44 protein-coding genes (1 of these 44 only partly in view) are annotated in these 48,808 nt (G+C 60.6%); 22 read left to right on the plus strand and 22 right to left on the minus strand.

All coding sequences use genetic code 11. The features are described 5' to 3' along the window. Window positions 1-409, plus strand: partial view of a 2-amino-4-hydroxy-6-hydroxymethyldihydropteridine diphosphokinase gene (gene folK / locus HBR93_RS08970; RefSeq protein WP_169960146.1) — the 3' portion only. Its footprint begins 110 nt before the window's first position; only the last 409 of its 519 coding nucleotides appear in the window; its start codon lies beyond the left edge, outside the window; it ends in the stop codon at window positions 407-409. 13 nt (window positions 410-422) lie between these two features. Here the strand turns inward: folK and HBR93_RS08975 are convergent, their stop codons facing one another. From HBR93_RS08975 to HBR93_RS09025, 11 genes are all read right to left on the minus strand, one after another. Continuing rightward, entirely contained in the window at window positions 423-1,670 is a 1,248-nt protein-coding gene (locus tag HBR93_RS08975; RefSeq protein WP_169960147.1) for a multifunctional CCA addition/repair protein, read from the minus strand. A 63-nt stretch (window positions 1,671-1,733) separates the two neighbouring features. Next, the gene (locus tag HBR93_RS08980) at window positions 1,734-3,296 is read right to left on the minus strand and encodes a SpoVR family protein (protein ID WP_057960791.1); all 1,563 of its coding nucleotides are present in this window, start codon (window positions 3,294-3,296) and stop codon (window positions 1,734-1,736) included. Beyond that, window positions 3,293-4,564 carry a YeaH/YhbH family protein gene (locus HBR93_RS08985; protein ID WP_057444302.1) on the minus strand — a complete coding sequence of 424 codons (1,272 nt, stop codon included), beginning with the start codon at window positions 4,562-4,564 and terminating at the stop codon, window positions 3,293-3,295. The genes HBR93_RS08980 and HBR93_RS08985 overlap by 4 nt, the downstream gene beginning before the upstream one ends. Before the next feature lie 113 nt (window positions 4,565-4,677). Next, window positions 4,678-6,600, minus strand: a complete 1,923-nt coding sequence (locus HBR93_RS08990) for a PrkA family serine protein kinase (RefSeq protein ID WP_017739508.1) — start codon at window positions 6,598-6,600, stop codon at window positions 4,678-4,680. 283 nt (window positions 6,601-6,883) lie between these two features. Further along, window positions 6,884-7,213: a thiosulfate sulfurtransferase GlpE gene (gene glpE, locus HBR93_RS08995; RefSeq protein ID WP_057440313.1), complete on the minus strand. Its 330-nt coding sequence runs from the start codon at window positions 7,211-7,213 to the stop codon at window positions 6,884-6,886. Window positions 7,214-7,245: 32 nt separating this feature from the next. Continuing rightward, window positions 7,246-8,097 (minus strand): symmetrical bis(5'-nucleosyl)-tetraphosphatase, encoded by an 852-nt coding sequence (locus tag HBR93_RS09000; protein WP_057440314.1) that lies wholly within the window; start codon window positions 8,095-8,097, stop codon window positions 7,246-7,248. Further along, window positions 8,097-8,477, minus strand: coding sequence for a Co2+/Mg2+ efflux protein ApaG (gene apaG / locus HBR93_RS09005; RefSeq protein ID WP_057960789.1), 381 nt, complete (start codon window positions 8,475-8,477; stop codon window positions 8,097-8,099). Before apaG ends, HBR93_RS09000 begins: the two co-directional genes overlap by 1 nt. A gap of 338 nt (window positions 8,478-8,815) precedes the next feature. Then, window positions 8,816-9,628, minus strand: coding sequence for a 16S rRNA (adenine(1518)-N(6)/adenine(1519)-N(6))-dimethyltransferase RsmA (gene rsmA / locus HBR93_RS09010; RefSeq protein WP_057440316.1), 813 nt, complete (start codon window positions 9,626-9,628; stop codon window positions 8,816-8,818). Further along, entirely contained in the window at window positions 9,625-10,614 is a 990-nt protein-coding gene (gene pdxA / locus HBR93_RS09015) for a 4-hydroxythreonine-4-phosphate dehydrogenase PdxA (RefSeq protein ID WP_169960148.1), read from the minus strand. Before pdxA ends, rsmA begins: the two co-directional genes overlap by 4 nt. After that, the gene (locus tag HBR93_RS09020) at window positions 10,611-11,945 is read right to left on the minus strand and encodes a peptidylprolyl isomerase (RefSeq protein ID WP_169960149.1); all 1,335 of its coding nucleotides are present in this window, start codon (window positions 11,943-11,945) and stop codon (window positions 10,611-10,613) included. Before HBR93_RS09020 ends, pdxA begins: the two co-directional genes overlap by 4 nt. Next, on the minus strand, window positions 11,926-14,724 hold the full coding sequence (locus HBR93_RS09025; protein ID WP_169960150.1) for an LPS-assembly protein LptD: 2,799 nt from the start codon (window positions 14,722-14,724) through the stop codon (window positions 11,926-11,928). The genes HBR93_RS09020 and HBR93_RS09025 overlap by 20 nt, the downstream gene beginning before the upstream one ends. Window positions 14,725-14,854: 130 nt before the next feature. Between HBR93_RS09025 and HBR93_RS09030 the strand changes: the two genes are divergently transcribed. Genes HBR93_RS09030 through HBR93_RS09040 form a run of 3 tightly spaced genes read left to right on the plus strand, consistent with a single transcriptional unit; the run spans window position 14,855 to window position 17,320 of the window. Then, entirely contained in the window at window positions 14,855-15,880 is a 1,026-nt protein-coding gene (locus HBR93_RS09030; RefSeq protein ID WP_115129126.1) for a phosphotransferase, read from the plus strand. Next, window positions 15,877-16,551, plus strand: coding sequence for an N-acetylmuramate alpha-1-phosphate uridylyltransferase MurU (gene murU, locus HBR93_RS09035; protein ID WP_169960151.1), 675 nt, complete (start codon window positions 15,877-15,879; stop codon window positions 16,549-16,551). Before HBR93_RS09030 ends, murU begins: the two co-directional genes overlap by 4 nt. A 1-nt stretch (window position 16,552) precedes the next feature. After that, entirely contained in the window at window positions 16,553-17,320 is a 768-nt protein-coding gene (locus HBR93_RS09040; RefSeq protein WP_057960783.1) for a TerB family tellurite resistance protein, read from the plus strand. A gap of 693 nt (window positions 17,321-18,013) precedes the next feature. Here the strand turns inward: HBR93_RS09040 and HBR93_RS09045 are convergent. Next, entirely contained in the window at window positions 18,014-18,991 is a 978-nt protein-coding gene (locus tag HBR93_RS09045; protein ID WP_169960152.1) for an alpha/beta hydrolase family protein, read from the minus strand. Window positions 18,992-19,049: 58 nt separating this feature from the next. On the opposite strand from HBR93_RS09045, the gene HBR93_RS09050 reads away from it, so the two are divergent. The 10 genes from HBR93_RS09050 to trpE all read left to right on the plus strand — a co-directional run bounded on the left by HBR93_RS09050 (window position 19,050) and on the right by trpE (window position 31,303). Next, the gene (locus HBR93_RS09050) at window positions 19,050-21,446 is read left to right on the plus strand and encodes a transporter substrate-binding domain-containing protein (RefSeq protein WP_169960153.1); all 2,397 of its coding nucleotides are present in this window, start codon (window positions 19,050-19,052) and stop codon (window positions 21,444-21,446) included. Between the two features lie 68 nt (window positions 21,447-21,514). Beyond that, complete coding sequence (locus HBR93_RS09055; RefSeq protein WP_057440324.1) at window positions 21,515-22,144, plus strand: response regulator transcription factor; 630 nt, start codon at window positions 21,515-21,517, stop codon at window positions 22,142-22,144. Between the two features lie 225 nt (window positions 22,145-22,369). After that, window positions 22,370-23,482: an ABC transporter ATP-binding protein gene (locus tag HBR93_RS09060; RefSeq protein ID WP_057440325.1), complete on the plus strand. Its 1,113-nt coding sequence runs from the start codon at window positions 22,370-22,372 to the stop codon at window positions 23,480-23,482. A 46-nt stretch (window positions 23,483-23,528) separates the two neighbouring features. After that, complete coding sequence (locus HBR93_RS09065) at window positions 23,529-24,569, plus strand: ABC transporter substrate-binding protein (RefSeq protein WP_057440326.1); 1,041 nt, start codon at window positions 23,529-23,531, stop codon at window positions 24,567-24,569. Between the two features lie 157 nt (window positions 24,570-24,726). After that, a complete protein-coding gene (locus HBR93_RS09070) occupies window positions 24,727-25,974 on the plus strand; it encodes an ABC transporter permease (RefSeq protein ID WP_057960777.1) in 1,248 nt (415 codons plus the stop codon). 12 nt (window positions 25,975-25,986) lie between these two features. Then, window positions 25,987-26,814, plus strand: a complete 828-nt coding sequence (locus tag HBR93_RS09075) for an ABC transporter permease (protein ID WP_029296783.1) — start codon at window positions 25,987-25,989, stop codon at window positions 26,812-26,814. 216 nt (window positions 26,815-27,030) lie between these two features. Beyond that, window positions 27,031-28,179 carry an iron-containing alcohol dehydrogenase gene (locus tag HBR93_RS09080; protein ID WP_057440328.1) on the plus strand — a complete coding sequence of 383 codons (1,149 nt, stop codon included), beginning with the start codon at window positions 27,031-27,033 and terminating at the stop codon, window positions 28,177-28,179. A gap of 84 nt (window positions 28,180-28,263) precedes the next feature. Next, a complete protein-coding gene (rpe, locus tag HBR93_RS09085) occupies window positions 28,264-28,938 on the plus strand; it encodes a ribulose-phosphate 3-epimerase (protein ID WP_057440329.1) in 675 nt (224 codons plus the stop codon). Then, window positions 28,935-29,753, plus strand: a complete 819-nt coding sequence (locus tag HBR93_RS09090; RefSeq protein WP_057444298.1) for a phosphoglycolate phosphatase — start codon at window positions 28,935-28,937, stop codon at window positions 29,751-29,753. The genes rpe and HBR93_RS09090 overlap by 4 nt, the downstream gene beginning before the upstream one ends. Before the next feature lie 68 nt (window positions 29,754-29,821). Continuing rightward, window positions 29,822-31,303, plus strand: a complete 1,482-nt coding sequence (trpE, locus tag HBR93_RS09095; RefSeq protein ID WP_169960154.1) for an anthranilate synthase component I — start codon at window positions 29,822-29,824, stop codon at window positions 31,301-31,303. Window positions 31,304-31,455: 152 nt separating this feature from the next. Here the strand turns inward: trpE and estP are convergent, their stop codons facing one another. Continuing rightward, window positions 31,456-33,378, minus strand: a complete 1,923-nt coding sequence (gene estP / locus HBR93_RS09100) for an esterase EstP (RefSeq protein ID WP_169960155.1) — start codon at window positions 33,376-33,378, stop codon at window positions 31,456-31,458. 418 nt (window positions 33,379-33,796) lie between these two features. On the opposite strand from estP, the gene HBR93_RS09105 reads away from it, so the two are divergent. The 4 genes from HBR93_RS09105 (at window position 33,797) to HBR93_RS09120 (ending at window position 37,114) form a co-directional block, all read left to right on the plus strand. Continuing rightward, window positions 33,797-34,390, plus strand: coding sequence for an aminodeoxychorismate/anthranilate synthase component II (locus HBR93_RS09105; RefSeq protein ID WP_057440330.1), 594 nt, complete (start codon window positions 33,797-33,799; stop codon window positions 34,388-34,390). Between the two features lie 9 nt (window positions 34,391-34,399). Continuing rightward, window positions 34,400-35,449, plus strand: coding sequence for an anthranilate phosphoribosyltransferase (gene trpD, locus HBR93_RS09110; protein ID WP_032858515.1), 1,050 nt, complete (start codon window positions 34,400-34,402; stop codon window positions 35,447-35,449). After that, entirely contained in the window at window positions 35,446-36,282 is an 837-nt protein-coding gene (gene trpC, locus HBR93_RS09115; protein ID WP_057440331.1) for an indole-3-glycerol phosphate synthase TrpC, read from the plus strand. Before trpD ends, trpC begins: the two co-directional genes overlap by 4 nt. Before the next feature lie 136 nt (window positions 36,283-36,418). Next, window positions 36,419-37,114, plus strand: coding sequence for a lipoate--protein ligase family protein (locus HBR93_RS09120; RefSeq protein ID WP_057440332.1), 696 nt, complete (start codon window positions 36,419-36,421; stop codon window positions 37,112-37,114). On the opposite strand, the gene crp is transcribed toward HBR93_RS09120, so the two are convergent. Further along, entirely contained in the window at window positions 37,111-37,755 is a 645-nt protein-coding gene (gene crp / locus HBR93_RS09125) for a cAMP-activated global transcriptional regulator CRP (protein WP_057440333.1), read from the minus strand. The genes HBR93_RS09120 and crp overlap by 4 nt on opposite strands. Before the next feature lie 233 nt (window positions 37,756-37,988). Between crp and HBR93_RS09130 the strand changes: the two genes are divergently transcribed. After that, window positions 37,989-38,411 carry an OsmC family protein gene (locus HBR93_RS09130; protein WP_005792019.1) on the plus strand — a complete coding sequence of 141 codons (423 nt, stop codon included), beginning with the start codon at window positions 37,989-37,991 and terminating at the stop codon, window positions 38,409-38,411. 56 nt (window positions 38,412-38,467) lie between these two features. Here the strand turns inward: HBR93_RS09130 and coq7 are convergent, their stop codons facing one another. The 6 genes from coq7 to hemJ all read right to left on the minus strand — a co-directional run bounded on the left by coq7 (window position 38,468) and on the right by hemJ (window position 42,922). Further along, window positions 38,468-39,115, minus strand: coding sequence for a 2-polyprenyl-3-methyl-6-methoxy-1,4-benzoquinone monooxygenase (gene coq7, locus HBR93_RS09135; RefSeq protein WP_029296753.1), 648 nt, complete (start codon window positions 39,113-39,115; stop codon window positions 38,468-38,470). Between the two features lie 114 nt (window positions 39,116-39,229). Further along, window positions 39,230-39,568: a histidine triad nucleotide-binding protein gene (locus HBR93_RS09140; RefSeq protein ID WP_032858506.1), complete on the minus strand. Its 339-nt coding sequence runs from the start codon at window positions 39,566-39,568 to the stop codon at window positions 39,230-39,232. Window positions 39,569-39,614: 46 nt separating this feature from the next. After that, window positions 39,615-40,400 carry an SDR family oxidoreductase gene (locus HBR93_RS09145; protein WP_057440334.1) on the minus strand — a complete coding sequence of 262 codons (786 nt, stop codon included), beginning with the start codon at window positions 40,398-40,400 and terminating at the stop codon, window positions 39,615-39,617. 63 nt (window positions 40,401-40,463) lie between these two features. Then, window positions 40,464-41,426: a DUF805 domain-containing protein gene (locus tag HBR93_RS09150; RefSeq protein WP_057440335.1), complete on the minus strand. Its 963-nt coding sequence runs from the start codon at window positions 41,424-41,426 to the stop codon at window positions 40,464-40,466. A 69-nt stretch (window positions 41,427-41,495) separates the two neighbouring features. After that, the gene (locus tag HBR93_RS09155) at window positions 41,496-42,458 is read right to left on the minus strand and encodes a nitronate monooxygenase family protein (RefSeq protein ID WP_057440336.1); all 963 of its coding nucleotides are present in this window, start codon (window positions 42,456-42,458) and stop codon (window positions 41,496-41,498) included. 35 nt (window positions 42,459-42,493) lie between these two features. Further along, a complete protein-coding gene (gene hemJ, locus HBR93_RS09160; protein ID WP_057440337.1) occupies window positions 42,494-42,922 on the minus strand; it encodes a protoporphyrinogen oxidase HemJ in 429 nt (142 codons plus the stop codon). 136 nt (window positions 42,923-43,058) lie between these two features. On the opposite strand from hemJ, the gene argC reads away from it, so the two are divergent. Beyond that, window positions 43,059-44,093 (plus strand): N-acetyl-gamma-glutamyl-phosphate reductase, encoded by a 1,035-nt coding sequence (argC, locus tag HBR93_RS09165; RefSeq protein ID WP_169960156.1) that lies wholly within the window; start codon window positions 43,059-43,061, stop codon window positions 44,091-44,093. 163 nt (window positions 44,094-44,256) lie between these two features. Beyond that, complete coding sequence (erpA, locus tag HBR93_RS09170; protein WP_003176443.1) at window positions 44,257-44,607, plus strand: iron-sulfur cluster insertion protein ErpA; 351 nt, start codon at window positions 44,257-44,259, stop codon at window positions 44,605-44,607. A gap of 68 nt (window positions 44,608-44,675) precedes the next feature. Here erpA and HBR93_RS09175 read toward each other — a convergent pair whose 3' ends face one another. Then, entirely contained in the window at window positions 44,676-45,767 is a 1,092-nt protein-coding gene (locus HBR93_RS09175) for an anhydro-N-acetylmuramic acid kinase (RefSeq protein WP_169960157.1), read from the minus strand. A gap of 3 nt (window positions 45,768-45,770) precedes the next feature. After that, window positions 45,771-47,183 carry a peptidoglycan DD-metalloendopeptidase family protein gene (locus HBR93_RS09180; protein ID WP_057440340.1) on the minus strand — a complete coding sequence of 471 codons (1,413 nt, stop codon included), beginning with the start codon at window positions 47,181-47,183 and terminating at the stop codon, window positions 45,771-45,773. 210 nt (window positions 47,184-47,393) lie between these two features. Here HBR93_RS09180 and tyrS point away from each other — a divergent pair, with 210 nt between their 5' ends. Then, window positions 47,394-48,593 (plus strand): tyrosine--tRNA ligase, encoded by a 1,200-nt coding sequence (tyrS, locus tag HBR93_RS09185; RefSeq protein ID WP_076962201.1) that lies wholly within the window; start codon window positions 47,394-47,396, stop codon window positions 48,591-48,593. Window positions 48,594-48,808 lie beyond the last annotated feature (215 nt).

Raw genomic sequence — 48,808 nt, forward strand, 5'->3', positions numbered from 1 at the left:
CGCCGTGTTCGAAAGCCAGCCGGTGGGGATCAAGAGTGGGCCGTTTTTCAACCTGGTGGTGTCGGCGTATACCGATCTGTCGTTGCTGGAGTTGGACCGCCGGTTGAAGGTCATCGAGGCTGACAATGGCCGTTACGCGCCGGATCGCAAGGGCTTGCCCCTGGATATTGATGTGCTGCTGTATGGCGACCTGACGGGAAATTTCGACGGGCTGGTGTTGCCGCGCGCAGAGATCCTGAAGAACGCCTTTGTGCTGTGGCCGCTGTCGTTGATGGCGCCGGAGCGTGTGCATCCTGAAGTGGGCAGGACATTTGCCGTGCTGTGGCGGGATGCACAGATTGAGCAGGTGCTGGCCCCGGTTGCCTTCAAATGGCGCGACCGGCAACTGACCCCGGACGCTCTTCTGTAGGCGCGGGCAAGCACTAGGCGTCCCCCCGCTCCTGCAGTGAATGGTGTTCTTTGTAGGCTTTCAGGGCCTTGAGCCGCTCACGCTTGAGAGCCTCACCCAGTTCCGGGCCCTTGAAGCCTTTCTCCAGCAATGGCGCCACCGCCACCCCCCGTGCTACCCGCGCAGCACCGCGTAAATAATCCGCCTGTGGATAACTTCGCTGCTCAAGGCCCTTGCGGCCCCGTGCGTCCATTTCGCAGGCGACAACAAACTCTTCAAAACGCTGTGGTCGGCGGAACACGTCAAAACTCTGCAGCAACTCCAGCAGGGTCGAGGCTTTCAGCTCCAGGGCGCGATGGCCGTGGGTGTGATACTCGCCAACCAAAAGTGCCAGTTCCTGGCAATCCTTCGGTACTTTGAAGCGTTCGTTGACCGCTCTGATCAGCTTCAGGCCCCGCTGCTCGTGAGCAATATGCCGGGGCAACTTATCCACAGGGGTCAGGCCCTTGCCCAGATCATGCAGCAGGCAAGCCCAGCGCACAGTCAAGGGGTGGGCGTGGAGGGCTGCCTGTTCCAGCACGCTCAGGGTATGGATGCCGGTATCAATTTCCGGATGGTGGGCTTCGGGTTGGGGGACACCGAATAGCGCGTCCACTTCCGGCAGCAAGGTTTTCAGGGCGTGGCAGTCGCGCAGCACCTGGATAAACACCTGGGGTTGATCTTCCATCAGCGCCCGGGAAATTTCCTTCCAGCTGCGCTCCGGGGTCAGGGCATCCAGTTCGCCAGAGTCACTGAGTTGGCGCATCAGTTCCAGGGTTTCGGGGGCGACAGTGAAACCGAGGCTGGCATAACGTGCGGCAAACCGTGCCACCCGCAATACACGTAAGGGATCTTCGGCGAACGCCGGGGAAACGTGGCGCAACACTCGGGCTTGCAGATCGCGTTGGCCATGATAGGGATCGGTCAGGTTGCCGTCGTCGTCTTCAGCCATGGCGTTGATGGTCAGGTCGCGACGGATCAAGTCTTGTTCGAGGGTGACTTCAGGGCTGGCATGAAACACAAATCCGCCATACCCCCGGCCGCTCTTGCGCTCGGTACGGGCGAGGGCGTACTCCTCGTTGTTTTTCGGGTCCAGGAACACCGGAAAATCAGCGCCTACAGGCCGATAGCCCAGGGCGAGCATTTCTTCGGTGGTGGCGCCTACGACGACCCGATCGACATCGGTAACGGGAATGCCCAGCAAGCGATCACGTACCGCTCCGCCGACTTTGTAGATTTGCATGAAAAAGCCTCCATTAGCCCTACAGGATAACGCCTGTGCCAGGCCAATGGAGGCATTGCTGCATCAAAGGTGAACCACGGCCAGGTCCAGGCGGCCGTAGTCGTTGTCGTTGTGTTCGTTGCGCGGCGGAACATGGTGGGTTTTCATGATCTGGTCGCCTTGCAGCGTCTCCAGATGGATATCAAAACCCCATAGCCGGTGCAGGTGCTTGAGCACTTCATCCGTGGATTCGCCCAGGGGTTTGCGGTCGTGCTGCTGGTGGCGCAGGGTCAGGGAGCGGTCGCCGCGCATATCGATGCTGTAGATCTGCACGTTGGGCTCGCGGTTGCCCAGGTTGTACTGGGCCGCCAGGGTCTCGCGGATGGTGCGGTAACCGGCTTCGTCGTGAATGGCAGGTACCAGCAGGTCGTCCTTGAGGTCGTCATCCATAATGCTGAACAGCTTGAGATCACGAATCACCTGGGGCGACAGGTACTGCAGGATAAAGCTCTCATCCTTGAAGCTGCTCATGGCGAACTTGAGGGTCGATAACCAGTCGCTGCCGGCGATCTCCGGGAACCAGCGGCGATCTTCCTCGGTCGGGTGTTCGCACATGCGCCGGATATCCCGGTACATGGCAAAGCCCAGGGCATAAGGGTTGATGCCGCTGTAGTAGGGGCTGTCGAAGCCTGGCTGGAAGACCACGCTGGTATGGGAGGTGAGGAACTCCATCATGAAACCGTCGGTCACCAGCCCTTCGTCGTAGAGGTCGTTTATCAGGGTGTAATGCCAGAACGTAGCCCAGCCTTCGTTCATCACCTGGGTCTGGCGCTGGGGGTAGAAATACTGGGCGATCTTGCGCACGATCCGCACGATCTCCCGTTGCCACGGCTCCAGCAACGGGGCGTGCTTTTCCAGGAAGTACAGGATGTTTTCCTGGGGTTCGCTGGGGAAGCGTGCATTGTCTTTGTCGCTGTTCTTGTCGGCGCGCTTGGGGATGGTGCGCCACAAGTCGTTGATCTGCTTTTGCAGATGCTCTTCACGGTCCTTCTGCCGCAGCCGTTCCTCTTCGGCGGAAATGGGGTAAGGGCGTTTGTAGCGGTCTACCCCGTAGTTCATCAAGGCATGGCAGGAGTCGAGCAGGTCTTCCACGGCGTCGATCCCGTGGCGCTCCTCGCATTGCATGATGTACTGCTTGGCGAACACCAGGTAATCAATGATCGAACTGGCGTCGGTCCAGGTGCGGAACAGATAGTTGCCCTTGAAGAAACTGTTGTGGCCGTAGCACGCATGGGCCACCACCAGTGCCTGCATGCAGATGGTGTTTTCTTCCATCAGGTAGGCGATGCACGGGTCGGAGTTGATCACGATTTCGTAGGCCAGGCCCATCTGGCCGCGGCTGTAGGACTTCTCGGTGCTGAGGAAGTGCTTGCCGTAGGACCAATGGTGATAGCCCAGGGGCATGCCCACCGAGGCATACGCGTCCATCATCTGTTCGGCGGTGATCACTTCGATCTGGTTGGGATAGGTATCCAGGGCATAACCGGCCGCAATGCGGCTGATTTCCCGGTCATAGGCCTGGATCAGTTCGAAGGTCCATTCGGACCCCGTGGAAATGGGTTGGCGCTTATGCTCTTTGGCGGTCATGTCACTAACCTGCGCTGGAAGAGTTCACGGAAGACCGGATAGATATCGCCGGCCGAGACCAGTTGTTGCTGGGCGAAGGTATCGGCGAAGGCTTCACCGATGCGCTCGTATTCAAACCACAGGGCCTGGTGCTCGCGGGGGGTAATCTCCACATAAGTGTAGTACTGCACGAACGGCATGATCTGGTTGATCAGGATGTCGCGGCAGATGGGCGAGTCGTCGTTCCAGTTGTCGCCGTCGGAAGCCTGGGCCGCGTAGATGTTCCATTCGTTGGCTGGGTAGCGCTCAGCCATGATTTCCTGCATCAGTTTCAGCGCACTGGACACGATGGTGCCGCCGGTCTCCCGCGAATAGAAAAACTCTTCCTCGTCGACCTCGCGGGCGCTGGTGTGATGGCGGATAAACACCACGTCGATCTTGTCGTAGTTACGCTTGAGAAACAGGTACAGCAGAATAAAGAAGCGCTTGGCGATGTCCTTGGTCGCCTGGGTCATGGAGCCGGAAACGTCCATCAGGCAGAACATCACGGCCTTGGAGCTGGGGTTGGGTTGCTTGACCAGCAGGTTGTATTTCAAGTCGAAGGTGTCGAGGAACGGCACGCGGTGGATGCGCGCGCTGAGTTTCTCGATTTCTGCTTCGATTTCCTGGATATCGCCGAAGTTGTCCGGCTCTTCGCGCTTCAAGCGCGCCAACTCTTCCTTGGCTTCCCTCAGTTTGGCGCGGCTGCTGCCAGACAGGGCGATACGCCGTGCGTGGGCCGAACGCAGGGTGCGGATGATATTGATGCGCGAGGGGTTGCCCTCGTTGCTGATACCGGCGCGCACGGTCTTGAAGGTGTCAGTGCCGGTCAGGTTGCGCTTGACCAGGTTGGGCAGCTCCAGGTCCTCGAACATGAATTCGAGGAATTCCTCCTGGGTAATCTGGAACACGAACTCATCCATGCCTTCGCCGGAGTTGCCGGCCTTGCCTGGGCCTTTGCCGCCGCCACCGCCCTGAGGGCGCTGGATATGCTCGCCAGTGGTAAATTCCTTGTTTCCCGGATGAACCACGGTCTGTTTGCCGCCGCGGCCGTGATGCAGCACCGGTTCGTCGATGTCCCGGCCGGGAATGCTGATCTGCTCGCCGTGCTCCATATCGGTAATGGAACGGCGACTCACCGCCTCTTCGACGGCCTTTTTGATGTGGTCACGGTAACGCCGCAGGAACCGCTGGCGGTTTACCGTGCTCTTGTTCTTGCCATTGAGGCGTCGGTCGATCACATAGCTCATAGGGAGCCCTCCGGGCAGCTTCACGTTACAAGCTTCAAGCCGCGAGCTGGAAGCTTAGAGACAAGCGGTCAACTGCCAGGCCAGGGGCCCGGCAGCGCACGCCTGTCGCTGCCTTACTGCGATTTGCGCACCCGCAGGTACCACTCGGAGAGCAGCCGTACCTGTTTGTCGGTGTAGCCGCGCTCGACCATTCGCGTGACGAAGTCGTTGTGTTTTTGCTGGTCCTCCTTGCTGGCCTTGGCGTTGAAGCTGATGACCGGCAGCAGATCCTCGGTGTTGGAGAACATTTTTTTCTCGATGACCACCCGCAGCTTCTCGTAGCTGAGCCAGGTCGGGTTCTTGCCGTTGTTGTTGGCCCGGGCGCGCAGTACGAAGTTGACGATTTCGTTGCGGAAATCCTTCGGATTGCTGATGCCGGCCGGTTTTTCGATCTTCTCCAGCTCTTCGTTGAGGGCTACGCGGTTGAGGATCTCGCCGGTTTCGGGGTCGCGGTATTCCTGATCCTGAATCCAGAAGTCGGCGTACAGCACATAGCGGTCGAAGATGTTCTGGCCGTATTCGCTGTAGGACTCCAGGTAGGCGGTCTGGATCTCCTTGCCGATGAACTCGATATAGCGCGGCGCCAGGTACTCCTTGAGGAAGCGCAGGTAACGCTCGCGGGTTTCAGCCTGGAACTGCTCCTGTTCGATCTGCTGCTCCAGTACATAAAGCAGGTGTACCGGGTTGGCGGCGATCTCATGGGGGTCGAAGTTGAAGACCTTGGACAGGATCTTGAAGGCGAAGCGGGTCGACAGGCCATTCATGCCCTCATCGACGCCCGCCGTGTCGCGGTACTCCTGGATCGACTTGGCCTTGGGATCGGTGTCCTTGAGGTTCTCCCCGTCGTAGACGCGCATTTTCGAGTAGATATTCGAGTTTTCCGGCTCCTTGAGACGCGACAGCACCGTGAACTGGGCGAGCATCTTCAGGGTGTCTGGCGCGCAATGGGCCTTGGCCAGGGAACTGTTGAACAGCAATTTGTCGTAGATCTTGATTTCATCGCTGACCCGCAGGCAGTACGGCACCTTGACGATATAGATCCGGTCGATGAAGGCTTCGTTGTTCTTGTTGTTGCGGAAGGTGTGCCACTCCGATTCGTTGGAGTGGGCCAGCAGGATGCCAGTGAACGGAATCGCCCCGAGGCCTTCGGTACTGTTGTAGTTGCCTTCCTGGGTGGCGGTGAGCAGTGGGTGCAGCACCTTGATCGGCGCCTTGAACATCTCCACGAACTCCATCAGGCCCTGGTTGGCCCGGCACAGTGCGCCCGAGTAGCTGTAGGCATCGGCGTCGTTCTGCGGGAATTCCTCCAGCTTGCGGATATCCACCTTGCCCACCAGCGCAGAAATATCCTGGTTGTTTTCATCCCCCGGTTCGGTCTTGGCGACGCCGATCTGGTTGAGAATCGACGGATAGAGCTTCACCACCCGGAACTGGCTGATATCGCCGCCGAACTCGGCCAGGCGCTTGGTGGCCCAGGGCGACATGATGGTGTTGAGATAGCGCCGTGGGATGCCGAAGTCTTCTTCGAGAATCGCGCCATCTTCTGTGGCGTTGAACAGGCCCAGGGGCGATTCGAACACCGGAGAGCCCTTGATCGCGTAGAAGGGCACCTTTTCGATCAGTTGCTTGAGCTTTTCGGCCAGGGAAGATTTACCGCCGCCCACGGGGCCGAGCAGGTAGAGAATCTGTTTCTTCTCTTCCAGGCCCTGGGCGGCATGGCGGAAGTAGGAGACGATCTGGTCGATGCATTCTTCCATGCCATGGAAGTCTTCAAAGGCCGGGTAGCGGCGGATCACCTTGTTGGAGAATATTCGCGACAGCCGCGAGTTGTTGGAGGTGTCTACCAGCTCCGGTTCGCCAATCGCCAGTAGCAGGCGCTCGGCGGCAGACGCATAGGTGCTGCGGTCCTTTTTGCACAGCTCAAGATACTCCTGCAGCGTGAGTTCTTCCTGCTGGGTGGACTCGAAGCGTTGTTGGAAGTGGCTAAAAATACTCATGACGTCGTCACCTCGCTCGATACGTGGAGCCGACGCCGGATCAATCAGTCGATGCTGGCAGCCAGTGGCGTTTGCCGTGGCCATTTCCCCCCAGAACACCCTGAAACGCTACCGATGACCCGCACGCCGGTGTACCGGCTCTCCCCTGTTTTGGATGGCCTGCGCTTAATGATAGTTGGGAATCCGGGAGGTCAAGGCGAGATGCCTAATTAGTTTGGGTGCGCCGTTTCTCAGAAACGGCGCGAGCCCAAGCGTCACGCGGGGTAGCGGGGTTTGAAAAAAATTATTGCGAATTGCCTGTGGCAGTTTCCGCAGGATACGTCGTACGCCACAGCTCAAAGCCGCCGTCCAGGCTGTAGACATCGGAGAACCCCTGGCTGACCAGATAGGCCGCCGCGCTCTGGCTGGAATTGCCGTGATAGCAGGCCACGATCACTGGCGCGTCGAGGTCGGCGGCGCGGATGAAATCGGCAATGTTGTGGTTGTCCAGGTGCTGTGCGCCCTTGATGTGGTTCAGGGCGTAAGTCTGTGGATCACGGATATCCACCACCACGGCGCCTTGCTCACGCAGGGCCTGGGCTTGTTCGGGAGGGATACGTTTGAATTCGCTCATGGCGGGCTCCTTGGGCGGGCGGCAAGCGGCGTCTAGCGCTTGGCGGCAGCCGGCAATGTAACGGGAAGGGGGGATTCACACTGGCAGCTCAGGCGCTCGCCGGTGTCGATGTTCATCAGGGTCATGGCTCCGCCCCAGACACACCCTGTGTCGAGGGCAAATACCCCGGGCTCGTCGCAGTGACCTTCAAGGGCGGCCCAGTGACCGAAGATGATCTTCGTTTCGCGGGTCTTGCGCTCCTTGTGGGTAAACCAGGGCTTGTAGCCGGGCAGGGCGGTTTCGGCGCCTTCCTTGCTCTTGAGGTCGAGTTTGCCTTCGGCGGTGCAAAAGCGCATGCGCGTGAAGTAGTTGGTAATGACCCGTAGGCGGGCAACGCCGGTCAGATCGTTATCCCACTTCACTGGCTCATTGCCGTACATGCCGTCCAGGTAGGTGGCGAACAGCGTGTCATCGGCCAGGGCGGTTTCAACCTCGGCAGCACATTTAAGGGCTTTTTTCAGGCTCCACTGCGGTGGTATGCCCGCATGCACCAGGGCGGTATTGCGGCCCTCGTCGTAGTGCACGAGCTTTTGCCGGCGCAGCCAGTCCAGCAACTCGGCGCGATCCGGAGCTTCGAGGATTTCGCGCAGGGTATCGCCCTTTTTCAGGCGCTCGATGTTATTGCCGACCGCCAGCAGGTGCAGGTCATGGTTGCCCAGTACGCACACCAGGGCGTCGCGCATGCCATAAAGAAAGCGCAGGGTTTCCAGGGATTGCGGGCCACGGTTGACCAGATCGCCCACCAGCCACAGACGATCTTGGGCTGGGTCGAAGGCTACACGGTCAAGCAGGCATTTGAGCGGCTCCAGGCAGCCTTGCAGGTCGCCGACAGCATAGGTTGCCATCAGTGCAGGGCTCCCGGTACCGCCAGGCGGAAGGGGGCGATGATGGCGTCGAAGTGTTTGCCGTCTTCGGCAAGCATCTGATAGCTGCCTTGCATCGTGCCGACCTTGGAGGTCATTACGGTGCCGCTGCTGTAGGTGTGGCTGGCGCCGCTGTCGATCAGTGGCTGTTGGCCGATAACACCCGCACCGCGCACTTCCTCGACATGGCCGTCGCCGTCGGTGATGACCCAATGGCGCGACAGCAGCTTGGCGGCCACCTGGCCGTTGTTCTTCACCGTGACGGTGTAGGCAAAGGCAAAGCGGTTCTGTTCAGGTTGCGATTGTTCCGCCAGGAAGCGGGTGACGACGCTGACGTCGATCTGATAGCGAGGATCGGACATGCAAGAGGCCTTAAGAGCAAAAGCGGAGGACAGCAGATGCGGATCAGTCTAGGCCATGAGGAGGGCACTAGGCCAGAGATGTGTCTGGCTTGGTAAACGATGCCGTCCTGGCAGATGACGAAGCGCTACCAGTGTCGCGCGGCGCAAATGTGGGAGCTGGCAAGCCCGCACACATTGGAACTGCGGCTGGCGCTGGGAGTGGGGCCAGCAAAAACAAGTGTGGGAGCTGGCTTGCCTGCGATGGCGGTGGGTCAGTCGCTACATCCTTGGCTGACACACCGATATCGCGGGCAAGCCAGCCCCCACATGTGGATCGCGTTGCAGCAAGCCTCTGCGGCTTATTCCGCCGTCGGCGCTGGCTGGATAGCTAGCTGGTCCGCCAGACGTACAAACGCGGCCAGGTCCAACTGCTCCGGGCGCAGGCTGCCGTCGACACCGGCGGCTTCGATCTCGGCGTTGCTCAGCAATGCCTTGAGTGTATTGCGTAGGGTCTTGCGGCGCTGGTTGAACGCTTCACGCACTACCCGCTCCAGCAGGCGATGATCCTTGGCCGGATGAGGAAGGACCGCGTGGGGCACCAGACGCACAATCGCCGAATCGACTTTCGGCGGTGGATTGAACGCGCCCGGCCCGACATTGAACAGGTGCTCGACCCGGCAGTGGTACTGGACCATGATCGACAGGCGACCCCAGTCACCGCCGCCAGGGCCGGCTGCCAAGCGCTCGACCACTTCCTTCTGCAACATGAAATGCATGTCGCGGATGATCCCTGCGTTGTTCAGCAGGTGAAAGATCAGTGGCGTGGAGATGTTGTACGGCAAGTTGCCGACCACGCGCAGGCTGTTGGGGGCGGCATTGAGGCTGGTGAAGTCAAACTTCAGCGCGTCGCCCTGGTGCAGGTTGAAGTTGGGCATGCCAGCGAATTGCTGGTTGAGGATCGGGATCAGGTCCTTGTCCAGCTCAACCACATCCAGTTGGCCGCCGCTATTGAGCAGGCCCTGGGTCAGTGCGCCCTGGCCCGGGCCGATTTCCAGCAGGCGGTCTTCGGGCTTGGCATGGATGGAGCGCAGGATGCGGTCGATAACGCCGGCATCGTGCAGGAAGTTTTGCCCGAAGCGCTTGCGCGCCCGGTGTTGGTAATGCTCGGTCATATACGGGTCTCGGCCATCTGATAGGCGGTTTCCAGGGCCACGTGCAGGCTGCCGGTATCGATCTTGCCGCTGCCCGCCAGGTCCAGGGCGGTGCCATGGTCGACGGAGGTGCGGATGATCGGCAGGCCCAGCGTCACGTTGACTGCGGCGCCGAAACCTTTGTATTTCAGCACGGGCAGCCCCTGGTCATGGTACATCGCCAGCACTGCATCGCAGTGCTCCAGATATTTGGGGGTAAACAGAGTGTCCGCAGGCAATGGGCCGCGCAGGTCCATGCCGTCTTGGCGCAGGCGCTCTAGTGTCGGTTCGATAATGTCGATTTCTTCATGGCCCAGGTGGCCGCCTTCACCCGCGTGGGGGTTGAGGCCGCATACCAGGATTCGCGGCTGGGCGATGCCGAATTTTTGTTGCAGGTCAGCGTGCAGGATGCGCGTTACACGCTCCAGGCGCTCGGGGGTAATGGCATCGGCAATCTGGCGCAAGGGCAGGTGAGTGGTCACCAGTGCCACGCGCAGGCCGCGGGTTGCCAGCATCATCACCACTTGTTCGGTGTGGGTCAGCTCTGCGAGAAACTCGGTATGCCCGGAAAAGGCGATGCCGGCTTCGTTGATCACGCCTTTGTGCACGGGCGCGGTGATCATCCCGGCGAAGTCGCCTTCGATGCAGCCTTGTCCGGCCCGGGTCAGAGTCTCCAGGACGAAGGCAGCGTTGGCCTTGTCCAGTTGCCCGGCGACTACCTTGGCCTGCAGCGGGGTGTCCCACACGTACAGGCTGTGGGCAGGTGCCGGCTGGTCGGGCCAGTTGCCCGGCGAAACGGGCAGCAAGTCGACAGCCACGCCCAGTTGCGCGGCCCGCTCAAGGAGCAGGTCGCGGCTGGTAATGGCAATCAGGGGGTAAGGCTGGGCTTGCGCGGCGAGCAGCAGGCACAGGTCTGGACCTATGCCGGCCGGCTCGCCGGGTGTCAAAGCGAAACGCTGGGGTTTCACTGGACTGCCTGGTCGGTGCCTGTTGTGTCGGCGCCAGGAAGCTTGTTTTCCACGTAGGCTTCGTCACGGATCTGACGCAGCCAGGTTTGCAGCTCTTCGTCGTATTTGCGGTTACGCAGTACGGTCAGTGCTTGCTGCTCACGGGCCTGGCTGGTGTTGTCGGTGGCGCGGCGGCCAAGGACTTCCAGGACATGCCAACCGTATTGGGTCTTGAACGGCTTGGACAGCACGCCTTGGGGCGTATCGTTCATGACTTGCTGGAACTCGGGCACCAGGGCTCGTGGGTCGATCCAGTTCAGGTCGCCGCCGTTGAGGGCAGAACCCGGATCTTCCGAGAAGCTTTTGGCCAGGGTGGCGAAGTCTTCACCGCCTTCGATGCGCTCATAGATCTTTTGCGCCAGTTCCTTGGTTTGAGCCTCGGTGCGGATTTCGCTTGGCTTGACCAGGATATGGCGAACATGCACTTCGTCTTTCAACGAAGTTTCACCGCCTCGGCGTTCCAGCAACTTCAGAATGATGAAGCCGCCAGGGGTGCGCGCAGGCTGGGTGATGCCACCTACTTCCATGGCACTCAGCTCACGGTCAAACGGCGGTGGCAATTGAGCAGCTTTACGCCAGCCCATGTCGCCGCCTTCGAGAGCGTTGTCGCTACCGGACTGGGCGATTGCCATCTGGGCAAAGTCGGCACCGGCCTTCAGACGGTCATAGATCGCCTGGGTCTTGGCCGCTGCGGCATTGAGTTGCTCGGCGTTGGCGCTGTCCGGTGTCGGGATCAGGATATTGGCCAGGTGCAGTTCTTCGGAGAGCTGCATCTTGCCCAGGTCCGAGGCCAGGAAGTTCTTCACTTCCTGCTCCGATACCTGCACACGTTCGGCCACACGGCGCTGACGCACACGGCTGATGATCATTTCGCGGCGGATCTGGTCACGGGCGTCCTCATAGGACAAACCGTCACGGGCCAGGGCCGCACGAAACTGATCAATGCTCATGTTGTTGCGTTGAGCGATGGTGCCGACGGCCTGGTTCAGTTCTTCGTCGGTGATGCGGATGCCGGAGCGGTCGCCAATCTGCAATTGCAGGTTTTCGACGATCAGGCGTTCCAGCACCTGCTGGTCCAGGACGCTGGTCGGCGGCACGCCACCACCACGCTTGGCGATGGTTTGCTGAACTTCCTTGACCCGTTGGTCCAGTTGGCTCTGCATGATCACGTCGTTATCGACGATGGCCACCACCTTGTCCAGCGGTTGCACTGCAGCGTGTGCCGCTGCAGTGCCCAGGAACAGCGCGCCCAGCATCAGCGGGCGCAGACAATCAGAAAGCTTGATCTTCACGTTCACGATAACCTTGGATGCCTTTGTCGAGGAAGCTCTCTACCTTGGCGCCAGTCAGGCCGCCGAGTCCTTTGAGGACGATTTGGAGGAAGAGCCCGTGGTCGCCTTTTTCGTTCAGCGGGGCGATCTGGGTGTATTCGTCGTTGGAAACCCAATAACGGTTGATCACACGCAGTTTCCAGCAGCAGTTGTCGTACTCGAAACCACCGAAGGCTTCCAGGGTACGGTTGCGTGCATAGTCATACTGCCAGCGGGTGATCAGGTTCCACTGTGGAATGATCGGCCACATCATCGAGAAATCGTGTTGCTGGATTTTGTAGTAATCCTTCACGTAGTTCTCTTGGCCTACAGTGCCGTAGTCGCCACCAAACTGCCATTTGCCGGTCAGCTGGTTGTAGACCACCTGATCATTACGATAGCGGTAACCAACGTTGATAACCTTGTTCGGGTTGTCTTCTGGCTGGTAATGGAACATCGCGCTGCCGGAGCGGGGGCTGTGGTTCTCAGTGTCCCAGTTATAGTCGGCAGTGGCACGCCAGTCACGGTTGAAGCGGAACTCGTAGTCGAGGGCGATTGGCGAGACATCCGACTGTGCGTCTTCGCGGTCAGCGGCCACGATGCCAGGCAGTTGCACTTCGCGGTCCTTGAAATACAGGGCCTGACCGACGGAAACTCGCTGACGCTCAAAGCCGTTTTCTTCGATCCAGCGGCTGGTCACGCCCAGGGACAGTTTGTTCTCGTCGCCGATACGGTCGGTGCCCGAAAAACGGTTGTCGCGGAACAGAGAGCCGTAGCTGAACGAGGTTTCGCTGGTGTCAAACACTGGGATGTCGGACTGATCTTTCTCTGGAACATAGAGATAGAACAGGCGCGGCTCCAGAGTCTGGTTGTAGTTCTTGCCAAACCACTGGGTGGCGCGGTCGAAGTACAGGCCGCTATCGACACTGGCGATCGGGAGGGAGCGATCTTGAGAACTCTTGAACTTCTGGCCAGAGGCAACCATTTGCCCTTTGCCGATGCTGTCAAGGTCAAGATCATACTTGGTGTAGGCGTACTTGAGCTTCGGCGTGATGAAACCGTAAGTCCAGTTCATCGGCAGCGATACGCTTGGTGCAGCATTCAACCGCGTACCGTTGGCACGGGTCAATCCTGTTACATAGGTATCTAGGCGGCGTTCACCTACAGTGCCATCAGCATTGAACGGCCCACCGTCTTTGTTGGTGATATAGCCAGTCCTGAGATCTCGGTCAAACCGGACAACCTCAGAGTCATAATTAAAGTCCAGCCCACCCGGATGATAAGGCAGCGCACCGGTAAAGGTGATTTGTGGCAGTCGATCATAAGGAGTGATCTGCGAAATTGTCGCCAATTCATAAGCTTGCAGATTTAGTTTGGCCGAGTAGTTGTCCCCACGATAGCTGACAGCACCTTGTTGGTTAACGAAGTCACGGGACTCAACGCCAATCTGATTGGACTTCAGGTCCTGGAAGTAGAAAGGATCGCTGATTTTGGTGTAGTCGACTTCAGTCAATACACGCGAATCCAACCCGCCCTTATGCTGCCAATTGAGCATATAGCGGGTTTTGTTGTAGTCGCTCTGCTTCTTCCGCTCGTCGCTGTCATCGTTCAGGTACGCGCCGCCGAACTGACCTTCGCTGGACTTGGTGAGGTAGCGGAATTCGCCTTCCATCAACATGCCGCGCTTGGTCATGTATTGCGGGTACAACGTGGCATCGTAATTCGGCGCCAGGTTGAAGTAGTAAGGTGTCACCAGCGTGAAGCCACTTTCCCCACCCGAGCTGAAGCTCGGCGGCAGGAAGCCGGACTGACGACGATCGTCAATCGGGAAGTAGATGTACGGGGTGTACAGGATCGGGATGTTCTTGACCCGCAACGTCGCGTTGGTCGCCGTACCGAAGCCGGTGGCCGGGTTCAACGTGATGTTGTTACCGCGCAGCTGCCAGGCATTGCTGTCTGGCTCGCAGGTGGTGTAGGTACCGTCCTTGAGGCGGATGATCGCGTTTTCGGCACGCTTGGCGTACAGCGCGTTACCGCGGATGCGCGACTTGTGCATTACGTACTCGGCGTTGTCGATCTGCGCGGCGCCGGTGTCCAGTTGGACCTGGGCATGGTCGCCGACGATCAGCGCGCCATTGTCGCGCATGCGCACATTGCCGTTCAGCTCGCCACGGTTCTCGGCCTGGTACAGGCTGGCCTCTTCGGCCTCGACCTGCATGCTGCCCTGACGCATGACCACGTCACCGGCCAGGGTGGCGACCTGGGTGTCCTGCTCGTAACGAGAGGCCTTGGCACCGATGAAGGTCGGTGCGTCGCTCTTGTCCGTCTTGTCGTTCATGCCAGGACGGAGCGGCTCGACGTACGCACCGGCGCAATAAGGACCGGTTTCGGCCAGTTGCGCAGCAGTGAGTTTCTCCCGAGGGACCCAGTCCAGGTGGCTGTAGTCAGCGCTGCGCGAACGCAGGCCACGGCCCTTGGATTCGGTGACCAGCTTGGTCTGCGGCACGGCTTCGGCACCAGCAGCTTCGCCTTGCGGCGAGCCGTTGGCCGAGCTGACGGCACTGCCGTCATGCACCGGGCGCGGTGGTAAAGGGGCTGCGCTGGCTTTCGGCGCGCAATCCCAGGCACCCGAAGCAGAGACTGAGCAGTCATACTGTTCCGCGGCGACCACGAATGAGGTGGCGAAGGGTTGCATGGCCAGCAGACTGCCGGTTACCAGCAACGGAAATTTTCTACGAAACGCGGGGGATTTCAATGCCATCTTATTAGTCCGGGCTTCCTGCGTGCCATCTGCCCGCGGTGTGGGCCGCACGCCTCTCGATGGTCTGAAAAAGATGCGTGATAATAAAGCATGACCCGCTTGACGGCTAGCGCCGTCGGAGACCCTTGTAATGCCCGACCAAGATCTACGTTTGCAACACCTGAAAGTCTGGCTCGATCAGCAGTTACCCGAGCTTTTCCATGCCCAGGGATGGGGGGCCGTACCCCCGGCTACATTGACTGCGGCCAGCAGCGACGCGAGTTTCAGACGGTACTTCCGTTGGCAGGGCGAAGGTCGCACATTGATCGTGATGGATGCCCCACCCCCCCAGGAAAACTGCAAACCTTTCGTCGATATCGCGAGAATGTTGGCGAAATCGGGAATAAATGTTCCGCAAATTTATGCAGAAGATCTCTCCCAAGGCTTTCTTTTGCTCAACGACCTGGGCAAAAACACCTATCTGGATGTGATTGACGGTGAAAATGCCGATCAATTGTTTGCCGAAGCCATCGACGCGCTGCTGGCTTTCCAGCAATTGCCGATGGACGCCGGGTTGCCCAGCTACGACGTGCCATTGTTGCGCCGTGAATTGGAGTTGTTCCCCGAATGGTACGTGCGCCGGCATCTGGGCATTGAGTTCGACGAGCAGCAGTTGGCTCAATGGCAGCGGGTCAGCCAATTGCTGATCGACAGCGCCCTGGCCCAGCCCAAGGTCCTGGTGCATCGCGACTATATGCCGCGCAACCTGATGATCAGCGTGCCGAACCCTGGCGTGCTGGATTTCCAGGATGCGGTCTACGGCCCCGTGACCTACGACATCACCTGCCTGTTCAAGGACGCCTTCCTCAGTTGGCCCCAGGCGCGGGTGCGCGAATGGCAGCGTGGTTATTGGGAACGTGCTGGCCAATTGGGCATCCCGGTGCAGGCGGACTTTGAAGATTTCCTGCGCGCCAGCGACTTGATGGGGGTGCAGCGTCACCTCAAGGTCATCGGTATCTTTGCGCGTATCTGCCACCGTGATGGCAAACCGCGCTACCTGGCGGACGTGCCGCGCTTCTTTGCCTATATAGACGCGGTGCTGGCCGATCGGCCGGAACTGACCGACCTGGGTGAGTTGCTGGCCAGCCTGCGCCAACCGGCCGAGGCCCACGTATGAAGGCGATGATCCTGGCGGCCGGCAAGGGCGAGCGGATGCGTCCGCTCACCCTGCACACCCCAAAACCGTTGGTCCAGGCCGGTGGCAAGCGCCTGATCGAGCACCACCTGGAGGCGCTGGCGAAAGCGGGATTCACCGATATCGTCATCAACCATGCCTGGCTGGGCCAGCAAATCGAGAGTTATCTGGGAGACGGCGCGCAGTACGGCGTGCGTATCCAGTATTCGCCAGAGGGCGAGCCCCTGGAAACCGGTGGCGGAATCTTCCAGGCCTTGCCCTTGCTGGGGGAGGAGCCGTTCCTGGTGGTCAATGGCGATATCTGGACTGACTACGACTTTGTCCGCCTCAAGCAGCCCTTGAGCGGCTTGGCGCACTTGGTCATGGTCGATAACCCGCCTCATCACCCCAGTGGTGGCGATTTCTATATCAAGGATGGTTTGCTTCATGATGCAGCGCCCGGTGCCGATAACCTGACCTTCAGTGGCATTTCGGTGCTGCACCCCAAGCTGTTCGCGGGTTGCAGTGCCGGTGCCTTCAAGCTGGCGCCCTTGCTGCGCACGGCGATGGCTCAAGGCTTGGTCTCGGGGGAACACATGGATGGACGCTGGATTGACGTCGGTACGCTGGAGCGCCTGGCGCAGGTTGAAAGTCTGCTGACCGTGGGCCAGTAAGATGTTGTGGCCTGGGACTCTGATCGGCGCCGGGGCGGGTTTTGCCATCGCCAGCATTCCGGGGGCCATGTTGGGTGGGTTGCTGGGGCAGGCACTGGATCGGCGCCTGCAATTGCACAGTTGGGCCCAACTGCGCGAACGCCTGGGCGGCCGGCCGGCGCTGCGCAATGACGAACTGCTGTTTGTCCTGCTGGGCCGCCTGGCCAAGAGTAATGGGCGGGTGGTGGACGGCCATATCCAGCAGGCGCGGGTGGAGATGCGCTCGCTGGACATGAGCGAGCCGGCCCAGCGCCGGGCGATTGCCGCGTTCAACCGAGGCAAGTCGGGGACCGACCGCGTGCGCAGTTACCTGCGCGTGCTCAAGGTGCAGCCCCATGCGGCGGAAGGCGTGCTGCGCGCCTGCTGGCGCATGGTCTGGGCCGACGGCAAGGCCAGCCCCGCTGAGCGCGAGCTGATCGAGCTATGGGGCAAATGGCTGGGGTGGACGCCGCAACAACTCCAGGCACTGGCCCATGACTATGAGCCGGAACGCAAGCCTCTGGTCACCCGCGGTAGCACCTATCAAGAGGCCCTGCGGATTCTCGGGGTGACCGGCACGACAGAGCCTGCGGTCATCAAACGTGCCTATCGACGGCTGCTCAGTCGGCACCACCCGGACAAGATTGCCGGCACTGGCGCCAGCCCCGCTCAAGTGCGCGAGGCCACGGAGCGCACCCGAGAGCTGCATAGTGCCTACACGATCATTCGCGAGCAGCGGGATTTCCGCTGACCCGACCGCCTGTGGCGAGCGTGCTTGCCAAAAGTGTCCACCCTGTCCCCGCACACCCGTCAACCATGTGCCCGGCCCGTAAAAAAAGAGCCCCAAAGTAACCAAGGGCTCCTGACATCGGAGGCCGGGTACCCACCACTCGGCACCTCGTCTAGTCTCGATGTGCCTGCGATCCAGCAGTGATTCGGGGGGGGGCGCCGAGATGGCGGTCTATCAGTCGATAGATGTATTGGCCGAGATATCTCTATCGCAGGCAAGCCAGCTCCCACAGGGGAATGCAGCTTCGCAGCTCTGGCTCTGCTTTTGCTCTGCTTTTGATCTGGCTTTTGATCTTGATCTCAGGCGCCCCGTTAAACCACGCTGGCCGCAGGCAGGTATTGCGCAGTGGGCACCCCGGCAGGGATGCCGGGGTAGCCGCGACACGGCCATGGATGGCCGATCGCGGCGGGCCCACGGAGCAATGCCTGACTGCGGGCATGCCGAGCCTAGGCGAGGCACCGAGTGGTGGGGCAAGAGCGTTTTGCTTACTTTGGCGCTTCTCCAAAGTGAGCCGCCGTAAGGGCGGAACCCTAAGTGGCCATGACCGCAGCAACGGATATGTACACAAACCCAACGCGGGCAAGCCCGCTCGCCACAACCACAACCACAACCACAACCACAACCACAACCACAGACGGGGCGGGGCAGTTGGGCTCAGCTACCGCTGCTTTGCGGGCTCAACCAGCCGCGAATCCGCCGGTACAACTGTTCCTGGGCCGCTGCGCTATTCCCAGGAATAGTCTTCAACGACACCTGCTTGTAGTTGTCATTCTTCAGCCGCTTGCTCGCCTGGCTGCGCTCCAGCGCCATTTTGCTGGCCAGGGCGTTGTCCTGATAGAAGACATCGGCGGTCGCCAGCTTCAATGTCGGGGTCAGCTGTTGCAGATCCGGTTGACGGCCCACCGGCGACTGCGCCGCGACCATGATGAACTTTTGCACCTGGGCCGGTTGTTTTTCGCTCAGGTAGCGCGCAGCCCACCAGGCCCCAGTCCCGTGCCCCAGCAGCACCACGCTGCGGGCGTTCTGGGTCTGGGCATAGGCGACGGCTGCGTCGATGCGGGCGAAGATCCGTGTCGCGTCGGTCTTGTCCTGCTCATCCACGCCAGGGACCACGGCCGGGTCGGTGCCCTCGGCTTCGGCGCTGGCCGCCTGTTCGATGGGCTTGGGCGCGGCAGTGCTGGCATCTTTGCTGCTGCTGTCGACGGCTGCATCGGGAGCCTGGATCACCCGCGGCGGCAGGGTATCGACGCTCAGGTCGGGCAGCGACAGGCTCAGGCTGCTCCAGGCGGCATCCGGCAGCTTCTGGCGCAAAGGCCCGATGGCTTGCGGCCAGTCAGCCGTTTCTCCGGCGCCGGGGACGATAATCACCACACCCTGCGGTTCAGGGCTGTTCGCCGGTTTCCACAGCGCCAGGAACGACTCGTCGCCGGCCTGCAATTGTTGCTGCTCGTGGGGCGGCAGTTGTCGCTCCAGGGCCTGGGCTTCCTCCTGGCTACGCTCTGGCAGAGGCTGGCGTTCTGGTGGTTTTTCGGCGGCCGCCGGCGCGGTGTCAGCCGCCTGCACGCAAAAGGTGCTGGTAAACAGCAGCGACAGGCACAATGCTGGCAGTGTCGAACGGTGAAGCAGGGGCATAGTGGAATCCCGGCCAGAAGTGATCCCGGCAGCCTAATGGGTTGGATGTGAGATGTGAATGATGAATTTTCGCTGTCTGCTGGTTATCGGCTATCTGTGCTTGCCCTTGATGGTGAATGCCGCGCCTGCGTCTGTGGTGCCGCCTGCGGTGCTCAACCTGCAGCAGCGCGAGTGGTTGGCGCAGCACCCGCAACTGCGGGTCGGGGTGGTGTTGCAGGCGCCTTACGCGCAATACGACCGGCGCCTGCAGCGCTTGTCCGGAGCCAATGTCGAGCTGATGCAGGCGCTGGCCAAGGCGCTGAATATCGAGCTCACCTGGCGCAACTTCCCCACGCAGGAGCAGTTGGAGGACGCCTTGCGCGAGGATGCGGTCGACCTCGCCCCAGGTCTGCTACAAACCCCTGCCGGCCTGCGCCTGTGGCAGTTTTCCGACCCGTATATGCGCGTGCCCCAGCACATTGTTGGCATTCGCGACGGCAGCGGCACTGTGGACCTGGAAAAACTCGATGAACAGTCCCGGGTCGCCGTGCGCATGCCCAGCGGCGTGGCGGATTACCTGCGCAGCAATTACCCCAGGCTGAACCTGCAAGGTGTGCCCCTGGAGCGCCAGGCCTTGCAGCTATTGGTCAGCCAGCAGGCGCGCTATGCGGTAGTCGATGAGGCGCAGTTGAGCCGCTTGTCGATCGAGCCCGAGTTCGCCGGTTTGGCCGTGGTCGGCGATATTGGATTGCCGCAACTGTTGCGGGTGGCCACCCGGCGTGACTGGCCAGCCCTGGCAGAGATTGTCGAGAGCGGCCTGCGCGCCATTCCAGCCCGTGAGCTGGAGCAATTGCATGCCCGCTGGCTGCAACCCAAATACCCACGCCTGTCGGAATCACCGGGATTCTGGCAAAACCTCAGCCTGCTGCTGGGCCTGCTGTTGCTCGCGTGCCTGACGGTTGCCCTGTGGCAGCGTCGGCAAAAACATGCCCTGGAACACCAGTTGCTGGCCACGCGTGAGGAAAGCGCTGCCCGTGCGGCGGGCGCCGAAGCATTGCGTCTGACCCAGTTTTCGATTGATCAAAGTACCGTGGGTATCCTCTGGGTCAATTGGGACAGCCATGTGCGCTACGCCAACGTCGCCGCCGAAACCATGCTCGGTTATGCCCCGGGAGCGTTGATCGAGCGCCCGCTGATCGAGTTCGAACCCAATCTGAGCATGGACCGCTGGCTGAACCTGTGGAAGCGCGCCCGGGCCAGTGAAGACGGGCCGCAGAGCTTCGCCACCCAGTGCCTGCGCGCGGATGGCAGCCTGTTGCCCACGGATGTGTCCTTGAGTTTCCTGCGCTTTGCCGGTGGCGAATACCTGGTGGTGTACCTCAACGACGTCACCGAGCGCCGCCGGGCCTTGGCCGCGCTGCAGGAAAGTGAAGCGCGCCTGCAAGGCATCGCCGCCAATGTGCCAGGGCTGGTGTTTCGCCTGGAGCGTCTGCCGTTGAGCGCCGCCATCGACTTTGCCTATATCAGCGAAGGCAGCGAGCGCCTGGTGGGCTATTCGCCGTCCGTGCTCAGCCACCGCGATGTGGGGATTCGCAGTCTGGTCCACCCGGATGATCGCGCCAGTTATCACCAGACCCAGGACCAGGCCATCGACACCGAGAGCAACTGGTCGTGGCAGGGCCGCATCCTGACCCGCCAGGGCGAGCAGCGCTGGGCCGAGATCAAGGCGGTCACCCGGCGTCTGGACGATGGGGCGGTGGTCTGGGACGGGATCGTCTGGGACATCAGCGACAGCAAACGCATTGAGCTGGAATTGGACGCCTCGCGGGCGCAACTGCGCGAACTCTCAGCGCACCTGGAAACCGTGCGTGAGGAAGAGAAGGCGCGGATCGCCCGCGAAGTTCACGATGAGCTGGGGCAGATGCTCACGGTGTTGAAGCTGGAAACCTCCATGTGCGAGTTGGCCTACGCCCAGTTGGACCCAGGCCTGCACGAGCGCCTGAACAGCATGAAGCGCCTGATCGCTCAACTGTTCCAATTGGTCCGTGATGTGGCCACGGCGTTGCGCCCGCCGATTCTCGACGCCGGGATCGCCTCGGCCATCGAGTGGCAGGCCCGGCGGTTTGAGGCGCGCACACAGATTCCGTGCCTGGTGCAGGTGCCGGACAACCTCCCGGCCCTGAGTGACGCCAAGGCCATTGGCCTGTTCCGTATCCTGCAGGAGGCGCTGACCAACGTCATGCGCCATGCCCAGGCGCATACGGTGGAGTTGACCCTGGTGGTGGAGGGCGCCAATCTGCGGTTGACCATCAGTGATGATGGCGCAGGCTTCGTCCCTGCGCCGGGGCGCCCGGTGTCGTTTGGTTTGGTGGGCATGCGCGAGCGGGTGCTGATCATGGGCGGGCAGTTGACCCTCGACAGCGAACTGGGGGAGGGCACCACTCTGAGCGTTACGGTGCCGTTGGATTCGCCATAGATCCCTTGTGGGCTTGCTCGCACATTTTGAATGTCGGCGTTTAATCGCTATAGAGAGAGGAAATTGCCGTGATCCGCGTATTGGTAGCCGAAGACCACACCATCGTCCGTGAAGGCATCAAGCAGTTGATCGGCCTGGCCAAGGACCTGCTGGTGGTGGGCGAGGCGGGCAACGGCGAACAGCTGTTGGAAGCCTTGCGTCACACGCCCTGCGAGGTGGTGCTGCTGGATATCTCCATGCCCGGGGTCAACGGCCTGGAGGCGATTGCGCGGATCCGCGCGCTGAACAACCCGCCGGCCATCCTGGTGCTGTCGATGCATGACGAGGCACAAATGGCCGCCCGGGCGCTGAAGGTCGGTGCGGCTGGGTATGCCACCAAGGACAGCGATCCTGCGCTGTTGTTGACGGCAATCCGCAAAGTCGCCGCGGGCGGGCGCTATATCGACCCGGACCTGGCGGACCGCATGGTGTTTGAGGTCGGCCTCACCGATGCCCGGCCCTTGCATTCGCTGTTGTCCGAGCGCGAGTTCTCGGTGTTCGAGCGTTTGGCCCAGGGCGCCAACGTCAACGATATCGCCCAGCAACTGGCCCTGAGCAGCAAGACCATCAGCACCCATAAGGCGCGGTTGATGCAAAAACTCAACATCAGCTCCCTGGCCGAGCTGGTGAAGTACGCGATGGAGCACAAGCTCCTATAGGAGCGTATCTATTTGCGACATCGCCCAAACCCCCGGAAGCCCGTGCTTGCAGCTTGTCGCTTGAAGCTTGCTGCGCAACTGTCCCTTGCCCGCCATCCGTGTAGGGCGATCCCTACCCCGAACCTTCCATCCTGCTGATGCCAATCTCTCCTGCGCCCCGATTTCCGGGGGCTTGCGCCTGGACTACGCTAGCTCTACAGCAGTCCAAAACACAAAGGTGCGGGTATGAGCGAGGCGGATTCAAATGATGTGCTGGTCAGCTTTCGTGGTGTGCAGAAGAGCTACGACGGCGAGAACCTGATCGTCAAAGACCTCAACCTGGACATTCGCAAGGGCGAATTTCTCACCCTGCTGGGCCCGTCTGGTTCGGGCAAGACCACCAGCCTGATGATGCTCGCCGGCTTCGAAACCCCGACCGCCGGGGAGATCCTGCTGGCCGGGCGCTCGATCAACAATGTGCCGCCGCACAAGCGCGACATTGGCATGGTGTTCCAGAACTATGCGCTGTTCCCGCACATGACGGTGGCTGAGAACCTGGCGTTCCCCCTGACGGTGCGGGGCTTGAGCAAGACTGATGTCAGCGAACGGGTCAAGCGCGTGCTGAGCATGGTCCAGCTCGACGCCTTCGCCCAGCGCTACCCGGCGCAGCTCTCCGGCGGCCAGCAGCAACGGGTGGCCCTGGCTCGCGCCCTGGTGTTCGAGCCGCAGCTGGTGCTGATGGACGAACCCCTCGGTGCCCTCGATAAACAGCTGCGTGAACACATGCAGATGGAGATCAAGCACCTGCACCAGCGCCTCGGCGTGACCGTGGTTTACGTGACCCACGACCAGGGGGAAGCGCTGACTATGTCCGACCGGGTAGCGGTGTTCCACCAGGGCGAGATCCAGCAGATCGCACCGCCGCGCACTTTGTATGAAGAGCCGAAAAACACCTTCGTCGCCAATTTCATCGGCGAGAACAACCGTCTTAACGGCCGCCTGCACAGCCACACCGGCGAGCGGTGCGTGGTTGAGCTGGCGCGCGGCGAGAAGGTCGAGGCGCTGGCGGTGAATGTCGGGCAGATCGGTGGCCCGGTGACGCTGTCGGTGCGCCCGGAGCGGGTCAGCCTCAACGGTTCCAGCGAAAGCTGCAGCAACCGCTTCTCGGGCCGGGTGGCCGAATTTATCTATCTGGGCGACCACGTGCGCGTGCGCCTGGAAGTCTGCGGCAAGGCCGATTTCTTTGTGAAACAACCGATCGCCGAGCTGGATCCGGCACTGACGGTCGGCGATGTGGTTCCGATTGGCTGGCAAGTCGAGCACGTTCGCGCACTCGATCCACTTCTAGAGGCGAATTGATCGCCCCCTTGGCTTCATCCAACCCTGCACGTGGAGAGAACAATAAATGTTGAGATCCCTGAAATTGACCGCCCTGGCCATCGGCCTGGCGAGTGCTTCACAGGTCATGGCAGGTCCGGACCTGACGGTGGTGTCGTTTGGCGGCGCGAACAAGGCGGCCCAGGTCAAGGCTTTCTATGCCCCGTGGGAAAGCGCGGGCAACGGCAAGATCATCGCTGGCGAGTACAACGGCGAGATGGCCAAGGTCAAAGCCATGGTCGACACCAAGAGCGTGTCCTGGGACCTGGTGGAAGTCGAGTCGCCGGAACTGTCCCGTGGCTGTGACGAGGACATGTTCGAACCGTTGGATCCGAAGCTGTTCGGCAACCCCGACGACTATGTGAAAGGCGCGATCCAGCCCTGTGGCGTGGGTTTCTTTGTGTGGTCCACGGTGATGGCGTACAACGCCGACAAACTGAAAACGGCCCCAACCAGTTGGGCGGACTTCTGGGACACCAAAAATTTCCCCGGCAAGCGCGGCTTGCGCAAGGGGGCCAAGTACACCCTGGAATTCGCCCTGATGGCCGACGGTGTAGCGCCCAAGGACGTGTATAAAGTGCTGGCCGGCAAGGACGGCCAGGACCGCGCCTTCAAGAAACTCGATGAGCTCAAACCGTCGATCCAGTGGTGGGAGGCCGGCGCCCAGCCGCCGCAGTACCTGGCCTCGGGTGACGTGGTGATGAGCTCGGCCTATAACGGCCGGATCGCCGCCGTGCAGAAAGAGAGCAACCTGAAAGTGGTGTGGAACGGCGGTATCTACGATTTCGACGCCTGGGCGATCCCCAAGGGCCTGGGCAAGGAGCGCGCCGAGGCGGCGAAGAAATTTATCGCCTTCTCCGTTGCACCGCAGCAACAGAAAATCTACTCGGAAAACATCGCCTACGGCCCGGCCAATACCCAAGCCGTGCCGCTGCTGGCCAAGGACATCCTCAAGGATATGCCGACTACTCCGGAAAACATCGCCAACCAGGTGCAGATTGATGTGAGCTTCTGGGCGGATAACGGTGAGCAACTGGAGCAGCGCTTCAATTCCTGGGCTGCCAAATAACAAGCCCCACCGCTTAACCCCTGTGGGAGCTGGCTTGCCTGCGATGGCAGCACCTCGGTAGACCCGACACACCGAGGTGCTGCCATCGCGGGCAAGCCCGGCTCCCACAAGGGGGCCTTCCACACGGGTTTCAACTGTAGATTTTCCGGAGTTTGCCATGGCCATCGCCGTTCCCTCGAACGAGGTCACCACCCCCAGCTTGAAGCAGCGCCTGGCGCGTGCCGAGCGGCTTAACCGCTGGAAGGCCCAGGCCTTGATCGCGCCGCTGGTGGTGTTTTTGCTGCTGGTGTTCCTGGTGCCCATCGTTGCGCTGTTGTACAAAAGCGTCGGTAACCCGGAAGTGGTCGCTGGCCTGCCGCGTACCGTGGTGGCGGTGACCGCCTGGGATGGTCGCGGCTTGCCCGGCGAGTCGGTGTACCAGGCTGTCAGCGAGGACCTGGGTGAAGCCCGGAAAAACCAGACCCTGGGCGATTTGTCCAAGCGCCTGAACATGGAGCTGGCGGGTTATCGCAGCCTGTTGACCAAAACCGCGCGGGCGCTGCCGTTCAGCGAAGTGCCGGCCTCTTATAAAGAAGCGCTGGAAAACCTCGACGAACGCTGGGGCGACCCCGCGTACTGGCAGGCCATCCGGCGCAACACCAGCAGCCTCACGCCTTATTACCTGCTGGCGGCGGTCGATCATCGGATCGACGACCTCGGCGAAGTCGCGCCGGCCACGCCGGACCAGGCGATTTACCTCGATATCTTCGCCCGCACCTTCTGGATGGGCCTGGTGATTACCGTGTGCTGCCTGCTGCTGGCCTATCCGCTGGCGTACCTGCTGGCCAACCTGCCGGCGCGGCAAAGCAACCTGTTGATGATCCTCGTGCTGCTGCCCTTCTGGACCTCGGTGCTGGTGCGCGTGGCCGCCTGGATTGTGCTGCTGCAGTCCGGCGGGCTGATCAACGGCGCGCTGATGGGCTTGGGCATCATTGATAAGCCTCTGGAGTTGGTGTTCAACCGGCTGGGGGTCTACATCTCCATGGTGCATATCCTGCTGCCGTTCATGATTCTGCCGATCTACAGCGTGATGAAGGGCATTTCACCGACCTACATGCGTGCGGCGATCTCTTTGGGTTGTCACCCATTCGCCAGTTTCTGGCGGGTGTACTTCCCACAGACCTACGCGGGTGTGGGTGCCGGTTGCCTGCTGGTGTTTATCCTGGCGATTGGCTACTACATCACCCCGGCCTTGCTGGGCAGCCCGAACGACCAGATGGTCAGCTACTTCGTGGCGTTCTACACCAACACCAGCATCAACTGGGGCATGGCGACTGCGCTGGGCGGCTTGCTGCTGCTGGCGACCGTGGTGCTGTACCTGATCTACAACTGGCTGGTGGGCGCCAGCCGCCTGCGCCTGAGCTGAGGAGCGCCTGAAATGTCCAGCAGTCCTTATATGTCACCCATCGAGCGGGTGTGGTTCTACAGCTTGCGGATCCTCTGCGGCCTGATCCTGTTGTTCCTGATCCTGCCGGTGCTGGTGATCATCCCGCTGTCGTTCAACTCCGGGAGTTTCCTGGTGTACCCGCTGCAGGGGTTTTCGCTGCACTGGTACCAGGACTTCTTTGCCTCGGCGGAATGGATGCGCGCCTTGAAGAACAGCATCATCGTCGCCCCGGCGGCCACGGTGCTGGCGATGGTGTTTGGCACGTTGGCCGCTATTGGCCTGACCCGTGGCCACTTCCCCGGCAAGGCGCTGGTGATGGCCCTGGTGATTTCGCCGATGGTGGTACCGGTGGTGATTATCGGCGTGGCGAGTTACTTGTTCTTTGCCCCGCTGGGGCTGGGCAACAGTTTCTTTTCGCTGATCGTGGTGCATGCGGTGCTGGGCGTGCCCTTTGTGATCATCACCGTGTCGGCGACCTTGCAGGGCTTCAACCACAACCTGGTGCGAGCCGCGGCCAGCCTGGGGGCGTCGCCGTTGACCGCGTTTCGCCGGGTGACGCTGCCGCTGATTGCGCCGGGCGTCATTTCCGGGGCGCTGTTTGCCTTTGCCACGTCGTTCGATGAGGTGGTGGTGACGCTGTTCCTCGCCGGGCCCGAGCAGGCCACCTTGCCTCGGCAGATGTTCAGCGGCATCCGCGAAAACCTCAGCCCGACCATTGCCGCAGCGGCGACCTTGCTGATTGCCTTCTCGGTGGTGCTGTTGCTGACCCTGGAGTGGCTGCGTGGGCGCAGCGAAAAACTGCGGACGGCGCAGGTCTGACTGCTGAAACCCGGTCACCTGTGGGAGCAGGCTTGCCTGCGATGGCCTCGACTCGGTACACCTGATGCACCGAGTCGAGGCCATCGCAGGCGAGCCAGCTCCTACATTGACCGGGCCCGCTTTGAATGACCCAACCATTCAGCCGCTGAATGGCAGACAACCCGCATTCCCCAGCTATTCTTGTGCCAGCCCACCAATTTATAAGAGGCCGCGCACATGAGTACCTCCTCATTCAAGATCGCCCACAAATTGCTCACCGGCCCAGGCGCCATCGAGCAATTGGCCGCCGAGCTGACCCGGCTGGATATCGACAACCCGTTGATCGTCACCGATGCTGCGCTGGTCAAGTCCGGTACGGTGCAACTGGCATTGGCGCAGTTGGGTGATCGGCCCTACGAGATTTTCGACCGGGTGCTGCCCGACCCGGAGATCGCCATCGTCGAAGACTGCATGCAGGCCTACCGCGAAGGCGGGCATGACGGCCTGATCGGCGTGGGCGGTGGCAGTGCCATTGATATCGCCAAGAGCGTCGCCGCCTATGCCGGTTATCACGGCGCACTCGAGGATTTGTTCGGTGTGGACCAGGTGCCGCGCAAAGGCCCGCCGCTGATTGCCATTCCCACCACGGCCGGCACGGGGTCGGAAGTGACCAATGTGGCGATTCTGTCGGACAAGGCCGCGCAATTGAAAAAAGGCATCGTCAGCGACTACCTGCTGCCGGATGTTGCGCTGATCAGCCCGCAAATGACCCTGACCTGCCCGCGCAGTGTTACGGCTGCCAGTGGTGTGGATGCCCTGGTGCATGCCATCGAGTCCTATCTGTCCCTGAACGCCTCGCCAATCACCGATGCCCTGGCCATTGGCGCGATCAAGTTAATCGCCAACGCCTTGCCCAAGGCCTACGCCAACCCGGCCAACCTGCAGGCGCGGGACGATATGGCCACGGCCAGCCTGATGGCCGGCATGGCCTTTGGCAATGCCGGGGTGGGGGCGGTGCATGCGCTGGCCTACCCGTTGGGCGGGCGTTTCAACATTGCCCACGGGGTGAGCAACGCGTTGCTGCTGCCCTATGTGATGCACTGGAACAAGCTGGCCTGCGTCGAGCGCATGCAGGATATCGCCCAGGCCATGGGGGTGAATATCACGGGCTTGAGCGTCAACGATGCAGCGGACCAGGCGGTGGAGGCCATGACGCGACTGTGCGCCGCAGTGGAGATCCCTAGCGGCTTGCGCAGCTTCGGCGTGCCAGAGGAGGCGATTCCGGCCATGGCCTTAGAAGCCGCGGGAATCGAGCGCCTGATGCGCAACAATCCGCGCAAGCTCAGTGCGGCGGATATCGAGAAAATCTACCGCGCCGCGTACTAGTCATTGAGTCAGGTCACGGTGCGCGCAACAAAGCATGAGGTATACAATGCGCGCCATCGTGATTTAGCTCAGAAAAGGTGCGTCATGCAGCCCTTCGTAATTGCTCCATCGATTCTCTCCGCCGACTTCGCCCGCCTGGGCGAGGAAGTGGACAACGTGTTGGCCGCCGGTGCCGACTTCGTGCACTTCGATGTCATGGACAACCACTATGTGCCGAACCTGACCATCGGCCCGATGGTTTGCGCCGCGCTGCGCAAGTACGGCGTGACCGCGCCGATTGACGTGCACCTGATGGTCAGCCCGGTGGACCGCATCATCGGCGACTTCATCGAAGCCGGTGCGACCTACATCACCTTCCACCCGGAAGCCACGCTGCATGTCGACCGCTCCCTGCAACTGATCCGCGAAGGCGGCTGCAAGGCTGGCCTGGTGTTCAACCCGGCGACCCCGCTGGACACCCTCAAGTACGTGATGGACAAGGTCGACATGGTCTTGCTGATGAGCGTCAACCCGGGTTTTGGCGGGCAGAAGTTCATTCCCGGCACCCTCGACAAGCTGCGTGAGGCCCGTGCGCTGATTGACGCCTCTGGCCGTGATATCCGCCTGGAGATCGACGGTGGGGTCAACGTCAACAACATCCGTGATATCGCGGCGGCGGGCGCCGACACCTTCGTCGCCGGCTCGGCGATCTTCAACACCCCTGACTACCAGGCCGTGATTGCCAAGATGCGTGAAGAACTGGCGCTGGCGCGTCCATGAGCGGTTTTGAGCAGCTGTTCCCCGGTAAATTGCCGCGGCTGGTGATGTTCGATCTGGACGGCACCCTGGTCGATTCGGTCCCGGACCTGACGGCTGCGGTGGATCACATGTTGCTCAAGTTGGGGCGCAAGCCTGCCGGTATCGAATCGGTACGCGAGTGGGTCGGCAACGGCGTGCAGATGCTGGTGCGCCGTGCGCTGGCCAATCACATTGATGCCGAAGGTGTCGATGAGGTGGAGGCCGAGCACGCGCTGGAACTGTTCAACGCGGCCTACGAAGACGGCCACGAACTGACCGTGGTTTACCCCGGCGTGCGCGACACCCTCAAGTGGCTGCACAAGCAGGGCGTGGAAATGGCCCTGATCACCAACAAGCCGGAACGCTTCGTCGCGCCGCTGCTGGACCAGATGAAGATCGGCCGGTATTTCCGCTGGATCATCGGCGGCGATACCCTGCCGCAGAAAAAACCGGATCCGGCGGCGTTGTTCTTTGTGATGAAAATGGCCAATATCCCGGCGTCCCAGTCGCTGTTTGTCGGCGATTCGCGCAGCGATGTGCTGGCGGCGAAAGCGGCGGGGGTCAAGTGTGTGGCCTTAAGCTATGGCTACAACCATGGCCGGCCGATTGCCGAAGAGTCGCCGGCGCTGGTCATTGATGACCTGCGACTGCTAATCCCCGGTTGCTTGGGAGCGGGCGCTGAGATAACGTTGCCCGACGCTGTCCCATCCCCTTCTGGAAATCCCATCGTGGTGGTCACTCGCAAACTCTGGATGAAAGTCATCAAGGCCCTGGCCCGCTGGCGTTGGCGCGCCTGACTGATCCTGGCCGCGCTGCGGCACGTTTGCCTACCTGACTGTTAGACCCTCACGCCACGAGGCACCCCATGATCCGCGAAGAATTCCTGCGTTTGGCCGCTGCCGGCTACAACCGCATCCCCATGGCCCGGGAAACCCTGGCCGACTTCGATACGCCGCTGTCGATCTACCTGAAACTGGCCGACGAGCCCAATTCCTATCTGCTGGAATCGGTGCAGGGCGGCGAAAAGTGGGGCCGTTACTCGATCATCGGCCTGCCGTGCCGCACGGTCCTGCGGGTGCATGACCATCATGTCAGCATCACCCATGATGGCGTCGAGATCGAAAGCCACGATGTGCAAGACCCGCTGGCCTTCGTCGAAGCCTTCAAGGCGCGCTACAACGTGCCAACCATTGCTGGTTTGCCGCGTTTCAATGGCGGCCTGGTGGGGTATTTCGGCTACGACTGCGTGCGTTACGTGGAGCAACGCCTGGGCAAATGCCCGAACCCCGACCCGTTGGGTGTGCCGGACATCCTGCTGATGGTTTCCGACGCGGTGGTGGTGTTCGACAACCTGGCCGGCAAGATGCACGCGATTGTGCTCGCCGACCCGGCCCAGGCCGATGCGTTCGAGCAAGGCCAGGCCAGCCTCGAAGCGCTGCTGGACAAGCTGCGCCAGCCGATCACCCCGCGTCGCGGCCTGGACCTCAGCCGTCCGCCGGCGGCCGATCCGGTATTTCGCTCCAGCTTTACCCAGGATGACTACGAGCGCGCGGTCGATACCATCAAGCAATACATCCTCGCCGGTGACTGCATGCAAGTGGTGCCGTCGCAGCGGATGTCCATCGACTTCAAGGCGGCGCCCATCGACTTGTACCGGGCGCTGCGCTGCTTCAACCCGACGCCGTACATGTACTTCTTCAACTTTGGCGATTTCCACGTAGTGGGCAGCTCGCCGGAAGTGCTGGTGCGCGTCGAAGACAACCTGATCACCGTGCGGCCGATTGCCGGCACGCGCCCCCGTGGCGCGACCGAAGAGGCCGACCTGGCACTTGAAGAAGACCTGCTGTCCGACGACAAGGAAATCGCCGAGCACTTGATGCTCATCGACCTGGGGCGTAACGACACCGGACGCGTTTCGGAAATCGGCTCGGTGAAGCTCACCGAGAAGATGGTGATCGAGCGTTATTCCAACGTGATGCACATTGTGTCCAACGTCACCGGCGAGCTGAAGGCCGGCCTGACGGCGATGGACGCGCTGCGCGCAATTCTGCCGGCGGGCACCTTGTCCGGCGCCCCGAAGATTCGTGCGATGGAAATCATCGACGAGCTGGAGCCGGTCAAGCGTGGGGTCTACGGCGGCGCCGTGGGTTATTTCGCGTGGAATGGCAACATGGACACGGCCATTGCGATCCGCACGGCGGTGATCAAGGACGGCGAACTGCATGTGCAGGCGGGCGGCGGGATTGTCGCCGACTCGGTGCCGGCCCTTGAGTGGGAAGAAACCCTGAACAAGCGCCGGGCGATGTTCCGTGCGGTGGCATTGGCCGAGCAGACCCCGCAAGACTGACGGTCGATCCCGATCTAAATGTGGGGTTGGGCTTGTGTGGGAGCGGGCTTGCCCGCGATGGCGGTCTGTCAGTCACCGATGCAGTGACTGAACCACCGCTATCGCGGGCAAGCCCGCTCCCACATGGGTTTTATGTTGTTTTTAAGGCCGTATTAGAAATCCAGGCTCACTCCGACACTGACCCCTTGCTGGGTCAGGCTGTCATCCTTCCTCACGTTATACGCCGCGCGCAACGCCAGCTCCTGGGTGAGCTTGTGGCTGACCCCGAGACTCAAGCGATCCGAATTGCTGCGAGGGGTATAGCCATCGAGTTCGAAGCCGATCCCCTGCACGCTGTTGAGCGCAATGTTCACCTTCTGGGTGTCGTTTTCGAACTCATGCTCGTGGGCCACTTCGCCAAAAACCTGGGTTTGCGGGGTGACGCGGTAGCTGCCCTGCAGGCCAACGCCCAGGCGTTTGGAGTCGCGTTGCTGGTTGGCAAAGGTCAGCGCGGTGGAGCGGCTGCCTTTTTCCGAGTAGCCATCGACTTCGATTCGCGCATAGTCGGCGCTGATGAACGGCGACAGGTGCCAATCGCTGCCGACCCCGGCAATGTCATAGCCTACGCGGCCGCTCAAGGCCCAGAGCCAGCCGTCGGTGTCACCTTTTTCTGAGCCTTCGCTGACGCCCAGGGCGAACTTGCGCTTGAGGCTGTCGAAGTCCAGCCGGCCGCCGGTCAGCGCGGCATCGGCCCACCAGTGATTGTGCTGATACTGCGCGAATGCGCTGCCCATGTAGCTGTTGAGCTTGTAGTCCGAGTCGCTGGCGCCGGCTTCGAGTGTCTGGCGATACAGCCCAGCCGCGACACCTACGCGCCAGCTGTCGTCGAGACGATAGCTGCCGCCGACATTCAGGTTGTAGCCACTGCCGTCGCCACTGGCCGAGCTGCCTTGACCGTCGAAGTCCAGGCGCTGACCACCACCGGCGACAATTGCGCGCCATTGGCCGACGGCTTGCCAGTTGCCGTTGTCTGCCTGCCACTGGTTACGCAGCTCATCCTGATGGGCGCGCAGGGTGCCTTGGGCCATTTCTGGCAGCAGGCTCAGCTCCCAGGGGGCGGCGAGCAGCGAGTAGGCATAGTCGGCAATCAAGCGTTGCCCGGCGACGGTGGGGTGGACCGAGTCGTTGTAGATCAGCTTGGTCGGGTCCGGCTGGGTGCCGCCGATGCCATACGTCGGGTTGGCGGTGCAACTGTTGCCAGTGAAGCAGGTGCCGGTAAGGTTCTGCCCGGTCGCCAGGCCAAATCGGCCTGGGTCGGCGAAGGTTTCCTGCAACAGCAGTGGAATATTCAACGGGATGATCTGGGCGTCGATCTGCGACAGGCGCTGTACCAGTGCCTGGTTGAAAATAGTGCTCAGGGCGGACGTCCCAGCCTGCTGCGGCGTGCCGTTGATGGCGGGTGTCAGGCCCAGGTCGGGCAGCATCCACACCATGATGTAGCGCGCACCGGCTTGTTGCAGAGCCTGGGCGCTGTCGGCCAGGCGCCCGCCTGCGGCAACGGCTTGGCCTGGACTGAGGACGCGCTGTTGCAGGAAGTCATTACCGCCACCGGACAGAAAATACAGCGCGTTGGGGTCGGCCCGCCCACCGTTTGCTGGCAGGTAACCCTGGCGACTGCGTAAAACAGTGCCCGCGCCCGCATTGCCGGGGGGGATCGCCGTGTCGGAGGCTGAGGTGATGGAATCCAGGATGTTGTCGGTACGGTAGCCGCCGACCGCCCAGTTATTGCCGTCAGGCAAGCCTTGCGCGGCGCGAACCGGCGAGGTGGAGGCATTCAGGTCGTTTGGCGCTACACCCAGTTTGGAGCCCAGCAGGGTCGATGAAACCAGGCCGTAGTCACCCTGGAATGTGGGGCCGGTACGGTTGGTAAAACGCAGGGTGGCACCGGACACACCATCGGGGAACTGGCCGGCGTCCGCCAGGCTATCGCCAAAAACCACCATGGTTGAATAAGGTGACGGTGCTGCAAACGCCTGCGCGCAGGCCAGTGCCAGGAGGCATCCGGCAAGGGGCGCAACAAAAGATGGTCTGAGCATAGGGATTCCATATGATTGTTTTTGTATCGGAAGTGAAACACTAGCAATGTAGAGGGAGTTTTCTGTGAGGAAAATCGTTTTTTCTTACAAAACCTTCGTCATGCCCCCCGTATTTGCTGCTCTATATTGCACCGCTGGCGAGGCTACGTTACTGTGCGGGAACGTATGAATGAGACCCTCCCCGTGTTGATCATCAGCAAACTCTTGATGCGAGTAGTCAAGGCACACGCCCGTTGGCGTTGGCGCGCCTGAATTTTCTCTGCCGGCCCGGCCGGACCTGTACCGATTTGCCTTCTTCACCCTTTGTTCGACGCCCCTTGCCGGCTGACCCTGGCAACCGGAACGTGCGTCTGGCAGCGGGTCACGCTCCTGGAAGGCGGTCATTCGAAATCAGTGAATTCAAGAGGTTTGAACCCACATGTTGCTGATGATTGATAACTACGACTCCTTTACCTACAACGTTGTGCAATACCTGGGCGAGCTCGGTGCCGAGGTCAAGGTGGTGCGCAACGATGAAATGACGGTGGCGCAGATTGCTGCCCTGAACCCGGAGCGTATCGTGGTTTCCCCAGGCCCCTGCACGCCGACCGAGGCGGGTATCTCCCTGGAAGCCATCCGGTTTTTCGCCGGCAAGCTGCCGATTCTCGGGGTTTGCCTGGGCCACCAGTCCATCGGCCAGGCATTTGGCGGCGACGTGGTGCGTGCCCGCCAGGTGATGCACGGCAAGACCAGCCCGGTGTTCCATAATGATCAAGGTGTGTTCCAGGGATTGAACCTGCCGGTGACGGTGACCCGTTACCACTCACTGGTGGTCAAGCGCGAGACCTTGCCCGAATGCCTGGAACTGACGGCCTGGACCCAGCTGGAAGACGGCTCGGTCGACGAGATCATGGGCCTGCGGCACAAGACACTGAATGTCGAAGGGGTGCAGTTTCACCCTGAATCAATTCTGACCGAGCAGGGCTACGAGCTGTTCGCCAACTTTCTCAAGCAGAGCGGCGGCACGCGCTAAGGACTTTCCATGGATATCAAGACTGCCCTGAGCCGTATCGTCGGCCATCTGGACCTGAGCACCGCTGAAATGAGCGATGTCATGCGCGAAATCATGACCGGCCAATGCACCGATGCGCAGATTGGCGCCTTTATGATGGCCATGCGCATGAAGAGCGAGAGCATCGACGAAATCGTCGGCGCCGTCTCGGTGATGCGTGAACTGGCGGACAAGGTCGAACTCAAGACCCTCGACGGCGTGGTCGATGTGGTCGGCACCGGCGGTGACGGTGCGAATATTTTCAACGTTTCGACGGCATCATCCTTTGTCGTAGCCGCTGCCGGCTGCACCGTGGCCAAGCACGGCAACCGCGCGGTATCGGGCAAGAGCGGCAGTGCCGATCTGCTGGAAGCGGCCGGGATCTACCTGAACCTGACCCCGGTGCAGGTGGCGCGCTGCATCGACAACGTCGGTATCGGCTTTATGTTTGCCCAGTCCCACCATGGGGCGATGAAACACGCCGCGGGCCCGCGCAAGGACCTTGGCCTGCGTACCCTGTTCAACATGCTTGGCCCGCTTACGAATCCGGCCGGTGTGAAGCATCAGGTGGTGGGCGTGTTCAGCCAGGCGCTGTGCCGGCCATTGGCCGAAGTCCTGCAGCGCCTGGGCAGCAAACACGTGCTAGTGGTGCACTCCAAGGATGGCCTGGACGAATTCAGCCTGGCGGCCCCAACCTTTGTGGCCGAGCTGAAGAACGATCAGGTCACCGAATATTGGGTCGAGCCAGAAGACCTCGGTATGAAGAGCCAGAGCCTGCATGGCCTGGCGGTAGAAAGCCCGGCGGCGTCCCTTGAATTGATTCGCGATGCCCTGGGGCGTCGCAAGACCGAGAACGGTCAGAAAGCGGCAGAGATGATTGTTCTGAATGCTGGCGCGGCACTTTATGCAGCCGATCACGCCTATAGTCTTACAGAAGGTGTCGCCTTGGCCCACGATGCGCTGCATACGGGTCTGGCTCGCGAAAAGCTCGAAGAGCTGGGAGCATTCACGGCCGTATTCAAGATGGAGAATGAAGGATGAGCGTGCCAACAGTTCTGGAAAACATCCTCGCCCGCAAAGTTGAAGAAGTGGCCGAACGCCGCGCACGGGTGAGCCTGGCCGAGTTGGAAAACCTGGCAAAAAGCGCCGATGCACCCCGCGGCTTTGCCAATGCCCTGATCACCCAGGCCAGGCTCAAGCAGCCAGCGGTGATCGCCGAGATCAAAAAGGCCTCGCCGAGCAAAGGCGTGATCCGCGAGAACTTCGTGCCGGCAGAGATTGCTGCCAGCTATGAGAAGGGCGGGGCAACTTGCCTTTCGGTGTTGACCGATATCGACTACTTCCAGGGTTCCGACGCTTACCTGCAACAAGCCCGCGCCGCGTGCAAGTTGCCGGTGATCCGCAAGGACTTCATGATCGACCCGTACCAGATCGTCGAGGCCCGGGCGTTGGGCGCGGATTGCGTGCTGCTGATCGTTTCGGCGCTGGACGACGTGCAGATGGCCGAGTTGGCGGCGGTTGCCAAAGGCGTGGGCCTGGATGTGCTGGTCGAGGTCCATGACGGTGACGAACTGGAGCGCGCGCTGAAAACCCTCGACACACGACTGGTTGGGGTCAACAACCGCAACCTGCACACCTTTGACGTCAACCTGGAAACCACCCTGGACCTGCTGCCGCGCATTCCTCGTGACCGCCTGGTGATTACCGAGAGCGGGATCGTCAATCGTGCGGATGTGGAGTTGATGGAAATCAGCGACGTGTATTCGTTCCTGGTCGGCGAGACCTTTATGCGTGCGGAGAATCCAGGGGCGGAGTTGCAGCGCCTGTTTTTCCCGGAGCGTGGTCTACCGATCAGTGGTTCGACACTGGATTGATGTGAAACGCGGACACTGTGGGAGCTGGCTTGCCTGCGATAGCATCACCTCGGTGCAACAGAGACACCGAGGCGGCAGCATCGCCGGCAAGCCAGCTCCCACATTTTTTGTGTTTATTCAGAAAGGCAGGTGTTCGATGATCCAACCCGTAGCGATGACCGTTGAAGCAGGCCTTGCCGCCGAGCAGGACTTGCTGGCCGCCGTCTGCGCGGGTGAACAATCCTTCGGCCTGCTGTTCTGGCAGCCCAGCGACCAGGCACTGGTGATGCCTCGCCGTCTGAGTCGTCTGCCCGCCTTTGACGCGGCCAGTCAGGTATCGGCCGCCCACGGTTGGCCGGTGTTGCTGCGGGAAACAGGGGGGGAGCCAGTGCCGCAGTCTGCGGCGACGGTGAATATCGCACTGGTCTACGCGCCACCCCGTAGCGAGGGCGACCAGGGCCGCATCGAGACCGGCTACCTGCGCCTGTGCCAGCCCATTTGCGACTTGCTGACCGAGTTGGGCGGCGATGCCTCTGTGGGCGAAATCGACGGGGCCTTTTGCGATGGCCGCTATAACGTCAATCTCAACGGACGCAAGATGGTCGGTACTGCCCAGCGCTGGCGCCAGAGTGGCGGGCGCCCGGTAGGCCTGGTGCATGGCGCATTGTTGCTGGAGAACCATCGTGAGGAACTGATTGCAGCGGTCAATCGCTTCAATCAGGCGTGCGGCCTCGAGCAGCGGGTGCGTGCCGACAGCCATATCGCCTTGCATGAAGCCTTTGCTGCGCCGGATGCCATCAGCCGCCTCGACGGTTTATACCGGCAGATGCTGGCACAGGTGTTTGCGTACTAGCGAGTGCCGAACACCACCATCGTCTTGCCTTTGACGTGCACCAGGTTGCGCTCTTCCAGATCCTTGAGCACTCGACCGACCATCTCCCGTGAGCAACCGACAATCCGGCCGATTTCCTGGCGCGTAACCTTGATTTGCATGCCGTCTGGATGGGTCATGGCATCCGGCTGCTTGCACAGTTCCAGCAAGCAGCGGGCGACGCGCCCGGTGACGTCGAAGAACGCCAGGTCACCGACTTTGCGCGTGGTGTTGCGCAAGCGCTGGGCAATCTGGCCGCTCAGGGCATAAAGGATGTCCGGATCTTGTTGGGCCAGTTCGCGAAATTTCGCATAGCTGATTTCTGCGACCTCACACTCAATCTTCGCCCGCACCCAGGCGCTGCGCTCCTGTTCTTTCCCCGCTTGTTCAAACAGGCCCAGCTCACCGAAGAAATCACCGGTATTGAGATAGGCTATGATCATTTCGCGACCGTCGTCATCCTCGATCAGGATCGTGACCGAACCTTTGATAATGAAAAACAGGGTTTCCGAGCGTTCCCCGGCGCAGATGATGTTCTGCTTGGCCGGATAGCGTTGCCTCTGACAATGGGTCAGTAACTTATCGAGGTTCTTGATCTTGGGTATGGGGGTAATAGCAACCATGGTTGTATCCCGAAAAGACTGCACGGTGTGGTTGGGCTGGTATTTTTATAGAGCGGATCCATCCGGAGGATGGCAATGCGCCATAGATTTGGCGTCAGCTTAACAGACGCATTCTGACTCGATCAGGGAATTTACCTATCAAAGTCTGCTGTTGAACGTATTTGGGCAGAACACTGCGCTTGCGGGGGCCTGTGATAAGCTGGCGCCCCTTTTTTAGCAGTGGAGTCTGGGCGATGAAGGCACGCATCCAATGGGCGGGCGAAGCCATGTTCCTCGGTGAGTCGGGCAGTGGCCATGTGGTGGTCATGGATGGCCCGCCGGAAGCCGGTGGCCGCAATCTGGGTGTACGGCCCATGGAAATGCTCCTGCTCGGCGTGGGTGGTTGCAGCAACTTCGATGTGGTCAGCATCTTGAAGAAGTCGCGCCAGGCGGTGGAAAGCTGCGAAGCCTTTTTGGAAGCCGAGCGCGCGACTGAAGACCCGAAGGTGTTCACCAAGATCCATATGCATTTTGTGGTCAAGGGGCGTGCGCTGAAGGAAGCGCAGGTCAAGCGGGCCATCGAGCTGTCGGCGGAGAAGTACTGCTCGGCCTCGATCATGCTCGGCGCGGCAGGTGTGGCCATTACCCATGATTACGAGATCATTGAGTTGGGCTGATCGCAGGATCTTCTGACAAAAAGAAAGGGCGCTTTGCAAGCGCCCTTTTTTGCAGCTCAGATTCGGTAGGTGCTCTTGGTCATGACCTTGGCCATCAGGCTCATGCCAAACCTCACCGGCGCCGGGAAGCGGAAACCGCCGGCATCCAGCGCACTTTCTGCGTGGTGTTCTTCGTCGATACGCATCTGCTCAAGAATCGCCCGGGACTTTTCATCCTCGGCCGGTAGTTGCTCCAGGTGCTCATCCAGGTGTTTGCACACCTGATGTTCGGTCGCGGCGACAAAACCCAGGCTGACCTTGTCGCTGATCAAGCCGGCAGCGGCGCCGATGCCAAACGACAGGCCATAAAACAGTGGGTTGAGCACACTGGGGTGGCTGCCCAATTGGCGGATACGTTGTTCACACCAGGCCAAGTGGTCGATTTCTTCCTCAGCCGCGTGCTCCATGGCCGCGCGTACTTGCGGCAGCTTGGCGGTCAGGGCCTGGCCCTGGTAGAGCGCCTGGGCACAGACTTCGCCGGTATGGTTGATGCGCATCAGGCCGGCGACATGACGGGTATCCGTTTCGCTCATTTGTGCTTCGGGTTGCACGATGGCAGGTGACGGGCGATACGGCTGGCCGCTGAAGGGCAGCAGTGTGCGCATGGCTGTGTCGGCCTGCAGCAACAGTCGGTCAATCGGCGAGTAGTGACGTTGGGTAGTCATGCTGACCTCCGGGAAAAATCTCGGCGGTCAGTTTACCGCAAGAGAGGGGCGTGCGTTTGCGCTGGGTCATGCTTCTTGCAGGAGCCGGCAAGCCGGCTCCTGCAATGGCGGGTTTCAGCCGGGTGGCCAGTTCATCTGGCGTTGACCCAGTACATGCATATGAATGTGATAGACGGTCTGGCCGCCATCTTCATTGCAGTTCATCACCACGCGAAAGCCTTTTTCACAGCCTTGTTCTACGGCCAGGCGCTGGGCGGTGAACAGGATGTGTCCAGCCAGGCCTTTGTCTTCTTCCGTCAGGTCGTTGAGGGTGCGGATCGGCTTTTTCGGAATCACCAGGAAATGCACGGGGGCCATTGGCGCAATATCGTGGAAGGCCAGGACTTGGTCATCCTCGTAGATAATCCTCGCGGGTATTTCTCTGTTGATGATCTTGGTGAACAGAGTATCCACAGCTGTTTCTCCATTATGAAAGTGCAGGGTGAGTGTACCCAGCAGGTCAACGCGGGCAATAGGCCTTGTTGATCGCGCCGGCAATCTTGCGGGTCAACCAGCGTGGGCTCAAGCGTGGGCTGAACGCCAGCCAGCGGTTACGGCGACCGGGAACAATGATCGCTTTGTTCTTTGCCAGGGCTCGTACGGTGTGCAGCGCCACTTCTTCCGGGCTCATCAGCTGCTGACGGTCCAGCTTGGCGGTGTCCATCTGTGCGGTGCCGAAGAAGGCAGTGCGGGTCGGGCCGGGGCAGAGCACTGAGACCTTGATACCACAGCTTTTCAGCTCTTCGCGCAGACCTTCGGAGAAGTGCAGTACATAGGCCTTGCTGGCGTAGTAGGTACTCATCCATGGCCCCGGCTGGAAGGCCGCGACGGAGGCGACGTTAAGAATCTGCCCACCACCGTGCAAGGCCATGGAGTTACCCAGCGCATGGCACAGGCGGGTCAGGGCGAGGATGTTGACTTCGATCAGGTCCTGCTCGGTCATCCAGTCCTGGGCCAGGAATGGGCCGCTGGTGCCAATACCGGCACAGTTGACCAGCAAGTCGATCTGCCGCTCGCCTTCTTCCAGCTCCAGCAGGAACCCGGACAGGCGCAGTGGCTCGCCCAGGTCACAGGCGCGGAACAGCACCTCGACGCCAAAACGTTGGGTCAGCTCTATGGCAATACTTTCCAACTGATCACGCTGGCGGGCCACCAGAATCAAGCTGCGGCCGCGACGGGCCAGTGCTTCGGCCAAGGCCAGGCCGATGCCACTGGAGGCACCGGTGATCAGAGCGTAACGGGTCATGCATTTCTCCATCGCAACGCCACCGCGCCTGCGACAGATGCGTCACAGGCGTGGGGCGTTTCTTCATTCTTGCGGAGAGTCTACAGGTTCGGCCGCATCGTCAGCACTTTGCACATCTTCTTCACCGGCGATGACGCTCTGGTCAGCTTCTTCATCGGTGGACATGGAGCTGCTTTCGTAGCCACTGTCCACGCTGGTTTCGAGCTGGTCCAGGTAACCGCCCATGGCCAGCATCACTGCGGCGGCGAATATCAATGGGAGCATCGCCAGCCACAGGGTGGCCAGGACCTTTACTGCGGTCGAGTTGCGTGGCGGTGGTGCACCATATTGGTTGGCGCCTGCATTGCCGGGCAGCACGATCAACAGGATCGGGAAAATGCTGCCCACGATCGGCACCAGGTTCAGGAACCATAACCAGCCGGACCAGCCCAGGTCATGCAGGCGCTGCACGGTGATCAGGACGCTCATCCACACCGATGCCACGAGCAAGACCAGACCAAGCAGTGAACCAATGATGATCGCCGCAGTGGGCGATGCCGCGGCAATACCCACGCCCACGGTGAACAAGGCGCCTACGATGGCGAACAGCGCCAGGCTCAGGACCAGGGTCCAGGCCAGGAAACGCAGGCGCCCGATACGGCCGTTGACGGTGAACACGTTGAGGGTGGAAAACTCTGGAAGGTCATCCCCCACGGCTGCGCGCGGTGGTGCATACGGCGAGGTGGCCGGGCGCGAAAAATCGGAGGCGCCGGAGTCGGTCTCGTGGGTTTCAGCCAGGTTGAAAGCCACAGGCTGTTCAGCTTCGATGCGCGCATCCACCCCGGCGTTTTTCAGGGCGGCCAGGTAGGTTTCGGCATCGGGGCGAGACAGGTCGCGCTTGAGGGCGACTGGACGCCCGGTGAAGAGCTTTTCGATCGCCTCGACTTCGCTTTTGAACAATTCGGCCAGGTTCAGCTTGGCGGTGGTGCTTTCGACACCCGGGAGCAAGGCTCCATCAAACACAATCTTGAAACGGTTGTCGCTCATGCAGGCATCCTTGTCACTTTTCAGGGGGGTAATGCTGGCCTGCCTCATTCGGCAGGCCAGGCGGGTGGGTCAGCGCGGCCAGCGCAATTGTGCTGCGTGCTCGCGCGCCTTGCGGTATTCGGCATCAAGGCGGGCAACCAGTTCATCGACACTGGGTAAATCGTCAATCTCACCGACGCCTTGGCCGGCGGACCATACGGTCTTCCAGGCTTTGGCCTCGTCGCTGAGTGGTTTGAGCTTGGAGCCAAAGTTGACTTCGCCCTTGCCTTGCAGGGCGGCGAGGTCGAAACCGGCGTTTTCCAGACTCTGGCGCATAAAGCTTGCAGGCACGCCGGACACCGCCGGAGTGTGCACGATATCGGCTGCGCGCGATGTGAGCAGCATCTCTTTATAGGCATCGGGGGCGTGGCTTTCGGTGGTGGCGATAAAGCGCGTGCCGAAATACGCGAGATCAGCCCCGAGCAATTGCGCGGCGAGGATTTCGTGCCCATGGTTCAGGCAGCCGGCCAGCAACAGGGTCTTGTCGAAGAACTGGCGAATTTCGGCGACCAGCGAAAACGGGCTCCAAGTGCCGGCGTGGCCACCAGCCCCTGCCGCCACCGCGATCAGCCCATCGACCCCGGCTTCGGCGGCCTTTTCGGCGTGGCGCCGAGTGGTGACGTCGTGGAACACCAGGCCGCCGTAGCTGTGTACGGCGTCTACCAATTCCTTGACCGCGCCCAGGCTGGTGATAACGATCGGCACCTTGTGCTCGACGCAAATCGCCAGGTCAGCCTCAAGGCGTGGGTTGCTGTGGTGCACGATCAGGTTGACCGCGTAGGGCGCAGGGTTGTCCAGCAGCGCCAGGCCCGCTTCGATTTCTTCCAGCCAGGCCTTGAAGCCACTGCTTTCACGCTGGTTGAGTGCCGGAAAGCTCCCGACCACGCCATTTCGGCAGCACGCCAGGACCAGTTGCGGATTGGAAATCAGGAACATCGGCGCAGCCACCACGGGCAGGCGCAGACGTTGTTCAAGCAAAGCGGGCAGCGACATTGGAAGTACCCCGGATTAAGTGCGGCTAAGTAGAGTTAGAACGGCTTGACGACGACCAAAATTACAATAGCCAGCAATATCAGAACCGGCACTTCATTGAACCAGCGATAAAAGACATGGCTGCGGGTGTTTTCGCCACGGGCAAAACGTTTTACCTGAGCGCCACACATATGGTGGTAACCGATCAGGATCACCACCAGGGTCAGCTTGGCGTGCATCCAGCCACCCTGGCTGAAGATGCTCGGGTTAAGGCTGATCAACCAGATGCCGAATACCAGCGTGGCGATCATCGACGGCAGCATGATGCCCTTGTACAGCTTGCGCTCCATGATGCAGAAGCGTTCCTGGCTGACGGCATCCTGGCTTTGTGCGTGGTAGACGAACAGGCGCGGCAGGTAAAACAGCCCGGCAAACCAGCAGACAATGCTGACGATATGGAAGGCTTTGAGCCATAGATAAAGCATTTTTAGTTATTCCCAGGTTCACGGTAACTGGAGATAGTAGAGGTTAGAGCGTGCGTACGTCACCTTGACGGTTGTCGCAGAACGATACGGCCCCTATTATCGACGGCTTTCCAGTGGGTTCGTTGAGGGCAGGTTTATGGTCAAGGTCGGTATCGTCGGCGGCACGGGTTACACCGGTGTCGAATTGCTGCGTCTGTTGGCTCAGCATCCGCAAGCTGAGGTAGTGGTCATTACCTCCCGATCCGAGGCCGGCCTGGCCGTTGCCGATATGTACCCCAACCTGCGTGGCCATTACGACGGCCTGGCGTTCAGCGTTCCGGATATCAAGACCCTGGGCGCCTGCGATGTGGTGTTTTTCGCGACCCCCCACGGTGTTGCCCATGCGTTGGCCGGCGAGCTGCTGGCCGCCGGGACCAAGGTCATTGACCTCTCGGCGGACTTCCGTTTGCAGGATGCCGATGAGTGGGCCAAGTGGTATGGTCAGCCCCATGGTGCTCCAGAGCTGCTTGAAGAGGCGGTGTACGGCTTGCCAGAGGTTAATCGTGAGCAGATCAAGCAGGCGCGTCTGATCGCCGTGCCGGGTTGCTATCCGACGGCTACGCAGCTGGGTTTCCTACCGCTGCTGGAAGCTGGTCTGGCGGACGCCTCGCGCCTGATTGCCGACTGCAAGTCGGGCGTCAGCGGCGCTGGTCGCGGTGCAGCAGTAGGCTCCTTGTACTCCGAGACCTCGGAAAGCATGAAGGCGTATGCCGTAAAGGGGCATCGCCATCTGCCGGAAATTCGCCAGGGGCTGCGGCGTGCGGCGGGCAGTGACGTCGGTATGACGTTCGTGCCGCACCTGACCCCGATGATCCGTGGGATTCACTCGACACTGTATGCAACGGTCGTGGATCGCTCGGTGGATCTGCAGGCATTGTTTGAAAAACGTTATGCCAATGAGCCGTTCGTCGATGTAATGCCTGCCGGTAGCCACCCGGAAACCCGCAGCGTGCGCGGTGCCAACGTGTGCCGGATTGCCGTGCATCGTCCGCAGGATGGCGACTTGGTGGTGGTGCTGTCGGTTATCGATAATCTGGTCAAGGGCGCGTCGGGCCAGGCTGTGCAGAACATGAACATCTTGTTCGGCCTTGATGAGAAGCTCGGCTTGTCCCACGCCGGCATGCTGCCTTAAGGCGTTGGCTGCTGTGCAAAAGGCCCGTTGATCGGGCCTTTCGTGTTTTTAAGGGCCGCCGGGCAGATTGATATACCGTAACAATAGTTGACCGCTTTTCTAGGAGAAGCGGATAATGGCGGTCATCACGCATATGGCGGCGCTACGCCGGGAGATTATCAGCATGAGCGTTGAATCCTTCACCCCCACGGCTTTGCAATTCACCCACGGTGCTGCGCACAAGGTGAAGAGCCTGGTCGATGAAGAGGGTAATGATCGCTTGAAGCTGCGCGTATTCGTTACGGGCGGCGGTTGTTCAGGGTTTCAGTACGGCTTCACCTTCGATGAAGATGTGGCTGACGACGACACCATTGTCGAGCGCGAAGGCGTAAGCCTGGTTGTGGATCCGATGAGCTTCCAGTACTTGGCAGGTGCCGAGGTGGACTACCAGGAAGGTTTGGAAGGCTCACGCTTTGTGATCAAGAACCCGAATGCCACCACGACGTGTGGTTGCGGTTCGTCTTTCTCGATCTGATCAGTAGCGGATTAAGCAAAACGCCGCTTGGCTCTTATGGGGCCAAGCGGCGTTTTGCTATCTGCGTTTCAGGCGGGGTAGATCGCGCCAAGTACACGAAGGCCGCGGGCGCCTGTCACGCTTGGACGGTTGGCGGCGATACCTTCCAGGCAGCAATGGGCCAGCCAGGCGAAGGCCATGGCTTCCACCCAGTCGGGGTCTACACCGTGGGTGGCGGTGCTGCTGACACGGGTGGTCGGTAGCATGGCGGCGAGGCGGTTCATCAGCGTCGAGTTATGGGCGCCGCCGCCACACACCAGCAGGGTTTCGGTTTGCGGCTGTGCAGTTTTCAACGACTCGACGATGGTCTGTGCGGTCAGTTCCAGCAGCGTGGCCTGGATATCCTGGGCATTGAACGATGGTAGTCGACCGAGGTGGTGTTCCAGCCAAGGCAGGTTGAAGACTTCGCGCCCAGTGCTTTTCGGCCCCTTGGTCAGGAAGAAGGGGTCGCTGAGCAAAGCGTTAAGCAACTGTGGCTCGACCTTTCCCGTCGCGGCCCATTGGCCGTCGCGGTCAAAGTTTTCGCCTCGTTGCTGGTGAATCCAGGCGTCGAGCAGAACGTTGCCCGGGCCGCAGTCAAAACCCGCTACGGGTTTGCCGGTCTCGATCAGGCTCAGATTGCTGAAACCGCCGACATTCAGTACTGCGCGGTTGCCAGTAGCCTCGCCGAACAGCGCTTCGTGAAAGGCGGGCACCAGTGGTGCGCCCTGGCCGCCGGCGGCTACATCGCGGCTGCGAAAGTCGCTGACGACGGTTATTCCGGTCAGTTCGGTCAGTAGGGCGGGGCTGCCAATCTGCACGGTGAAACCGCGGGCGGGCTCGTGGCGAATGGTCTGCCCATGGCTGCCAATCGCACGGATGTCGTGGTGAGTGAGTTGCTGCTGCTCAAGCACGGCATGAATGCCCTGGGCTGCGAGCGTTACCCAGCTTTGCTGGGCAATCGCCGAGCGTGCAATTTCATCCGGGCCACTGGCGCAAAGGCTCAGCAGCTCGGCGCGCAGGGATTCAGGCATGGGGATGTAATGTGTGGCGACCAACTTGACCGCCGTATTTTGCTCGATCAGCGCTATGTCCAGGCCATCAAGGCTGGTCCCGGACATGACACCTATATAGAGCGCCATCGCTTAGCGCTTCGCCGAAGCCAGCATGGTGGCGCGTTCCTGGTCCATGCGTGCCATCAGCGGTTGGCTTTGCTGAAGGAAGCGTGCGCGCTCGGCCTTGGCGATCGGGTCGGCCATCGGCAGCTTCTGGCCCAGGGGGTCGACGTGCACGCCGTTGACCTGGAACTCATAGTGCAGGTGTGGGCCGGTGGACAGGCCGGTGGTGCCGATATAGCCAATCACTTGGCCTTGCTTGACGTTGCCGCCGGTCTTCACGCCTTTGGCAAAGCCTTGCATATGCCCATAAAGCGTACGGTAGCTGTTGCCGTGCTGGATGATAACGGTGTTGCCGTAGCCACCGCGGCGCCCGGCCAGCAGCACCTTGCCGTCGCCGGCAGCTTTGATCGGCGTGCCGCGCGGTGCTGCATAGTCCACGCCTTTGTGGGCGCGGATTTTGTTCAGAATTGGATGCTTGCGACCCATGGAGAAACGCGAGCTAATACGGGCGAAGTCAACTGGAGTACGGATGAAGGCCTTGCGCATGCTATTGCCGTCGGCGGTGTAGTAGCTGCTATTGCCCTGTTTGTTTGTGTAACGCACGGCAGTGTAGGTCTTGCCGCGGTTGGTGAAGCGCGCCGAGAGGATATTGCCGGTGCCGACAACCTTGCCGTTAGCCACCTTTTGCTCGTAGATCACATCGAATTCGTCACCCTGGCGAATGTCCTGAGCGAAGTCGATGTCGTAGCCAAATACGCTGGCCATGTCCATGGTCATGCTATGGGACAGGCCTGCGCGAGCTGCCGACTGGGACAGCGAGCTATTGATCACGCCATGAATGTAGGCGGAGCGCATCACCGGCTTGGTGGTCACGCGATTGAAGGCAAAGCCCTTGGCGCCCCGGGTCAGGGTGATGCTTTCGAGGTCGTTGAGATTGGTGTGCAGGGTGGTCAGTTGGCCTTCAGGATTCAGTTCGAACTCAAGCTTCTGGCCACGCTTGAGCTGGGTGAATTGCTTGGCTTGCTTATCGCTGGCCAGCACATCGCTAACGGTGGTGGCGGGTAGTCCGACCTTTTCGAATAACGTCGACAGCGTATCGCCTTTGGCCACGATCACTTCGCGATGCTCGGGGCCTTTCGCTACCTGGGCTGCAGGCGCTGCCTGAGCGGTTTGTTTGGTGTCGTCTGCGCTTTCTTCAATCTGCGCAAATGGTGACTCTGCGCTCGCGGTTGTGGCTTGTTGTGCGTCAGAAGCGTCTTGATCTTGTGTCAGTTGTTCAACCGGACTCTCCAAGTCAAGACTCAGGGTCGTTCGTTTGGCTTCTACGTCGCTGGAAGGGAATACCAGGAGTGCCAGGCTGAGAAGGGCGGCGATACCACTTGCGGCGAGCAGGTGGGTCTTCGGGTAAAGCGGTGGCGCTTTAGACGGTTCAGTGGTCATAGGTAATTTTGACTTTGAAAAGGTGAAATGGAAAAGATGAATGACATGATGAAGATGAAATAACTGTATAAAATATAACCAAATCATCTGTGGCGCAAGCTTGCGAATGCCGGGCTCGCCGAATGGTGTCCGTTTGCAGGGCAAAACTTGTAATTAGTCCCTGATCTTGTATGGTTGGTTCCCTTTGAATCTGAGCCTTGCGGGTCTGTTATGAAGTCGGTTGAAGAGCAGCTAGCGCTGATCAAACGTGGTGCGGAAGAACTGTTGGTCGAGGCCGAGCTGATTGAAAAGCTCAAGCGTGGCCAACCCCTGCGTATTAAGGCCGGCTTTGATCCGACGGCACCGGATCTGCACCTGGGTCACACCGTGCTTATTAATAAGCTGCGCCAGTTCCAGGAGTTGGGGCATCAGGTGATCTTCCTTATAGGTGATTTCACCGGGATGATCGGTGATCCGAGTGGTAAGAGTGCCACCCGCCCGCCGCTGACCCGTGAGCAGGTTCTTGATAATGCCGAGACCTACAAGACCCAGGTCTTCAAGATTCTCGATCCTGCCAAGACCGAAGTGGCGTTCAACTCCACCTGGATGGATCAGATGGGGCCGGCGGATTTCATTCGCCTGACATCCCAGTACACCGTTGCGCGGATGCTTGAGCGTGATGACTTCGATAAGCGCTACTCCACCAATCAGCCTATTGCGATACACGAGTTCCTATACCCGTTGGTTCAAGGGTATGACTCGGTAGCGTTGCGAGCGGACGTTGAGCTGGGCGGTACTGATCAGAAGTTTAACTTGTTGATGGGGCGTGAGCTGCAGCGTGCGTATGGCCAGGAGGCTCAGTGCATTCTGACTATGCCGTTGCTGGAAGGCTTGGATGGCGTCAAGAAGATGTCCAAGTCACTGGGCAACTACGTCGGCATCCAGGAAGCGCCGGGGGTGATGTACGGCAAGTTGGTTTCTATCCCTGATGCGTTGATGTGGCGTTACTTCGAGCTGTTGAGCTTCCGCTCGATGGATGAGATCAACGCATTGCGTGCTGACGTGGAGGCGGGTGCGAATCCTCGGGACGTCAAGATCAAGCTGGCGGAAGAGATTGTTGCGCGTTTCCATGGCGAGGAGGCTGCGGCCAGTGCTCACCGTGCGGCGGGCAATCGTATGAAGGATGGCGAGCTGCCGGATGATCTGCCTGAGATCGAATTGACTGCTGGTGAAGCGATGCCGATTGCGGCCGTCCTTAATAAGGCAGGCCTGGTGAAGAACTCGGCGGTTGCACGTGACCTTCTGGGGTCCGGTGGTGTGCGTATAGATGGTGAGGTTGTCGATCGCACCTTTATATACGAGCTGGGCGCGACCCACGTTTGCCAGGCCGGCAAGAAGGCATTTGCGCGAATTACGCTTAAATCCGAATAAACCTGAAATTAACTGTTGACGGCGATTTATATCTGTCTATAATTCGCCCCACTTCCGGCGCAGTCGAAACGGAAAACTCCTTGGTAAGCAAAGAGTTACGCAGAATTCGACAGCGAGTTGCTTCAGTTCATCGAAGCCCAGAAGGAGTTGGTAGAGCAGTGTTGTTTGGCTCTATTAACGTTTCGATCCTCTCGGTCGAAAGCGGAGAAAAAGAG

This window comes from Pseudomonas sp. WS 5411, assembly GCF_012985595.1.
Classification (GTDB): Bacteria; Pseudomonadota; Gammaproteobacteria; order Pseudomonadales; family Pseudomonadaceae; genus Aquipseudomonas; species Aquipseudomonas shahriarae.

Coding starts and splice junctions, on each gene's coding strand:
- HBR93_RS08975 (WP_169960147.1), bottom strand. CDS start 1,670: ATGCAAATCTACAAAGTCGGCGGAGCGGTACGTGATCGCTTGCTGGGC.
- HBR93_RS08980 (WP_057960791.1), bottom strand. CDS start 3,296: ATGACCGCCAAAGAGCATAAGCGCCAACCCATTTCCACGGGGTCCGAA.
- HBR93_RS08985 (WP_057444302.1), bottom strand. CDS start 4,564: ATGAGCTATGTGATCGACCGACGCCTCAATGGCAAGAACAAGAGCACG.
- HBR93_RS08990 (WP_017739508.1), bottom strand. CDS start 6,600: ATGAGTATTTTTAGCCACTTCCAACAACGCTTCGAGTCCACCCAGCAG.
- glpE (WP_057440313.1), bottom strand. CDS start 7,213: ATGAGCGAATTCAAACGTATCCCTCCCGAACAAGCCCAGGCCCTGCGT.
- HBR93_RS09000 (WP_057440314.1), bottom strand. CDS start 8,097: ATGGCAACCTATGCTGTCGGCGACCTGCAAGGCTGCCTGGAGCCGCTC.
- apaG (WP_057960789.1), bottom strand. CDS start 8,477: ATGTCCGATCCTCGCTATCAGATCGACGTCAGCGTCGTCACCCGCTTC.
- rsmA (WP_057440316.1), bottom strand. CDS start 9,628: ATGACCGAGCATTACCAACACCGGGCGCGCAAGCGCTTCGGGCAAAAC.
- HBR93_RS09025 (WP_169960150.1), bottom strand. CDS start 14,724: ATGGCATTGAAATCCCCCGCGTTTCGTAGAAAATTTCCGTTGCTGGTA.
- HBR93_RS09030 (WP_115129126.1), top strand. CDS start 14,855: ATGCCCGACCAAGATCTACGTTTGCAACACCTGAAAGTCTGGCTCGAT.
- murU (WP_169960151.1), top strand. CDS start 15,877: ATGAAGGCGATGATCCTGGCGGCCGGCAAGGGCGAGCGGATGCGTCCG.
- HBR93_RS09040 (WP_057960783.1), top strand. CDS start 16,553: ATGTTGTGGCCTGGGACTCTGATCGGCGCCGGGGCGGGTTTTGCCATC.
- HBR93_RS09045 (WP_169960152.1), bottom strand. CDS start 18,991: ATGCCCCTGCTTCACCGTTCGACACTGCCAGCATTGTGCCTGTCGCTG.
- HBR93_RS09050 (WP_169960153.1), top strand. CDS start 19,050: ATGATGAATTTTCGCTGTCTGCTGGTTATCGGCTATCTGTGCTTGCCC.
- HBR93_RS09060 (WP_057440325.1), top strand. CDS start 22,370: ATGAGCGAGGCGGATTCAAATGATGTGCTGGTCAGCTTTCGTGGTGTG.
- HBR93_RS09065 (WP_057440326.1), top strand. CDS start 23,529: ATGTTGAGATCCCTGAAATTGACCGCCCTGGCCATCGGCCTGGCGAGT.
- HBR93_RS09070 (WP_057960777.1), top strand. CDS start 24,727: ATGGCCATCGCCGTTCCCTCGAACGAGGTCACCACCCCCAGCTTGAAG.
- HBR93_RS09075 (WP_029296783.1), top strand. CDS start 25,987: ATGTCCAGCAGTCCTTATATGTCACCCATCGAGCGGGTGTGGTTCTAC.
- HBR93_RS09080 (WP_057440328.1), top strand. CDS start 27,031: ATGAGTACCTCCTCATTCAAGATCGCCCACAAATTGCTCACCGGCCCA.
- rpe (WP_057440329.1), top strand. CDS start 28,264: ATGCAGCCCTTCGTAATTGCTCCATCGATTCTCTCCGCCGACTTCGCC.
- HBR93_RS09090 (WP_057444298.1), top strand. CDS start 28,935: ATGAGCGGTTTTGAGCAGCTGTTCCCCGGTAAATTGCCGCGGCTGGTG.
- trpE (WP_169960154.1), top strand. CDS start 29,822: ATGATCCGCGAAGAATTCCTGCGTTTGGCCGCTGCCGGCTACAACCGC.
- estP (WP_169960155.1), bottom strand. CDS start 33,378: ATGCTCAGACCATCTTTTGTTGCGCCCCTTGCCGGATGCCTCCTGGCA.
- HBR93_RS09105 (WP_057440330.1), top strand. CDS start 33,797: ATGTTGCTGATGATTGATAACTACGACTCCTTTACCTACAACGTTGTG.
- trpD (WP_032858515.1), top strand. CDS start 34,400: ATGGATATCAAGACTGCCCTGAGCCGTATCGTCGGCCATCTGGACCTG.
- trpC (WP_057440331.1), top strand. CDS start 35,446: ATGAGCGTGCCAACAGTTCTGGAAAACATCCTCGCCCGCAAAGTTGAA.
- HBR93_RS09120 (WP_057440332.1), top strand. CDS start 36,419: ATGATCCAACCCGTAGCGATGACCGTTGAAGCAGGCCTTGCCGCCGAG.
- crp (WP_057440333.1), bottom strand. CDS start 37,755: ATGGTTGCTATTACCCCCATACCCAAGATCAAGAACCTCGATAAGTTA.
- HBR93_RS09130 (WP_005792019.1), top strand. CDS start 37,989: ATGAAGGCACGCATCCAATGGGCGGGCGAAGCCATGTTCCTCGGTGAG.
- coq7 (WP_029296753.1), bottom strand. CDS start 39,115: ATGACTACCCAACGTCACTACTCGCCGATTGACCGACTGTTGCTGCAG.
- HBR93_RS09145 (WP_057440334.1), bottom strand. CDS start 40,400: ATGACCCGTTACGCTCTGATCACCGGTGCCTCCAGTGGCATCGGCCTG.
- HBR93_RS09150 (WP_057440335.1), bottom strand. CDS start 41,426: ATGAGCGACAACCGTTTCAAGATTGTGTTTGATGGAGCCTTGCTCCCG.
- HBR93_RS09155 (WP_057440336.1), bottom strand. CDS start 42,458: ATGTCGCTGCCCGCTTTGCTTGAACAACGTCTGCGCCTGCCCGTGGTG.
- hemJ (WP_057440337.1), bottom strand. CDS start 42,922: ATGCTTTATCTATGGCTCAAAGCCTTCCATATCGTCAGCATTGTCTGC.
- argC (WP_169960156.1), top strand. CDS start 43,059: ATGGTCAAGGTCGGTATCGTCGGCGGCACGGGTTACACCGGTGTCGAA.
- erpA (WP_003176443.1), top strand. CDS start 44,257: ATGAGCGTTGAATCCTTCACCCCCACGGCTTTGCAATTCACCCACGGT.
- HBR93_RS09175 (WP_169960157.1), bottom strand. CDS start 45,767: ATGGCGCTCTATATAGGTGTCATGTCCGGGACCAGCCTTGATGGCCTG.
- HBR93_RS09180 (WP_057440340.1), bottom strand. CDS start 47,183: ATGACCACTGAACCGTCTAAAGCGCCACCGCTTTACCCGAAGACCCAC.
- tyrS (WP_076962201.1), top strand. CDS start 47,394: ATGAAGTCGGTTGAAGAGCAGCTAGCGCTGATCAAACGTGGTGCGGAA.